We start from the raw sequence: 57,671 nt of genomic DNA, 5'->3' as shown, positions 1-57,671 counted from the left end.
CCTAAGCGATGCATACCCGTATCGAACTTAATGTGTACAGGCCATCCTGTGATACCTTCCTTGCGGGCTGCCTTGATAAGCGCATCCATCAGTCGGAAGCTATAGACCTCAGGTTCCAGGTCGTAATCGAACATGGTCTTAAAGGCAGTCATCTCAGGATTCATAATCATGATATTTGCCGTGATGCCAGCCTTTCGGAGAGCGACACCTTCATCAGCCACGGCAACAGCCAGATAATCAACACGATGATCCTGCAGAGTCTTAGCAATCTCCACAGCACCCGCTCCATAAGCATCGGCCTTGATCATACAAACCATCTTGGTCTCAGGTTTCAGGAAAGAGCGGTAATAGTTCAGATTCTCTACCACAGCATTGAGGTTCACCTCAAGAATGGTCTCGTGTACTTTCTGCTCCAACTGTTCCGTAATCTGATCGAAACAAAAGCTGCGAGCACCTTTAAGCAGTACCAGTTCGTCACGTAAACCTGCAAAGGCATCGCTCGAAAGGAAATGCTTCACATCGGCAAAGAAAGCCTTGTCGGCAATCTGTATTTTATCGGCCTGAGCCATAAGTTCAGGACCAATGCCAATAAACTTATCAATACCACGCTTCACAGCCAGTTCGCTAACTTGCGCATAAAGGGTTTCTGGTGCAGAGCCCGTTTGGAAGATGTCACTCAGAATAAGTGTCTTCTTAGCAGCCTCACGACGATTCATGAAGTCGAGGGCTATATCGAGCGAGTTGATATCGGAGTTGTAAGAATCATTGATGATAACACAACCACGTTGCCCTTGCTTCACCTCCAGACGCATGGCCACAGGTTCGAGTTTCGCCATCCGGTCGGCAATCTGACTTGGCGTAAGCCCCATATATAATGCTACGGCAGCGCAGGTGATAGAGTTCTCGATAGAAGCCTCATCGATAAAGGGGATGGTATAGCAATTCTCCTCTTCCTGCCAGATATAAGTGATTTTTGAATCCTTCACTTCCTTGACAAAAAAAGCGGCCTGCTCATCACACATAGACCACGCGATTTTCTCACCCTTGTAGTTCATACGGCGGATGCAACGGCTCACGATATCATTGTCGGAACAATAGACCATGGCCTCTGTATCGTGCATCAGTTCAAGTTTCTCCATACATTTCTCTTCCATGGAACGGAAGTTCTCCTGATGGGCGGAGCCAAGCGAGGTGAGCACACCTATTGTGGGCTGAATGATGTCACGCAATGCATACATCTCGCCAGGCTGACTGATGCCGGCTTCAAAGATACCCACCTCAGTCTGTTCGTTCAAAAGCCATACAGACAAAGGTACACCAATCTGCGAGTTATAGCTGCGAGGCGAGCGCACAATCTTCTGTGATGGCAAAAGCAGCTGATAAAGCCACTCCTTCACCATGGTCTTACCATTTGAGCCCGTAATTCCCACAATGGGCAGATCGAACTCGTCGCGATGGCGTTCTGCAAGTCGCTGCAAGGCAGCCAAAGGAGATGGTACAACAAGGAAATTAGCATCTTTCATGCCATTAAGGCCATCGGTTTGTGTTTCAAGAATCCCCTTTGCCTCGACTACGAAATTACGCACCCCACGACGATAAAGATCAGATATGTAGCGGTGTCCGTCATTTCGGGCAGAGCGAAGTGCAAAAAACAAGGTTTCTTCGGGGAAGCAAAGTGAACGGCTATCAGTCAACAGCCAGCCTATTTGGGCATCAGCCTCTCCAATACGACGGGCGCCAATAAGCGTCGTTACTTTCTCAATAGAATATTTCATCTTAACTTTTTAACTTTTTTACCTTCTTCTATAGTGCAAAGGTAGGGTATTTTTTCCGCATCTCCTCTACTTTTAACATAGTTTTATGCATAAATGCCTTATATTCTTTCGACTCTGCGTCGAAAGGTTTATGACTCAAGGCAGCTTTCAGAGGTGCCCACTCCTTTAGAAAGACCTTGGCTTCATCGCTCAGGTACATTTCCGACAATCGCTGCCAGATGTACTCAACAGCCTGAGCTGATGGATGCAACATATCCTCGGTATAGAAACGGTAATCGCGCAGCTCATCGTTTACAATCTCATAGGCAGGAAAATACCCCGCCCCCACAACCTGGCGAGTGGCGAGCAATAAGGTTGCCTTGGAAAGCTGGGAACCATGATAACCATATTTACGATAGCGGATGGGACTGACGGTGAGTATCACCCTGACCTTAGGATTACTCTGGCGCAACAGATTGACAGCCTTCTGCAGATAGTCGGCACACTCGTCGACAGAGAGCTCTTTCTCGACGAACAGCGACTGAGGCCGCTTCTGACAATTATCCACAATCTTCCCCGTTTCCTTGAGAATATAAACGTGATTTGTGCCAAGGGTGAGGAAAACCGTCTTTATTAAACTCAGTTCCTCAGGCGACAAGCGTTCGATGGTATGAAGCACTGACGCGGGATTATACATCACCCCAAAAGGATTAACGGTGGCACAGAACTTCTCTTCCAGAAACCTGCGTCCGATGCTGTCAGCGAAACAAGAGCCTACAAAGAGTATCTTCTCGCAGGGATCAATCCTGAATCCAGGATCCGTGACATCGACTATCGTTCTAAACTCCATCAGCTACGACTGATTTGCAAGCCTGTTGCAGAGAGTGTCATGTCTACAAAACGGGCATTCTTATTTATACGCTGGCTGTTTAATACCTGCTTGATGCGGGCGGCAGCCTCGGGATCTTTTGCAATCATATAGAGATAGCCTCCGCCACCAGCGCCAGGAAGCTTATAGCCCAGACAAAGATCATCAATCTGAGCGGTCAGGGCAGCTACGGCATCAGGATTTGTACCGCTATCGAGCAACTGGTTTTGCTGCCACGTCTTACGCACCAACAAGCCCACACGTTGGAAATCGTTCTGCTGAATAGCCTCATACATTTCCATCGTATGTTCCTTCATCTCACGAAGCAGACGGAGCTCACCGCCATGATTCAGGAACATGCGCCGCACAATCTCGGCCAGAATACTCTTAGCCGTACGGGTGATGCCTGTATAATATAAGAGGTGACACGGGCGATACTCTGGTTGTGTCCACAGGTCGTTGGGAAGCCATTTCACCTGAGGACTCTGATTGAAGCCCCTGCCCGTCTGCAACAGTTTCACGCCACCGAACACGCCACCAAACTGATCCTGCCAACCACCCCCAGTAGTGAGCATCTGCTCCAGCATCAGTGTGCGGCGCCCTATCTCGTTCTTATCCCATCCCAAACCACAGAAATCGTTCAAAGCTCCAAGAACTGTCGAAGCCAGGATGCTCGATGTGCCAAGCCCACTACCAGCAGGGATAGCAGAAAGCAGCGTCAACTCAATCCCACTACCAAAAGTCTCAAGCTGTTCCCGTAAAGAAACGTTCCCATGACCAAATCCTGCCAATACGAGGGCAGCCTTAGGGATAGAGAAAGGCGAGCCTACATGTATGAAATCTGTGAGTTGCTCATTGATCTCAACCACCTCTACAGCACCAAGGTCGATACTACGAAGCACGATGTGCGGTTCTCTTGATGGACGGATATATGTCTGAAGCGGGGGCTGACCATTCAGTTCGATGGCCAGGTTTATCACGTTTCCACCTTCCATCAAGCAGTAAGGAGGTGTATCGGTCCAGCCGCCTGCAATATCAATACGCACAGGAGAGCGCCCCCAGACAATCTGATCGTCGGCCACACAGAGCGATGGTCCCTGAGTTTGTTGAAGAAGGCCATCACCCGCGCACAGGCCTTCGCGCAAAAGGGCAAAAGCCTTATCACTATCGCCACGAAACATTGCATTGTGGATACGTGTCATCAAAGGCGCGTCTTCAGGCAACTCCGATGGCATAGGGATGCCACCTTCCTTGAACTCCTGAGCAGCATCAGCCAAGTCGAGCTGATAGAACACACTGTGATGCCAGTTCTTAGCCAACGCGCCCCAGTTCTGCTGACGGAACGCCTTTCGCTGGGCAAACAGGCGACGCAGATTAGCACGTTCGGCCAGCTCATTACTATTCAGAGGCTCATCAATCCGATAACGGCGCACCTCATAGTCGTCCTCGCCAACAGGTACTGCATCGATACACTCACCAGGCTCCAAACTGATGTCCCAGTCATTCTCAGGCACACCCGTAATCACATGATCGTGAGTCAAGTGCCAACGAGGCCCGATATAACTATTTTCTATCCAGATATTACTATTCTCATCAGTAAAAGGAATCTTCGTGACAGCGTTCTGCACAAAGATGCTGGGGTGAGGCTTACGATCCAGATGCATGATTTCACGCTGATCGTTCACCAGATTCTGGATTCTCAGCGTTGACAAGATCATCTCGCGAGAGGTGCCGAAATGATAGAACTCACCACCGGCAAGTGGCACAATGGCGACACTCAGATCTGATATCCTGCCATCAGGCTTGGTTGGATCAGTACCCAGAGCACAGCCGAACTCGCCATAGAGGTCATATTCTCTACCCTCGCTACGGTTCATCAACAGCTTGACGGCCCTGTCGCTGAGCAGCCACACACCAATATCCGTCAGATAGAAATGATCTTTCATGAGTTCCCCCAACGTCTGCACCGATGGTTTCTGAAGCATCTGTTTGAGAACCGACGGCGTACGACGGCTACTCACAAACACACCATGATTCTTAGCCACCGAGGCATCGAGCCACAAACCATAGCATACGACATCTGCCTGTGGTATCGGCTGTAGGGGCTGAGTGGCGCGGATAAGCACATCGCCACTGACAACCATCGTATGGATATTGTCGGGAGCCATCTGCATCATCTTCTCATAAAGCGGCAGCTGGACACTCAACAGATTCTGAGAGAGCTTTTGCCCACGCTCCCATCGGAACACAGGCAGAGGCATCAGCACTTTCCCCGACACAGCGTAACTTGGCAAGCGCTTGCTCTGTCCACCCGCATGTATCAGGATTCGCTTCTCCTTAGCAAGCCATTCGTCAAACGTGCCCTCACCATCGTTCTTATAACACTCCTGCAATAGCCAGGTTGTACCTCCTCCACTACCCAGACGATGCCCTACGGGGTCGCAGGTTGCAAAGTACTCATCATGATCCAGTCCCGTTACATCATGAAACGCACTCACCAGATTGGGTGGCAAAGACAACAGTTTTCTCACCTTTTATATCTTTTTACCCTTCTTAATTTTCCTGTTTTTTATCCTGTCTCTTCTTCCATTCCACAAACACAGCGCCAAGCACCAGAAGAATCAGGATGCCATAGGCCGTATAGGCTACGGCTTCGGTTCTGTCAACGGTCTTGGGGAAGAATGAGAGTTCCACCTGATGCTTACCAGGTTGGATATTCATGGCACGAAGGATATAGTTTACGCGTCCCAGTTTGGCAGGCTGACCGTCAACAGTCGCCGTCCATCCCGGATAGTATATTTCTGAGAACACGAGCACACCGCCCTTACCGCTGTTTACTTCATAGCTCAAGCGGTTGGGCTCGTAACTGGTAATGACCACAGTGCTGGCAGTATCTTGTTCTGCTGCCTCGCCCAGAGTTTCCTTGAACTTCGCGTCAGCCACAGCCTGATGACGCAAATCAATCTTACCAATGGCCTCCATCTCCTCGTTGGCATTGTTCACGTAGTCAAGTTTGTCGACAAGCCAGGCATTGCCATAAACATAGGGATTCTGGATGGGCACCGTCTGACCGCCCTCCAAAGGGAAGATGAAGTACTTGGTGTTAAGCATGTTCAGCACAGGATAGATGCTGTCGCCCTTCACCTGTGTCATGTCACCGCCAGCTTTCGACACAGCACCATACAAAGCCTGCATCTCTGGCGAGATATACTGCTCAATCATCTCCTGATAACGGCGCAGTTTGGCTGCATGATAGCCACCGATGCTTTTATGATAGTAGCTGGTCTCATTCTCATTAAACGTATTCGAAGCAAGGTTCAGCACACGATAGTCGAGACTCTGGTCGCGCAGAATCAGTTCGTCGGTCTGAGATTTTGCCTGCGGGGCTTCACGCTCCGACTCGGGCACGAACATCTCGTCGTTCAAATAACGCTTGTTCACCGTCCACAGATCAACAAGACACAGCACGAGGATAATACCCACCGCATATTCCTTCTTCAGCTTACCCGCCATAAAGCTCAGCAGGACACCTGTACCCACCAGGATAATATAGAACGAGCGCAGACTGTCAGCTGTAAACACAGCCTGACGCATCTCGGTCAGGTTAGCCACTAACGGCTGGATATACTCAGCTGGCAGACTCTGGATGGCCCGCATCTCACCTGAAGAGATGAAGCTGTCGAAGAACATCGAAGGCATCAGCGAGAACAACATGGCGATACCACCCGTCAACAGGAAAGAGATGCCTACATACTTCATTCTCGGTTTCAGCAGTTCAGGCTTATCCATCAGTTCCTTCATCGCCAACATAGCCAGCAGGGGAATAGTAAACTCTGCGATAACAAGTATCGATGCCACCGTACGGAACTTGGCATACATCGGCACATAATCGAGGAAGAAATCTGTAAAGCCCATGAAGTTCCTACCCCACGAAAGCAGTATTGAGAGAATAGTAGCCGCTAGCAGCGCCCTCTTCATCGGCCCCTTCACGATAAAAAGACCGAGAATAAAGAGCATCATCACAAAGGCCCCCACATATACAGGACCACTTGTGCCAGGCTGCTCACCCCAATACTGTCCCAACTGCTGATAGATAGGCAGGAAATCATTATCCGCATGCTCCATCGCCTTCTCACTCTGCGACAGCGGCATCGAGGCACCACCCTTCGTGTTAGGCACCAAGAGCGTCCATGTCTCTCCGATGCCATAGCTCCACTGAGTGATGTAATCGCGCTCCAGACCGCTGTTCGTCTGATTAGCACTATTCTGCTTCACCAGCTCGCTCTTACCACGCATCGACTCCTTACTATACTCCCATGTATGATAGAGATTAGACAGGTTTATACACAGTCCGATGGCAGCACCCAAGACACATGTGGCTGTGGCTTTCACGAAGCGGGCCATCTGTTTCTGGCGGATAGCCTCCACCAGCCAGCCAATCACCATAAAGAGGATGATAAACAGATAGTAATAGGTCATCTGCACATGGTTGGCATTGATCTCGAAAGCCGTAAAGACAGCCGTCAGCAGCAGGCCCCACAGATACTTCCCCCTATAGGCCAGCACGATGCCTGCAATCATAGGCGGCAGATAAGCCAGCGCCCACACTTTCCATATATGACCAGCGGCAATGATAATGAGGAAATAAGTAGAGAAGGCCCAGACGATACTGCCCAACGCCGCCAGATGCTGACGGAAGTCGAATGCCCTGAGCAGGATATAGAAGCCAAGCAGATAGGCAAACACATACCACACATTCTCGGGCAGCCACAGATGATAGGCATTGACCGCCTTCGTCAGCAGATTGGTAGAGCCATACGACGGAGCCATCTGGTAGGTAGGCATACCCCCGAAGAGAGCATTCGTCCAACGGCTACGCTCACCTGTCTTCTGCAGGTATTCGATACCCTCCTGACCAGCGCCACGCCCCGCTGAGGCATCGTGACGATACAGAATACGTCCCTCGATGTCGGCAGGGAAGAAATAGGCAAATGCCAGTACGGCAAACAACAGCACTGCCAACACATCGGGCAGGCACTTCTTTAATAAAGTCATAACTTGCAAATTATATTTTGTGTGCAAAATTATAAAAATTCCGTGAAATCCGCGTCATCCATGCCTAAAATTTATTATCTTTGCAGCGAATATGGAAGAAAATATCATTACCAGCGTTCAGAACGCCCGTATCAAGCACGTTGTGGCTCTTCAGCAGAAGTCGTCTTTGCGTCGCGAAGAAGGTCTTTTCGTCGTCGAGGGACAACGTGAGATAGAGCATTGTATCGCCTGTGGCTATGAGGTGGTAGAGTTGTTTGTACTCAACACAATCGACTACAGCGGCAGCATCGCCCCCACCTTCGTAACGCCACAGGTTTATGAGAAGATGGCCTATCGCGGCAGTACCGAGGGCATCATTGCCGTCGTGAGATGCAAAGAGCACTCCCTGCTCACGTTATGCTCATCACTCTCAGCAAAACCCCGTCCGCTCATTGTCGTACTTGAGAGCGTGGAGAAGCCAGGCAATCTTGGAGCCATTCTGCGCACGGCAGAGGCCGCTAAAGTCGATGCGGTGATTGTTTGCGATCCGCTGACAGACCTATATAATCCCAACCTCATCCGCGCCAGCATCGGTGGTGTATTCTGCGTGCCAGTAGCTGTCTGCACATCTGGCGAGTGCATTGCCTTCCTCAAGGAGCACGATATTCGCATTCTCACAGCCCAGTTGCAGGATTCTTACGAGTACTACGACTACGACATGCGTCATGCCACAGCCATCGTCATGGGCACAGAGTCGACAGGACTTACCGACCAATGGCGCGAGGCTGCCGACGCCCACATCCGAATCCCCATGCTAGGTCGACTCGACTCGCTGAACGTCAGCGTTAGCGCAGCAATCCTGATGTATGAGGCAGTAAGACAGAGACAAAGCAAATTATAGCAAATGAAAATAGGAATGATTGTAGCAATGGACAAGGAGCTGAAGCAGCTCCGTCCATTATTCCCTGAAGACAAAGTGATTCTTCAAAAGAGCGGTATCGCGACCGTTAACGCCGCCATACAGGCCGTAGAAATGATCCGTCAGTACAAGCCCGATTGCATTATCTCCTCTGGTTGTGCAGGCGGCAACGGCGACGATATCAACCTGCAGGACGTGGTGGTGAGTTCAGAGCTTACCTATCACGACGTGTATTGTGGCAAAGCCATCGACGAGGCCACCGTATTTGGTCAGGTACAAGGCCTCCCTGCCCGTTATCAGGCCGACCCCTATCTGCTCGAGAAGGCCAAGCTCACAGGCGCCAAGCCTGGCCTCATCGTCACAGGCGACTGGTTCGTCGACTCCAAGGATAAGATGCGCGAGATTGTAGGCCACTTCCCCGAGGCAAAAGCTGTTGATATGGAGTCGTGTGCCATCGCTCAGGTATGTCATATCTATAAGGTACCCTTTATCTCGTTCCGTGTAATCAGCGACATTCCTCTGCGCGACACCGATGCCTCGCAGTACCACAACTTCTGGGAAACCGTTGCCGAGAAATCTTTCCAGACCACCAAAACATTCATCGAAAGTCTTTAAGTTATGGAAGTCATACAGAGTTTCACCATCGACCACACACACCTGAAGCCAGGTATCTACGTATCACGCGAAGACAAAGGATTCACTACCTTCGATCTGCGCATCACCGAGCCCAACAAGGAGCCAGCCGTTGCCCCTGCAGCGATTCACAGTATAGAACACCTCATGGCTACCTGGTTTCGCAACAGCGAGGCAAAGGAGGATGTAGTATATGTAGGACCCATGGGCTGCCTCACAGGCATGTACATCATCATGACAGGCACTTATTCCGTCGAGGATATGCGACGTCTTACCATCGAGTGTCTGGAGTGGATTCTCACCCAGACAGAAGTGCCAGCCACCCGTCCTGAGGCTTGTGGCAACTACCTGCTCCACGACCTCCCCATGTGCAAATGGGAGTGCGCTCGCTACCTCGATCGGCTGAAGAACGATTTTCACTCGGAGTACACCAAACTTCAGATTACCCTCGACGATGGCAAACTTTTCGCCGACGCATAAAAGATCTTCAGCAATCCTTCTATATCTTTCAAAGGCTGGAGATTCTGTTACCACAGCCAGGATTCTTCTTCGCCGTCGTAGACGATAGGACCTTTCCATCCGTGGTAGCGGCAGACGGTTTCCACGTCGTTCTGCATCTCTGGAGTGATGAGGCGGTCGCCCTTGCGGACCTCATAGTATTTCTTGTGGCCCCACATACCGATGAGCATGCGGCGGACGCGATGTTCCACCAGTCCCGGCATCTCAAGATACAGGTGCGTCAGTCCTCGCTTCATCACCACACGCTGCTCTTTGCGGAACATCACGCACTCCTCTCCACCAATCTTTGGATTGCGGGGATTGATGGCGTTATAGGCCAAGGGCATGGTGTCGGCATATTGTCCTACCAGCCAGCGCAGGCACTGCTCACGAAGCGGGCAACTCTCAATGAAACACACCAGATAATGACTGACCTTCTCGCGGAAAGCTTCTTGCGGTTGAGTAGATGATAAAGTATTGTTTTTAGTTTTCATATCTGCAAAGGTACACATAATCATCGACATATAATAACTTTTGAAGAATTATTTGTTGTTTTTCATCAAAAGGGGATATCGTATGGGATATATATTGCTGGTTGTCGGTTGTTCCCTAATAGAAGGGATAAGGGGAACAGTGTGTTCCCAACGTGGGAACTGATTGTTCCCAAGGGAGGAACAGACAGTTCCCTACATGGGAACTTATGGGAACAGATATCCGAATAAGCGAAAGGAATGCCACTTTTCAACAGATTATTGGTACGAGAAGATTACAGGAATAAGGTCTGTTTCGCATTGGAGCAGGAGAACCGCAAGGGCGAGCGCATCACAAGAGGCTACACCACAAGTGGCAACTTCTATTGGGTAAAGGTAAAGATATAAAAAATATCCCCAGCCGATTGGGCTGGGGATATGTGATATGTTTAAACCTTATTGGCTTTCTTTCTTTGATCGTGGTCGAGGATGGTCTTGCGCATTCGCATCGACTTGGGTGTCACCTCGACGAGCTCATCCTGCTTGATGTACTCAAGGCACTCCTCCAGCGACATCACGGTCTTAGGAATGATGCGGGCCTTGTCGTCGGTACCTGAGGCACGGACGTTGGTGAGCTGCTTGGCCTTGCAGACGTTGACCACGAGGTCGTTGTCATGCACATGCTCGCCTACCACCTGTCCTGCATATACGTCCTCACCCGGGTCGATGAAGAACTTACCGCGATCCTGCAGTTTGTCGATGGCATAGGCAAAGGCGTTGCCTGTATCCATCGAAATCATAGAGCCATTGACACGACGCTCAATCTCACCCTTGTAAGGCTGATACTCCTTGAAGCGATGGGCCATGATGGCCTCGCCCTGAGAGGCTGTCAGCACATTGGTACGCAGACCGATAATACCGCGTGAGGGAATATCGAACTCGATGTTCACACGCTCGCCCTGACTCTCCATCGAGGTCATCTCACCCTTACGACGGGTGACCATATCAATCATCTTCGACGAGAACTCCTCGGGCACGTTGATAGTCAACTCCTCAATAGGCTCGTGCTTCACGCCGTCGACCTCCTTATAGATTACCTGAGGCTGACCTACCTGCAGCTCATAGCCCTCACGACGCATGGTCTCTACCAGCACAGAGAGGTGGAGCACACCACGGCCTGAGACGATCCACTTATCGGTAGAGTCCTCGAAAGGCTCCACACGCAAGGCGAGGTTCTTCTCGAGTTCCTTCTCCAGACGGTCGTTGATATGGCGTGAGGTGACGAACTTACCTTCCTTACCGAAGAAAGGAGAGTCGTTGATCATGAAGAGCATCGACATGGTTGGTTCGTCGATGGCTATAGGCGTCATGGGCTCAGGATTCTCAATATCGCAGATGGTATCGCCAATCTCGAACTTCTCAAGTCCGATAACGGCACAGATATCACCGCAGTCCACTGAGTCTGTATGTACATGGCCCATACCTTCGAAGGTATGCAGTTCCTTGATCTTCGTCTTCTCCATGCTTCCATCGCGATGGGCGATGGTTACCTGCATGCCGTCCTTCAGCTGGCCGCGATGAACACGACCTACGGCGATACGACCCTGATAGCTTGAATAGTCAAGTGACGTAATCAGCATCTGAGGCGTTCCCTCAATCTGCTTAGGAGCAGGAATCATCTCGATGATCTTGTCGAGCAGATATGTGATATTATCGGTTGGGGTCTTCCAGTCCTCACCCATCCAGCCATTCTTGGCAGAACCGTAAACGACAGGAAAGTCTAGCTGATCTTCTGTAGCATTCAGCGAGAACATCAGGTCGAACACCATCTCATACACTTCTTCAGGACGGCAGTTGGGCTTGTCGACCTTATTGACAACCACAATGGGTTTCAAACCAATCTGAAGAGCCTTCTGCAAAACGAAACGCGTCTGGGGCATCGGGCCCTCAAATGCGTCGACCAACAGCAGACAGCCGTCTGCCATATTCAGGACACGCTCTACCTCGCCACCGAAGTCTGAGTGTCCTGGTGTATCAATGATATTGATTTTCACGCCTTTCCAATTAATAGATACATTCTTAGAAAGGATGGTTATGCCGCGCTCACGCTCCAGATCATTTGCGTCGAGCACCTGATTGCTGAGATTCTGTCCGTCACGGAACAGGTGGCCTGCCAGCATCATCTTGTCCACAAGTGTAGTCTTTCCGTGGTCTACATGTGCAATAATTGCGATATTTCTGATATCCTGCATATAAATAAAACTGTTTTGCGGGTGCAAAGTTACGAAAAAATAGGCACGGATCACACGGATTTCACGGATTTTTTCATTTTGGCACCCAAAAAACATCAAAATCTGCGTTAATTCGTGTAATCCGTGCCAAAAAAATTTGGTAGAATGTAAAAAATGTATTACCTTTGCAGCCGCATTTCGGAAAATCCGAAACATTTGACGACGTAAACCACTAGTGATTAGGTAGGATGAAGCGTCGGAAAGATGTTATTGCAAACAACATTAATCACATTACAATTATGTATTTAGACAAAGCAAAGAAGGAAGAGATCTTCGGTCAGTATGGCAAGAGCGCACAGGACACTGGTTCTGCTGAGGCTCAGATTGCTCTCTTCAGCTATCGTATCTCTCACCTGACTGAGCACCTGAAGAAGAACCGCAAGGACCACAACACCGCTCGTTCACTGACCATGCTGGTTGGTAAGCGTCGTAAGTTGCTGAAGTACCTCTACAACAACGACATCAATCGTTATCGTGCGATTATCAAGGCTTTAGGTCTCCGCAAATAAAAAAGTCCCGCCAATCGGCGGGATTTTTTATTTATTAGAATCTTTTATCTCATTAAGGGGCATCATCACGAAATCGCGTTGTTCCATCAGCGGATGTGGAATCTGAAGGTCGGGCTCGTCGATGGTTATATCGTCGTAGAGCAGAATGTCGATATCGATGGTGCGATCACGATAGGCACCGCCCTTATGCCGACGGCCAAGTTCGCGCTCAATGTCCTTAGTCACCTCAAGGAGTTTACGCGGCATGAGTTCCGTCTCACAGTAGATAGCACAATTGAGGAACAGATTGCCCGACATGAATCCCCACGGCTTGGTCTCGATAATCGACGACTGGCGGAGCACTTGCCCCACCCGCTCACCGATGAGCTCTATAGCACGGGCTATCTGTGACTCCCTGTCGCCCTGATTACTTCCTAATCCGAGATAGACCTGATGCATCACCTCTGAATTAATCGTCGAGTATCAGCATGGCGTCGCCATAGCAGCCAAACTTATAGCCATTCTTGACGGCCTTCTTATAACCTTCGTAAACCAGCTCATAGCCACCGAAGGAACATTCAGACATCATCATGGTTGACTCAGGATGGTAGAAGTTACCAATCAATGCATTACACATGCCGAAGTCATAAGGCGGGAAGATGAACTTGTTAGTCCATCCCTCAAACTCCTTCAGCATACCATCGGTACCAACAGCTGTCTCTGTGGCACGGGCAGTACTCGTACCGACACAACATACACGGTGGCCCTCCAGCTTGGTCTTATTCACCAAATCACAGGCTTCCTTGCTGATGAACATCTGTTCTGACGACATCTTGTGCTTTGTCAGGTCTTCTACTTCAATGGCATCGAAGTTACCCAATCCGCAGTGAAGCGTGATATAGGCGAAGTTAATGCCCCTGATCTCCATACGCTTCAATAGCTCACGGCTGAAGTGCAGGCCTGTAGCAGGAGCCGTCACAGCGCCCTCGTTCTTAGCATAGATGGTCTGGAAGTTGTCCATATCCTCGGCTGTGGCCTCGCGCTTGTCAATGATGTAGCGGGGCAGCGGAGCAGCACCCAAGGCAAACAACTCGCGTTTGAACTCGTCGTGAGGACAGTCGTAGAGGAAACGCAGCGTACGGCCACGGCTCGTCGTGTTGTCGATGACCTCAGCCACCATAGGGCCGTCGTCTTCGAAGAAGAGCTTGTTGCCAATACGGATCTTACGAGCCGGTTCTACAAGCACATCCCAAAGGCGCAGTTCCGGATTCAGTTCTCTCAGCAGGAAAACCTCAATCTTCGCGTCTGTCTTCTCTTTTGTGCCATAGAGGCGAGCAGGAAACACCTTTGTATCATTAAAGATAAAGGTATCGTCCTCGTCAAAGTAGTCAAGGATGTTACGGAAATCGAGATAGACAGGATTACCATCCTTATCCAAGAGGTCCTCGCCGTTCTCATCCTTCTTAGTCATTTCAATACGACCACTCTTGCGGTGTAGCACCATCAACCGACACTCATCGCGATGATATGTCGGTTCCATTGCGACCTGCTCCTCGGGGAGCTTAAACTTGAACTGTGATAACTTCATATATATTAATCAATATTTCTTTCTAACCATTGAGGGAACTCATCAAACGTCAGACAGTCTTCTATCCTTACATCGCCCACCCTGGTCCGACAAAGAGCGGTCAGGAAAGCTCCGCTGCCAAGCGCCTCGCCGATATCGCGGGCCAGCGAACGGATATATGTGCCTTTTCCACATGCCACACGAATAGACATCTGCATCAGCACAGGGTCAAACGACGTGAGTTCTATCTCGTCAATACGGATAGGCTTTGCAGCCAGTTCCATGTCAACCCCCTTACGAGCCAATTCGTACGCCCTGTCGCCTGCTACCATACAAGCCGAGTAAAGCGGAGGACGCTGCATGATATTACCGACAAACTGAGGCAGGGTAGCCTCTATCAGTTCGCGGGTTATATGTTTCGTCGGATATGTATAGTCAACACTATGTTCGCGGTCGAAACTCGGCGTCGTGGCTCCAAGCTGTAGGGTAGCAGTATACTCCTTAGACTGCAACTGAAGCGACCCAATCTGCTTGGTGGCCTTGCCTGTACACAGGATCAGCACACCTGTAGCCAGAGGGTCGAGCGTTCCGGCATGCCCCATCTTCACACGCTTGACATGCAAACGCTTGGAAAGCACATAACGAATATGTGCCAAAGCACCGAAACTCGACATTCGGTAAGGCTTGTTTATATATATAAAAGCACCTTCCTGAAAGTTCATTAGTCAACCATTGCAAGTGAATGTCCCGTGAGCAGCAGTATAATGATAATACTACCTACCACAATACGATAGATACCAAATGCCTTGAAGCCGTACTTCGTCAGGTAATTGACAAACCACTTCATAGCGAACAGAGCCACGACGAAGGCAATGGCACTGCCCAGAAGCAGCATGGTGATGTTATGACTTGTGGCCCAAGCCGTATCTTCCTTCAACAGATCGAGCAAATCGAGCAATGTTGCTCCCGCCATAGTTGGCACAGCCAAGAAGAACGAGAACTTGGCAGCTCGCCTACGAGTAAGTCCTTGAGTCATTCCTCCAACGATTGTCGCCATAGATCGCGACACACCAGGAATCACAGAGATACACTGGTAAAGACCTATCTTGAAAGCACGGCGCTCATCGACCTTATTATCCTCGCTACCCTTATTAAACAGTTTATCGCAGAAGAGCATGAACACACCACCGACAACCAGCATGATAGCCACCACCTCGACACTGTCGAGCAGCCAGTCGAGCAAGCCCGACTTCTTGGCCAGCAGACCAATGACCACAGCAGGGATGACTCCCACGATAAGGAGCCAATAGAAGTAATACTTGTGCCTGAGTTTTTGCCACCAGGTAAAGGCCATGGGGTCTGGCGTATTGTCGAACTGGAAGAAACGCTTCCAATAGAGACATACCACCGACAGGATGGCACCAAACTGAATGATAAACGTAAAGGCATGTACAAAAGGATCGCCCTGAGGCACGCCTAACAGATTCTGGGCAATAATCATATGACCTGTAGACGATACAGGCAGGAATTCTGTCAGTCCCTCAATAATGGCTATAATAACAGTCTGAATCCAGTCCATGGGTATACAATCTTAATTCTTTGGTTTTCTTACAACAGCGTAAATCATCGACACGAAACCGATAAGGCATACCACTGGGGCCACCTTGATGCGGCGCACACTGAAGATGTCGGGCTCGAATGCCGTCTCCGACGAGTTCGGACCCACCATCAGCAGAAAACCAATGACCACAACAACCATACTCACGGCCAGCAATATATAATTCACTTTGTCGAATGCAAAATTCTTCTTATCCATTTTTCAACTTTTTACTTTTTAAGCCTTTTATATCTTATAAAGATCGCCTGCCGACATGCGCAGGAACTTATTCACCGAAATGTAAGAGCAGGCCGCCGTGATGATGATGCCAAACAGCAGCACAGCAACCGCCGTAACAACCAGTTCACGCCATGTAATCACGGTCATCACATTGGGCTCATAATAATAGAGACCATAGACGCAGCAGCCAAGCACAACAATAGCAATCAAAGCCGCAATGACGCCGACAATCAGTCCCTGGTGCATGAATGGGCGGCGGATAAAGCCCCAAGAGGCACCTACCAGCTTCATCGTGTGAATCGAGAAACGGCGCGAGTACACACTCAACTTCACGGTATTGTTAATCAATGAGAACGATACAAACGTCAGCAATACCGCCAATGCCAGAAACAGGAAGTTCAACTTTGTCAGATTCCTGTTCACACTATCCATCAGGTCCACCTGATAGGCAACATCGGCAATCTGCGGTTTTTTCTTCAACTCCTCAGCAATCCACTTAAGGGAATCACGATTGGCATAATCCGAGTTAAGCCGAAGTTCCAACGTAGCAGGGAAAGGGTTTACACCGAGGAATTCCGAGGGGTCAGAGCCCATGGCTTCCGTCTGTTCCTTCAATGCCTGCTCACTACTGATGTAGTCGATGTTTCTGGAATAAGGTCTGTGATAAAGGTCACGACACAACGACTTGGCACCATTGACACTCACATCATCACTTAACATGACAGTTACGGTGAGATTCTCCTTCACCCACCGCGACAAGTTGCGAGAGGTCTGTACAGAAAGTACGACCATACCCAACAGCACCAGCACCATCGCCGTACTGATACAGAGGGTTACCAGCTGCATACCACGACGGTTGCCAGTATTCTTCCTACGTCTATTCATTAATTTACGTACGTAAAAATCGATTTTGGCTGCAAAGTTACGATATTTTTTTTGCATCACAAAATAATTTAGTAATTTTGCACCCAATATGAGTACGATTATTTATCCTTCACCGATTTTCGGACCTGTTCACAGTCGCAGGCTGGGCATCTCACTGGGCATCAACCTTCTGCCTGCCGACGGTAAGGTGTGCAGTTTCGATTGCATCTATTGTGAATGCGGCTTCAACGAAGACCATCGCCCCACCCTGCCGCTACCCACCCGCAAGGAAGTGGCAGAGAAATTAGAGGAAAGACTACAGCAGATGACTGCAGAAGGACAGTTGCCCGACGTACTGACCTTTGCTGGCAACGGCGAGCCGACCTGTCACCCGCACTTTGCTGAGATCATCGACGATACCATCCGTTTGCGCAACCAATATTGTCCCAAGGCAAAAGTCAGTGTGCTCAGCAATTCCACGATGATTCACCGACAGAAAGTACACGATGCCCTGATGCGAGTAGACAATAACATCCTTAAACTCGACACCGTAGATCCTACATATATTAATAAGGTAGACCATCCGAACGGCACCTACGACGTCAACGTCATCATTGAGCGACTGAAAGCCTTCCACGGCCATGTCATCATACAGACCATGTTTATGCGCGGCGTCTGCAACAATGAATCGATAGACAATACAGGCGACGAGTACGTCAACCCCTGGTTGGAGGCTGTCAAGGAAATTGCTCCCCAACAGGTCATGATTTACACGATTGACCGCGAGACACCCACACAAGGTCTGCTCAAAGCCACTCACGAACAACTCGATGTCATCCGCGACCGCGTCATCGCAGCAGGAATACCTTGCACAGCATCATATTAAAAAATACAAATCCCCAACCAATCGGCTGGGGATTTATATTTACTTACACATAATACCTCGTTTGCTATTCTCAAGGAAGTGGATGATATTCTGAATCTCCGGGCCATCGGGCACCTGATCCTTGATTTGATTGATAACATCGAAAACACTGGTTTTTCCATGGAACAACAAGCGGTAAGCATTTGCAATGTGCTTCTGAACCTTTGAATCGATCTCTGCATAATTCATCATCGTCGTATTGGGACCACCATACTCCATTGGACTACCACCAGCGATAACGTATGGAGGCACATCATGAGAGAAGGTGCAACCAGCCTGGATCAATGAGAGATCGCCAGCACGAGTACCTGCATTCTGAATGGCTCCAGATGAGAAGATGACACCATTGCCAATCTCGCAGTCACCTGCAATCTTGGTACCATAACCAAACACGCAATTGGTGCCCACCACGGTATCGTGGCTGATATGAGTACCCTCAAGCAGGAAGTTGTGATTGCCTATCTTTGTGACACCATCGCGATGGGTTCCGCGGTTAATGACAACATTCTCGCGAATCACGTTGTTATCACCAATCTCAACATACGACTTCTCACCACAGAAATCAAAATCCTGAGGCAGGGCGGCAATCACCGAGCCTTGATGGATCTTGTTGTTGTTACCTATACGCGAGCCGTCGCAGATGCTGACAAAGGGGAAGATGATACAGTTGTCACCAATCACCACATCGTCCTCGATATACACAAAGGGGAATATCTTACAGTTGTCGCCAATCTTCGCCTTTGGGCTAATCTCAGCTTTGGGACTTATTTCACTTGCCATATTCTTTTTGTTTTGGGGGCACAGATTTACGCGACTCTTTTTCAAGAAAACGTAACTTTTTCCGTATCTTTATTAAAAGCCGTTTTAATCCATGCCTAATTAATTATTTTACGCCACCACCGAGGGCCTGATAGAGTGATACTACGGCCTGCATCTTACTGAGCTGATCGCTCACCTCGTTGATCTCGGCATTGAGCAGATTGCTCTGAGCGGTAATCACCTCAAGGTAGGTGGTGTTTGACGATGACTCCATCAGTTTCTTGGTATCCTCGACATTCTGCTTCAGCACATTAACGCGCTTGCCGTCGAGCTCTGCCTTCTGGGCATACGAGTTGTAAGCCACAAGGGCGTTAGACACCTCGTTGCCTGCTTTGTAGATAGCATTCTGCCAAGTATTATAGGCCTGCTCATACTGCATCTTAGCCACTTTAAGACCAGCCACAATCTGTCCGTGCTGGAAGATGGGCTGAGTGAGCGAACCAACAGCCGAGAGAAGCCACTTACCAGGATTAACCAGACCATTCTGATTGGTAAAGGCGGCAGTACCTGTGATGGTGATGTTAGGATAGAAGCGACTACGAGCCGTCTCTACATCATAGAAACACTGAGCGAGTGCCATCTCGTAAGAGTGAACATCAGCACGGTTGGCCAACATCTGGATGCCTACACCTGTAGAGAGTTCAGTAGGCAGAGACTGGTCATTGAACTTGCCACGGGGAATAGCCTGACCTGGCTGCCCGAGCAGCAGGGAGAGTGAATTCTCCGTCTCACGCATCTGGCGCTGAAGGTCGATGTGCTGAGCCTGAACCTGATAGTAGGCAGCCTCGGCGCTCTGAACGGCCGTAGAACGATAGCCTATACGGTTATCGTGCATGAACCGCATCTTCTCCCAAGTTTCCTTAGTCAACTGCTCCATATCGGTAACAATCTCCAACTGACGGTCAATCATCAACAGAGTATAATACAGGTTGGCGATTGTCGAAATAACATTGGTCTTCACCACCGTCTGATAGTCTTTGGTGGCAAGGAGCTGCATCTGGGCCGAACGCTTAGCACTAAGCAGATTGCCAAACAGATCGACATTCCAACTAGCTGACACTGGAAGCGAATATGACTTCGTAGCTGCAGCACCGTCGAACGAGGTCAGAGTACCTTGAGGACTGAGAGCAACCGAAGGCAAGAATGCCAGTTTGGCAATCTTCAAGGCCTCGTTCACCATCTTCACATTGAGGGCAGCATTCAACAAGTCGGGATTGTTGTCGAGGCCTTGCTGGATGAGTACCTGCAACTGAGGATCGGTGAACACACTTCGCCACGGCATATTACCAAACGAGATGGTATCCTGTACAGCAAGCGTATCGGTCAGCGACTGGGTATCACGAACGATACCTTTGGTGTCAACCTCAGGACGCTCGTACTTGTTATAAAGTCCGCAACTCGACAGCAGCAGGGCTGCGGACATAAATATCATCAGTTTCTTCATATTACTTCTCCAATTCATAATCAACAGGTTTTGAGTGTGCATACTGCGCCAATTCGGCGGCAACCTCGGCGTTCTCCTCGTCCTCGAACTTCAGCGGACTGATCTTCTCCTGAATAGACTGGAAGATAACAAACAACGTGGGCACTACGAAGAGCTGCAGGATTGTACCAATCAACATACCGCCTACGGCAGCAGCACCCAGTGTCTGGTTACCATTCTTACCTACACCGCTGGCAAACATCATTGGCAGCAGTCCGATTACCATGGCCAGAGACGTCATCAAGATAGGACGAAGACGGGCAGCAGCACCCAAAACAGCCGACCATGTGATGGCCATACCCGTCTGACGACGCTCCAAAGCGAACTGTACAATCAGAATGGCGTTCTTAGCCAACAGACCAATCAGCATAATCAGTGAAATCTGCATGTAGATATCGTTTGCATGGCCAAAGAGCTGAGTAAAGAGGAAACAGCCTGCCAGACCGAATGGAACAGAGAGTACTACAGAGAGTGGCAGGATATACGACTCGTACTGTGCCGACAGAATGAGGTAGATGAAGATGAAACACAGCAGGAAGATGATACCTGTGGTGTTAGATGCCTTAGCCTCCTCACGTGTCAGACCGGAATAATCATAGGTATAACCTGCAGGCAACACCTGCTTACCAACCTCATCAATAGCCTTCAGAGCCTCACCAGTTGAATAGCCATCAGCCACAGTACCTGTTACGTTGATAGATGTGAACAGGTTGAAGCGGTTAATGTTCAATGGGCCATATACACGCTCCAGGTTACAGAACTCCTGAACAGGCGACATTCCCGCGGGTGTACGTACATATATACTATTAAGCGACTCGGGTGTCATACGTGTCTCGGGAGCACCCTGAATCATCACACGGTAGAGTTTACCGAATGAGTTGAAGTTTGAACCATACAGTCCACCATAGTAACCCTGCAGTGTACTGAGCACAGCTGTTGGCGAGATGCCTGCCTGCTTACACTTAGCCACATCCACATGTACCATGTACTGAGGATAGCCAGGATTGTAAGAGGTTTGTGCCGTCTGGAACTCTGGGCGCTTATTCAGTTCTACCAGGAACTCTTTAACCACACCGAAGAATCGGTTCAGATCGCCACCAGTACGGTCCTGCATAACCAGCGAGATACCTGAGTTAGCAGAGAAACCAGGAATCATTGGGGGCGAGAATGCCAGAATCTGTGCATCCTTGATATGAGCCGTCTTGATAAAGATCTGGGCAATTACACCTGTAGCATCGTATGGATTGATAAAGAAGCGATAGATGCCATCACCCTGCCAGAGACCACTGATCTTCCACCAAAGACCTTTCTGACGCTCCTCAAAAGACTTCAGTTTGATGATAAACGTACCCTGGTCGGAACCAGCACCTGCGATGAAGTTGTAACCCTGAACCATCTCACGGTTCTTGATAGCAGGAATCTGCGACAGAATAGAATCCACCTGCAGCACAACCTGCTTGGTACGAGCCTCAGAAGTAGCAGGAGGCATAGAGATGGTACAGAACAACGTACCTGTATCCTCCTCAGGTACCAGACCTGTCTTGGTTGTAACGAAGGTTACTGCCAGCACGGCGATACCTACAACAACGGTGCCGATAATCGCCCATGGCTTGCGCACCAGTTTCTCCAGAATATTCTTATACTTACCGATAGTGGTATCGAAAGCCACGTTGAACGACTGGTGGAACCTATCCACACGCGACATCTTCTTCTCGTGACCCTCCTTATCATGAGGCTTCAGGAAGATAGCACACAGGGCTGGCGACAGTGTAAGAGCATTGACTGCCGAAATAATAATTGACACAGCCATTGTCACACCAAACTCACGATAGAAGGTACCTGATGTTCCGCCGATGAATGATACAGGCACGAACACAGCTGCCATCACCAGGGTGATAGAGATAATAGCGCCTGAAATCTCGTTCATGGCATCGATAGAGGCCGTCAACGGACTCTTATAACCCTGGTCGAGCTTAGCATGAACAGCCTCAACCACCACGATGGCATCATCCACCACAATGGCAATGGCCAGCAGCAGAGCCGACAGTACCAGCAGGTTGATTGAGAATCCCATCACATTCAGGAAGAAGAATGTACCTACCAGTGATACAGGCACAGCAATCAGAGGGATAAGCGTAGAACGCATGTCCTGCAGGAAGATGTAAACCACGAAGAATACCAGAGCCAAGGTCATGAAGAGGGTAAATACAACCTCCTCGATTGAGGCGTAGAGGAACTCGGTTACATCATAGTTGATCTTCACCTCCATGCCTGGTGGCATCAGTTTCTTCTGCGACTCCAGCTCAGCCTTTACCTGCTTGGCAATCTCGTTAGCATTCGAACCAGCTACCTGCTGAATCATGGTCATTACTGAAGGATCACCATTGTTCTTCATCGATACCGAGTAGCCTTCACCGCCCAGCTCAATCTTAGCCAGATCCTTCAGCTTCAGTGTCTGTCCATTAGCATCGCTCTTAATGATGATGTTGCCAAACTCCTCGGCAGTACGGAAACGACCTGTATAACGCATCGAATACTCGTAAGCCACATTGGGAGCCTGCTCACCAAACTTACCTGGTGCAGCCTCGATGTTCTGCTCGGCCAGAGCGGCTGTGATATCTGATGGAATCAGACTGTGCTGCTTCATCACGTCGGGCTTCAGCCATATACGCATAGCGTAGGTCTTCGAGCTGAATCCAGAAGCATCACCCACACCCTCGATACGCTTTAGGGCAGGAACAATATTAATAGCGTTGTAGTTGGTAAGGAACTCGTCGTCATAACGTCCGTCGGATGTCAGCGAATACATCAGCACCTGTGACGACTGACGTTTTACCACGCGCACACCAATCTGGTTAACCTCGGCAGGCAACAGGGCAGTGGCCTGACTCACACGGTTCTGAACGTTCACGGCACACATATCAGGGTTCATGCCCTGACGGAACATCACCTGAATCATAGCCGAACCCGGCGATGCAGTAGAGGTGATATAATCCATTCCCTCAACACCGTTGATACTCTCCTCAAGAGGCGTAACCACGGCATTCTTCACCGTCTCAGCATCGGCACCAGGGTAACTACCCATCACCACGATGTTAGGCGGTGCAATATTCGGATACTGCTCGATAGGAAGCGAGACCAGTCCGATGAAACCCAGTAGCACGATGACAATAGATATCACCGTAGACAGTACCGGGCGTTTGATAAATGCTGTAAAAGTCATATTCTTTTAACTTCTTTACTTCTTCTAACTTCTTAACTTCTACTAACTTCTTTCAAAGTTACTTCTTCATCGCGCCTACGATATCACCAGCAGTCATGGCCTTAGCTTGCTCATCGATCTTCTGCTGATAACGCTCGGGGGTAATAGGAACGATCTCCATACCATCGGTCAACTTAGTGATGCCATTAGTCACATATTTATCACCGGTCTTCAATCCTCCTGTAACAACATAGTTCATACCGTCGTTCTGTGGATTAACCGTAATCTCGCTATACTTTACCTTGTTCTCTGCACCAAGCAGGTAAACGAACTTCTTGTTCTGAACTTCTGACACTGCAGACTGGGGGATGATGATAGCCGACGAGGTGCTGTGAGGAATCACGATTGTACCAGAGCCTCCACTCTTCAGCAACTTCTCAGGATTCTGGAATACGGCAATCATCTGTACAGAACCTGTAGCGGCATCTATCACACCACTCATTTTCGTAACCGTACCTTCAAGACCATACATAGAACCATCAGCAAGCTGAAGCTTTACTGCTGGCATCTGAGAGATAGCGCCATTAAGACCACCCTCGTTCTTGCCCATCTCAAGTACGTCTTTCTCTGTCATAGAGAAATAAACCTCCATAGAACTGATGTTCGACACCGTAGTCAGAGTATTACTTGCACTTACAAGGGTACCTACTTTATAAGGAAGTGAACCTACGACACCAGAGGCGGGACTCTTCACATAACAAAAGCTGAGCATCTCTTTAGCTGAAGACAAAGCAGCCTCTGCCTGAGCCAAAGAAGCCTTTGCCTGCTCATACTGATTAGTAGCCGACTGGAGTTCAAAGTCACCAATCACACCACTCTCATGCAACTTCTGAGAATTCTCGAAACTCAACTTGGCTGTATTAGCTGAAGCCTTAGCAGTATTGACTGAAGCCTGGGCCTGACGCACCTGAGCCTGATAGGTCACGTTATCCAATACGAAAAGTATCTGACCAGCAGCTACTGTCTGACCCTCTTTCACATTAATCTGGGTAATAAATCCCTGTACTTTCGGATGAATCTCTACATCCTGTACACCTTTGATCACTGCAGGATATGTAGACTGCATCGTTGTGCTCGACGTGCCCACCTCTACTACAGGATACTCGTTGTCGCCAAATGAGGGGCGACCACCGCCACCACCACATGATGCCAACAGCATCGTTGCGGCAGTAAACATCAAAATCTTGTTCATTTTCATAATTTAAATTATTGTAATTATATATTATTCCATGAAGCTTACAGAACGAAAACTTTATATCGTCATCTAGTTTCCGAGGTGCAAAGGTACAAAAAATATATCTAACGATATATCTCAGTCAGTCTATTTTAACAAAGTTTATTTCCTATTTTATAGTTTTATATATATCTTCTTGCGGTATAATATATAACCTATAGCAAAGTTGAGCAGCACGAAATATAGGGCATAGACAAGCGAGGCCCATTTCAAAGGAACTATAACTGCATGAATACCATTATAAATCATCTCTGACATACCGACGTTTTTCAAAAATATCTGCAGTAACTCACTCGAAACGTAGAGAGCAAGAGCATTCACACCAAACACATGGAAGAAGGTTGTCCATTTAGTTTTCTGCTGGATATCAACCACGTACATCAGGAAAGCCTGAAGCAACGATGCCAAGCCACAGGTCATCATCACGTAACTGGGACTCCAGATACGCTTGTTGATAGGAAGACCATATGATAGCAAATAGCCACCAATCACAAGAACCGTGCCCACAACAAATAAGGCAATGACCTTCTTCTCGACGGTATCCTTCTGACGAATAAGCATACCACAATAAAAACCTAGCAATACGTGAGCTACAGAAGAAATGGTACCCAATAGGCCTTCAGGATCCACAGGGCTTTTGTGATATATATGATCATAGCCAAAGAGTTTCAAATCTGCCTGAGCCAGGATGTTCACATCTGCATCGTATGCATATCCATTTCCTAACACGAGTATGGCCGTATAGACAACGAGAATGCCAACAATGACATGGATGGTATACTTATGATTGCAAAACAAGGCAAAGAGCGACACGATACCATAGCAAAGAGCAATACGCTGCATCACAGCCCAGATACGGAGATGGTCAAAACAAAGGAAATCACCTTCTATCGCATGATCAAACCAGTTGATAAACAATCCTATAACGAATAGCAGTACCGTTCGCTTCACAATACGACGGACAACCTGCGGTGTAGGCTTGAACTCCGACTTGACCAACGAGAGATAACATGAGATTCCCATGATAAACAGGAAGAACGGAAAGACAAGATCACAAGGTGTCATTCCGTTCCACTTAGAATGACGGAGCATCTCGAACGATTCCCCCCAGCCGTTGTTTACCAGAATCATACCTGCAACAGTGATACCACGCAGGATGTCGAGACTCAATAACCGTTTTGACTTTTCCATATATTTAGGCACGGATTAACGCGGATTTATTTTATATACTCCATTACTTCCCTGGCAATGTCTACGGGCGAGCCCTCAGGGGCAGCCGAGTATGGTTTCTGACTTAGTGTCCAAGGCTCTTCCATGGCATAGTAGTCGAGCTTCACCTCCTGAGGAAGAGCCATCTGAAAGAGTTCGGCAGCAGTTTTGGTGGCATTAGGACCGCCACCCAGTAATTCCGGCTGAGGACCTGTCTGAGCCTTCATCTGATCAGCAAGGGCTCCGAAGTATGTTTTCCATCTAACGTAGTAAAAATCTTTCAGTATTCCCTGCCACTCCTTATGAGCATAATCGCGCAGGCCTGAATCCGCACAGAAACGATTGCCCCAGGTGGTTATCTGCACACGCGCATTCCATTCATAGAGTCTCTTCTCTTCTGGTGTAGAGCCACAAGCGATAGCGGGCTCCGTCCAATGTCCTAAACGGAACTCCGAACGTGTACCCAAAAGTTTATCCTGTATCAGCAACATATCAAGGAAGCGCTGTGCATCCTTTTCAAAATCCTTACGACTGAAAGCCTTATAGTCGGCAATGGTACGCTGATACTGCAAACGAGCCTGATCTGCAAGAGCCTGACGCGTAATATCAACCAAATCAAATTCGAAATTATTGTTGCCACGATACTTCTCTGCCACACTATTCATGAGTCGTGCCGCCTCACGGGTATCTGCGGGGTCGTAATAATTCTTCATCTTCGACCACGAAGAAGCCTGAAAGTTATTCAGCGTAGGACGCCCACAGAAGATGCTCTCATGAGGGCCCTGCTGATTGTTACCTGCAGGACAATTGTAAATGCTCTGGACAAGAATCATCCATGCATTCTCAACAGTCGGATCTTCTACGCCATAGCGGGCCTTCACATATTTTTTTATCCAACCCTCCTTGGTAAACTTCTCTGGGCGCCAAGGCAACTCACTCATCAACTCAAACATCACAGGATTATTCTCCGAACCCTCCATCGTGAAGCCTATGCCTTTACAGTTTTTCTTGTCTGTATAGAAATTATCGAGCAACTGATCCATACGACCATGAAGGCCGACATTTCCTCCAAAGTTCTCTAACAGGCAGAACAACCACTCGTGCTGTTTGTAGCCCTCGTCGCGCTTCCATATGCTGGGGATACCAAACATGGGGCGACACTCCGAGAAGAGGTCGAGCACCAGCAAGTCGCCTGTCTTCATGCCATCCACCATTTGCGGACGGGGATTCTCCGTCCACCCCTGAATCACCCAAGTCGCTTTGGGATTCACACGTTTCATGGCAGCCATCAGAGCCTCGCCAGCCTTGGCGTAGTCGATGGTAGGATCGTCGTCGCTCTCATGGAAGGGATCCATGGAGTAATAGTCAGCCTTACCATATAGACGTGTAAGTTCATTATAATATAAAGTGGCTATCTCAGCAAATCGCGGATCTGTAGGCAACAGGTTGGCTGGACGGTGGAATCCGTTCCAAAGTCCTGCATCAGCGACATTGAGTCCTAATTTAGCCTTTGCATCGTGAGGCACCATACCACAATAGCCTGGCAACACAGGATGCATGTCAAGCTGCTTCATACGAGCAAGAATCTGTTTCTGCAGTTTCTCCTGACGAGCATACCAGGAGAGAGGCAGAGGGCCGCCCCACCCTTCAAGGTTATTCATCTCCCACCAAGCCAGGAAGGCCGGGCCTGCGATAAACTCGCCCACCTCTTGTTCTGTATACCCCAACTTGAGCAGCATATTACGCCATACGCACTCCTCGCCAACGATAGCCAAGGGCAGGTTCACCCCATGCAGGGCGAGCCAGTCGATTTCTTGTTCCCAACGCTTCCAGTCCCAGAAAGCCATCGAGTAAGAGAAGGTGCAGTAGTTGAAAGCATAACGTTGCGACAGGCTGGTCTCATGCCGCTCTCGCTGCTTCACCGCTGGTAACACAGCAGGGAGTTTGGCTTGCATCTGATTCCAAGACAGATGGATGCCAGCATAGTATTTCAGATACCAGTTGACGCCAGAAGCGATATTCACCCAGTTGTTGCCTTTTACAACAACCTTCCGTCCTTGCTGGTCAAGTTCGAAGTAATCTGTCTTACTCGTCACTTTCTCAATCTTAAACTTGGCAGAAGCGCCTTTATCGATTCGTTCAAGCAGATCATCAACAGGATTAGCTATCATCTGCATCGAAAGCAGAATAGCAATCAGGGTTAGTAGTTTTCTCATTTTTTCTTTGTTATATCAGTTTCATTTGTTTTGCCTTTTCCATGAGCAGCGCCATCAGCGGTTCACGTTCGTTCTCAACCCTATTGTCGAGCACCGCGTCTTTCAGGTATTGCTTCAGTAAACCCACTTCACGACTCGGTTTGAGGTGGAAGATTTCCATAATCTCATTACCGTCAATCACGGGCTGAAGCAGTCGCACATAGTCTTTTTCTTTCAGGTCGGCAAGCTTTTCGCGTACCATACGGAAGTTCTCTAGGAAAAGTTTTTTCCTTACCTCGTTCTTCGACGTGATATCTGCCTCGCAAAGGGTCATCAGGTCTTCGATATCCTCACCGGCATCATTCAGCAATCGACGTACAGCCGAGTCTGTCACCTCGTCGTCGGCAATGGCGATAGGACGCATGTGGAGGTCGACGAGCTTCTGAACATACTTCATCTTCATGTCCATCGGGAGCATCAGGCGACGGAATATCTGAGGTACCATCTTCGCACCTATCATATTATGATTATGAAAGGTCCAGCCAATGGCGGGATCCCAGCGTTTCGACTTGGTCTTACCGATATCATGCATCAGCGCGCCCCATCGCAACCATAGGTTGTCGGACTTGGAGGCCACGTTATCCAGCACCTCCAGCGTGTGATAAAAGTTGTTCTTATGTGCCCTACCATTCTTCTGCTCCACGATGTCAAGAGCAGCGAGTTCTGGCAGGATGATATTCAGAAGCCCGCAACGCTGCAGATCAACAAAACCTTTACTGGGTTGGGGCGAGAGTATAATCTTGTTGAGTTCGTCCTTAATACGCTCGCCACTCACGATTTTGATTCTGTCGGCCATTCGTTCAAGAGCCTCAAAGGTCTCGTCTTCTATCTTGAAGTTCAGTTGGGTAGCGAAGCGGATGCAACGCATCATGCGAAGGGGGTCGTCAGAGAAAGTGATACCAGGTTCCAGAGGCGTGGCAATGATACCATCCTCGAGGTCAGCAAGTCCATTGAAGGGATCCACGAGTTCCCCAAAGCGTTTTTTGTTCAGGCAAATTGCCATCGCATTAATAGTAAAGTCGCGGCGGTTCTGATCGTCCTCCAGCGTCCCGTCTTCCACAACGGGTTTGCGAGAGTCGTGACTATAGCTCTCCTTACGGGCTCCAACAAACTCCACCTCGTACTCCACACCTTTCTGACGGAACTTCACCTGAGCCGTACCAAAGTTGCGGAACACACTAAGATGCGCTTTCTTGCCCACCATCCGTTTCAGTTCCTCAGCCACAGAGATGCCGCTACCAACCACCACCACGTCGATATCGTTTGAAGGGCGCTCCAAAAAGATGTCCCTCACGTATCCACCAACCACGTAACACTCCAGCCCAAGTCGGTCTGCAGCATCACTGATCTGATGGAATATTTCCTGATCTAATATCTCCGCTAGTTCTTCGTCGCTATATAGTTTCATCCCTTTGCTTCTCATTTTAGGCTGCAAAGATACACATTTTTTCCCACATATCCGCATTTTACACACCTTTTTCTTTTTTATTTAGGAAAATAGCTCTCACCTTTGCAGTCACATTGGAATGAAAAAGACGCTGCACCCTATATTGATTGTTGTGCTGACGGTTCTGGCAAACTGGCTGAGTGAGAACATTCAGCAAATAAGAGTTCCCAAAGGGGGAAACGGGGATTTTGGGGTTTAGACGTACCAAACTCAGGCTTTCCTCGGAGTAAAGTCAGAGTTTACTCTAGGCAAAGTATTGACTCAAATAGTCTCAACACCCGGTCCAGACGACACGCATGTTCAGGCAGACGGTTTGTCTCAATATTTCTCAAGCCACAAAAGTCCCCATCAATATTGCCAGAAGAACGATGACAAGCGTCATCAGCATCATCTCAACAGTCTTATTCATTACACGTCTTTTATATATTACCACTAACATCATAACTGCGAAACACGACAAATACTGCACGAAGAAGCGCAGAATTAAGACTTTTTATACTAATAAGGCTCAAACGAGCTTCAGAAAACCACAGAGTGTCAGAAAAAGTTAGTAACTTTGCCCCTGAATTCAGTAAATCATCAAAACGGCATGAAGAAAGGAATCATCATAGTCCTGGCCACCACACTGCTGATAGCATGTGGCGAGACAGATACTAGAAAGGAGATTAATCGTCGTAAGGCGGCCCTGAAGGAGAAGCAGGAGACGGAACTCAAGAAAGCGCAAGACGAGTTGCTCAGGACTGACAGTCTGTTGCAGATAGCAAACCTTGAGCTTGACTCACTACAACAGAAGGTGGAAAAAGACAAAAAAACTTTAAAGGCTACTCCTGAGGAGCTGACCCTGCTGACGAGAATGAGAATCAAACGAGACTCCATCCGCACACAGGCAGAGACCCTGGGGATGAAGATTCGCTATATCCATAAGAAACAAAAAGAGGAATAGTTTTGGTCATTTCAACAGATTTTTGTAATTTTGCACCCGATATGACCAATATGGAAATAACAAACGCTCAGTTTGAACAGGCTTTAGCGGAATGCAGAGCCCTGTTCGAGAAGAAGCTTCACGACTATAAAGCCTCTTGGCGCATCCTGCGCCCCACGGCTCTCACCGACCAGTTGTTTATCAAAGCCAAGCGAATCCGCTCGCTGGAAATCAAACAGGAATCGAAGGTGGGCGAAGGCATCAGGCCTGAGTTCATCGCCCTCATCAACTATGGCATCGTGGGACTGATTCAGCTGAGCAAAGGCTTCGCAGACACCGTAGACATGGAGAACGAAGAAGCCATGAAGCTCTACGACGAGTTTGCCAACGAAGCGCTGGAGCTGATGAAGAAGAAGAACCACGACTACGACGAGGCGTGGCGCTCCATGCGTGTAAGCTCCTATACCGACCTCATTCTCACCAAGATAGAACGTATCAAGGAGATTGAGGATCTGTCGGAGAAAGGCGAGAAGCTGAAAGTAAGCGAAGGAATAGATGCCAACTATATGGACATCATCAACTATGCGGTCTTTGGAGTAATTAAATTATCGGAGTGAAGAAAGCTGCCGTCAATATCGCCCGTCTGATGCTAGCCGTGACGCTGATACTATCAGGCTTTGTCAAGGCTGTAGATCCGTTGGGCACGCAGTACAAGATACAGGACTATCTGACGGCCATGGGACTGGGGAATTTTGTTCCTGACTTCCTGACGCTATCAGCATCGGTATTGCTTTCGGGCACCGAGTTCATGCTCGGCATCTGTCTGCTTTTTGCCATCAGGCGCCGACTGGTATCGAAAGTTGTGCTGGCTATCATGGTGATGATGACACTGCTGACGCTCTGGCTGGCGTGGACCGAGCCCATACACGACTGCGGATGTTTCGGCGACGCACTCGTGCTCACTAACTGGCAGACGTTCTGGAAGAATGTAATACTATTGGCATTAGCAGTTATCGTCTGGCGATGGCCCTTAGAAATGCCAAGACTTATCAGCGAGTCGAACCAATGGATTGTGTTCAACTACTCTGGCGTATTCATTCTGCTGTTCGTAGCCCTGCGCAGCCTCTATACCCTGCCCCAGTTCGACTTCCGTCCCTACCATATCGGAGCCGACCTCAGAGAGGGGTGGCAGAAGATGATGGATGGCGAGGATACTCCCTACACCGACTTTTTCATAGAAACAGTCGACGAGGGCGAGGACATCACAGAACAAGTGCTCAACAGCGAGGGATACACCTTCCTGCTGATAGCACCTCATCTGGAGCAGGCCGACGACTCACAGCTCGACGAGCTGAACCGTATCTACGACTACAGCAGTGAGCAAGGCTATCCTTTCTATTGCCTCACAGCCAGCTCAGAAAAAGCCATCACGCGTTGGCAGGATATGACGGGAGCGGAATATCCCTTCTGTCATACCGACGACATCACGCTGAAGACGGTCATCCGTTCGAACCCTGGGCTGATGTTGCTGAAAGACGGTAAGGTGATTCGCAAGTGGAGTCATAATGCTCTGCCCGAGGAGGAAGAGCTGACAGAGCGACTCGAAGACTCCGGACTCGGGAAGATGCCTTCGGACAGCGTCCCCACCAAAATACTCTGGCTGCTCACATGGTTTGTCCTGCCACTGGTGTTGCTCACCATCGCAGACCGCCTCTGGGCTTGGAGCAAATGGCTCCGAAAGAAAAATAAGAAATATAACCCTTTAAATAAAGAAAAAAGAATTATGAGAAAGAAAATTGTAGCAGGAAACTGGAAGATGAACATGAATCTCCAGGATGGTATCGCTCTTGCAAAAGAGCTCAACGAGACACTCAAGGCTGACAAGCCCAACTGTGGTGTAGTAATCTGCACTCCATTCATTCACCTCGCTTCTATCGCACAGTTCCTCGATCAGGACATCATCGGTCTGGGTGCCGAGAACTGCGCTGACAAGGAGAAGGGTGCTTTCACTGGTGAGGTAAGCGCCGAGATGGTAAAGAGCACTGGTGCTCAGTACGTGATCCTGGGTCACTCAGAGCGTCGTGAGTACTACAAGGAGACTCCAGAGATCCTGAAGGAGAAGGTGCTGCTGGCTCAGAAGAACGATCTAAAGGTTATCTTCTGTATCGGTGAGAGCCTGGAGGAGCGCGAGGCTGGCAAGCAGAACGAGGTTGTTAAGGCCGAGCTCGAGGGTTCAGTATTCAACCTCTCAGAGGAGGACTTCCGTAAGATCGTTATCGCCTACGAACCAATCTGGGCTATCGGTACTGGTAAGACCGCTACTGCAGAGCAGGCTGAGGAGATTCACGCTTACATCCGTTCAATCATCGCCGAAAAATATGGTCAGGCTGTAGCCGACGATACTACAATCCTGTATGGTGGTAGCTGCAAGGCTAGCAACGCTCCTGAGCTGTTTGCTAAGCCCGACATCGATGGTGGTCTGATTGGTGGTGCTTCACTGAAGGCCGCTGACTTCAAGGGTATTATCGACGCTTGGAAGAAGTAAAAGTGAGACGTCTCGTTATCATAATGATATTGTGTGTTGGCTGCATCATGGCAGCCAACGCGCAATCTTCCTTCACTCAGAAGTTGCAGAAGAGCAACAGCGGTGAGGGTAAGGTAACTGTCACCCAAGACAAGACCATAGACGACCTGGTGAACGGCACAAACGAACGCCGTACACAAACGGTTCCCCAAAAACAAACAGAGAAAAAAGAAAACCACACTAATACTGCTACAAACCCAAAAGAAAAAGAACAAGACAAGAAGCCCGAAGCCAAGGCCACAGAGACGCATCAGAACGTTGTCGTGGTACCTGATACCGTCGAAAACAGGAAGAAAATACTGAAAGGTTATAAGGTCAATGGCTATCGTGTTCAAGTCTTCGCAGGAGGTAACTCCCGCAACGATCGTATTAAAGCCGAGAGAATAGGCAGTGAGATAAAATCGTTCTTCCCCAGTGTCCCTGTCTACGTGCATTTCTATTCTCCAAGATGGATATGCCGAATGGGTAATTACCGCACCTATGAAGAGGCTCACGAAGTACTCACTCGCGTAAAAAACCTCGGTTATCAGTCGGCCATCATCGTCAAAGGCAAGATCACAGTATCCTACCAGTCTGCATCAGCCGACACAACCCCATAACCCAACCCCTAACGTATGATTCAAGAAGTATATAGAGAAGGACTCGAAGAGTTGGCAAGCCATTATAAAGAGGTACTCACCCTATTGGGCGAAGATCCCACCCGCGAAGGACTGGAGAAAACACCCATGCGAGTGGCCAAGGCCATGCAGACGCTCACCAGAGGCTATCAGATGGATGCTCACAAAGTACTTACTGATGCACTCTTTAAGGAAGACTACTCCCAGATGGTCATCGTCAAAGATATCGATTTCTTCTCACTTTGCGAACACCATATGCTCCCCTTCTATGGCAAGGCCCACGTAGCTTATATCCCTAACGGCTATATCACAGGGCTTTCAAAAATCGCCCGTGTCGTCGACATCTTTGCCCATAGGTTGCAAGTACAGGAGCGCATGACCCAACAGATCAAAGACTGCATTCAAGACACCCTACATCCCTTAGGCGTAATGGTGGTCGTCGAGGCCAAGCACATGTGTATGCAAATGCGTGGCATCGAGAAGCAGAACTCTATTACCACTACCAGTGACTTCAGCGGAGCCTTTAATCAGGCAAAGACCCGACAGGAATTCATGAACTTAATACATAACAATCAAATCTAAAACTACAATGTATCAGGCAGACAGAGGTAATTACAGGACAAAAGAGTCCATGGGAAAGGTTTTCATGCACAGTTGTCTAGGAAGGTTGCTCATCTTCGTAGCGTTTATCTTCGTCATGCTGTTTATTGCCCACTTCACCACTCCTACAGAAAAAGAAATGGCAGAGGAGATGGAAGACAACATTATGCAGTGTCTGGAAGAGAATGACAGCATCAAGGGTGACCCTATCGATGATTATGTACACAACTTGGGATTCATCTTTACAAAAGGCGACAGTATGGCGGTGACTGAGGAAGTAAGAAAGGCCTATCATATGTATAATCGTCTGCAGGTATATCGTCACGGATTATATAGTACGGCCTATCTTCACAACAACTTGCACCCCGAAGGCGTCCGTGTTGGTTTTGGCGCCTTTGGACTGATTGTACCGACTGTACTCTACAAGGATATTCTGCTTGATGTAGGCCCTGTTCATAAGGGCTACGACCAGAAACTCATACAGCAAGTCACGGTTCCTGATACTGACCTCGGACAGAATCCGAACATTCAGGAATTCCACTATAAAAGGAATCCAGACGATTAATGAATCAAACAGAACTCAAAACACTGACCCTGGCTGTTTGCGAAGTAGCAAAAAGTGCAGGGTCATATATTCGTGAGGAGCGTAGCAAATTCTCTCTTAACAAGGTAGAACGGAAACATGCCCACGATTATGTAAGCTATGTAGACAAGGGTTCAGAAGAGCGTATTGTCAGCGCCCTTAGAGAATTATTACCTGAAGCAGGTTTTATCACCGAAGAAGGATCAGCTACACACGACAAAGAGCAATATGTATGGGTAGTAGACCCTCTCGACGGCACAACCAACTTCATTCACCAGTTTACACCCTATGCCGTCAGCATCGCGCTTCTTAGAGGCAAACAAATAGAAATCGGTGTGGTTTATGAGATCTGCACTAACGAGTGTTTCTATGCTTGGCAGGGAGGTGGCGCTTATTGCAATGAAGAGAAACTCTCTGTCAGCCAGCAACAGATAGAGGACGCTCTACTCTGTTTTCAGTTGCCCTACAACAGCGAAGCTTACAAACCCACAGCCCAACATCTCATCGATACATTCTATGGTCATTGTGCCAGTATCCGCATGCTAGGTTCTGCAGCTATCGCTCTCTGTTATGTTGCAGCAGGCAGGCTTGACGGCTATGCCGAACAGTACATAGGCCAGTGGGATTACATGGCTGGAAGCCTCATCGTAACAGAGGCTGGAGGGGCTGTGACCGATTACTGCGGTTCCGACGATTTCACAGAGGGTAACTGTGTGGTGGCAACCAATGGTATCATCCAGCAAGATATTCTGAATGCCATTGCATACAATGAATAAACAAAACAGATGAAAATCATTGTATCACAGGAAATAGAAAGCGTATGTCCCAATTTCGTGGGAGCTGCCGTCGAGGCGCAAGTCGTCAACACACCATATTGTGCTGAACTATGGGACGAGATTCATGCTATTGAGGAACAGTTCAGAAAAGAGCTAACGACTGAGAGTCTGAAGGAACTTTCAGGTATCGCTGCCACCCGCCGTGTATATAAAGCCTGCGGTAAAGATCCATCGCGCTATCGTCCTGCCAGTGAGCAACTCATCCGTCGTATGCTCCAAGGTAAGGAACTTTATCAGATTGACACCCTCGTAGACCTCGTCAATCTGGCTTCTATTGCCTATGGTTATAGCATCGGAGGGTTTGATGCTGATAAGTTTGTTGGCGATACGCTGACTTTAGGCGTAGGCAAAGAGGGAGAACCTTACGAGGGCATTGGACGAGGCATGCTTAACATCGCAGGATTACCCGTATATCGTGATGAGCAAGGAGGCGTTGGGACTCCCACCAGCGATAATGAACGCACTAAAATGACAATAGACACTACCCATCTCGTAGTACTTATCAATGGTCATGATGGTAATGAAGAACGCGTAGCCGATAATGCGCGTTTCATTCAAAAGCTAATTCATAAATACTGCCAAAGCGATGGTGGGAAGTTCTTTATCTACAGATAAGGATTCATGTTCACCCCTTAGAAGTCAGGTAGGCAATATAGACTCCCAAAGCCGCCAAGGCTACTACTATAACAAGCGAGAACAGCACCGTCAGCATAAGATACCACAGCACACGACGTTTCGAGTATCCCGAGAACTGTTTGAGCGCTACGAATACCATCAAAAAAGCGATTACCTTTAAGATAGAGGAGTTCAACAGATTACCCGCTATCGAATAGATACTATACATATTTGATGTATAGACAAGAGCCACTATAAACTCCGAATATCGGAGATCTGGAATAGTTGGCGTAGAGCGGAAGAAGAAATACAATGGCAAAGAGAAAATGACAAGCGACAGAAGCGAAAAAATAGCTGGATTATTCTTCCTGAGCGTATTCATCATCTTAAAGAATCCATGACCTTTATTCAATAAAGGCGAATCCAGATTTTCCGTATCCATTGTCACCTGAAAACTCTTATTGCCCAGAGATATCTCATCAGACACTTCCTGTTTCACTTGCTTCATCTCTTGCTTTACAGCCTCCATTTTCTCATTCACATCCGTCTTTGTCTCATCTCCATCACTACCAAGACTGAAGCCATGTGCCACAACCAAAGAGAGAGCCGCTAACAGAAAGAACATTTTAAACGGAGGGAAATAAGCCGACTGCATGCCGCTAATATAGTCGCGGATCATATAGCCTGGGCGGAACATCAGATCACGAAGACTGCGGAACATGCCCCTATTACCGACACCCCATACATCGAGAAAAAGCAGAAACGCTTTCTTAAAAGAGAAACGCCCTACCTTTGCCGATTGTCCACAACGTGGACAGAAATTCCCGTTAAAGATTGACCCACACGAAGCACATTCATGACTTATCTCAGAAAGAGGAGCTACCTCGTGAGGCCTTCGTTGCCAAATATGGAAAGCGCGCAGTAAAACTGCCCGCTTTCCTTTATCTGATATATAACTCAATGCTTTCATTCAGCTGCAAAAATATACAAATTACCCAAAACGACCAAACAAAAGCCTTAAAAGTTAACTATATTCCCTTTTCTTCCATTTATTTTACCACACTAATGCGCGTTTCTCCTTGGGCACGAACATCTTATCGCCCTCCTTGATACCGAAGGCATCGTACCATGTGTCAATCATAGGCAGAGCAGCCTGCACACGGATGCGGTTAGGCGAATGTACGTCGCTGTTCACGATCATAGCAGTATACTCAGGTGTTGTGTTGCTGGCCCATACGCGAGCGTAAGCCAGATAGAAACGCTGTGCAGGGGTGAAGCCCTCCACATCCTTCAAAGGCTCCTGCTTCATACGGTTCTCAAAGGCGCGATAAGCAATCTTCAGTCCACCATTGTCACCGATGTTCTCACCCAAAGTCTTCTGTCCGTTCACATTCAGTCCGGGCACAGCCTCCTGCTCACTGAACCAGTCGGCCAGCACCTTGGTGCGCTCATCGTATTTAGCCTTATCGTCAGCAGTCCACCAGTTCTTCAGGTTTCCGTCCTTGTCAAACTGACAACCCTGATCGTCGAAGCCATGACTCATCTCGTGACCAATCACCATACCGATGGCGCCATAGTTGGTAGCATAGTCGGCCTCAGGATCGAAGAACGGGGGCTGCAGAATGGCTGCGGGGAAGTTGATGCTGTTGAACAGCGGGTTATAGAAGGCATTCACCGTCTGAGGCGTGCAAGCCATCATGGTCTTGTCTACAGGCTGGTGCCAGTATTTGCGGAACTCAGCAGCACGTGCTTCCTCGTTGATGCGGATAAAGTTCTCCACTAGGTTCTGGTCCTCGCGGATATCCACGAACTTCTCCATATCCTCCCATTTATCGGGATAACCTACGTTGATATACATGGCGTGCAGTTTCTCCAGTGCCTTGGCCTTGGTAGAGTCGCTCATCCAGGTGTTCTCCGTCAAACGGTCCTCGAAAGCCTGCTGCAGATCCTTCACCAGACGAACCACACGCTGCTTGCTGGTCTCGGGGAAGTACTCAGCTACATACAGTTTACCGATGGTCTCACCCAGTTTTCCGCTGATGGCATTTACAGCACGCTTCCAACGGGGCTGCTGCTCCTGAACGCCTGTAATCACCTTGTTGGCCTCGAAGGCACGATCAGTGAAGGCGTCAGAGAGGTAGCTGCTGTAGGCTTTGATTACGTGCAACTCCATGTATGACTTCAAATCCTCCAGACTGGTGTTGGCCAGAATATTCTCAACTTCGTGGAGGGGCTCGAGCTGGCTGATGTTCACCTTGTCAATATCCTTAGGCATGTTCAAAGCGTCGCGATAGCCCACCCAGTCGATGCCCTTAAAGTCCTGCAACAGCTGCTCCCATGACATAATATGGATGGTAGCCATAGGGTTACGACTGGCCACCTGATTCAGGGTCTTCACACCGATGGCGTGCTCAATGGCCCACTCGGCTTCCATCTTCTTCTGAGCCTCTTCATCGCTGTAGCCCACCATCTTGAAGTAGTCCTTATACAGGGCCTTTACAGCCTCTACAGTCTTCTTCTGCTGCTCATTGGGCTCGGCATAATACTCCTGAGCCAGTGAAGCGCCACCATGTCCACCGCCAATCATAAACTCCGATGAGTTGAAGGGGTTCAGACTCAGGCTGATACCGAAGGGAGCGGTATTGAAGCCCTTGGCATCGAACTCGCACATCAACTTCAGAGCCTCCTCGCGGGTCTTCAGCTCGCGCACCTGCTTCAGGTAAGGCATAATCGGCTCATAGCCCATCTTATTGCGACTAACGCTATCCATGTAGAGGCGATAGAGTGCACCGATTTTCTGTCCGTCACTGCCTTGAGGCAGATCCTTCTTCTCAGCATACTTCATAACGAGGGCGTTAATACGGTCCTTGTTCAGTTCCGAGAGATCGGTAAAGGCACCATTCTCAGGATGTACCTTGTCCAGCGGGTTGTTCTTCAGCCAGTTGCCCACAGCATACTGCCAGAAGTCGTCACCAGGTTTCACACTCGTGTCCATGTTTGCTTTCAGGTTCTGTGCCATGCCTGCCACGCTTACGAAAGCCAGTGCTACGGCGAAAAATAGTTTCTTCATCATTCTAAAACATTTAAAATTCTACATTATTTATCTGTTAGACGCAAAAAACGACGAGAAAACTACACTTCTTTCTAACTTTTTTAGAATTCCACCCTATATGCAATATTAGGGAAGGTTAGTGACGTGTATTTATCTACGATCTCATGGGTCCTCAGATCAAAGGTCTGCCCCTGAAACGTCCGTATTTGCAGATATTCGAGAATAAAGTGGTGCGAAGTATGTTTCTTATTGATGGTGTACTTCACCGAAAAAGCATAACCCACATTCATACCCTTTTGCTTACAGAACGGATCAAGGCCGTCATCTTCAGGAACAGACCTGTCAGGCCGCTGCATAACATCCTCAAAGGTGATTCCCTCAGGAATAGGCGTATACCGATCACCCCCCATCAGGGTGAGACGTCCATTAAGACCGAATACGTTTTTCTTAGAACGGCCTACCATCCACTCCTTACCACCTAGGATATTTGTGATATAACCACGATCCAGACGTGAGTGATGCCACTCACCCTGAGCGTCACGATACTCCGACTTGAATACGGTTGCCGTCAGCATACCATAGAAACCGTCTTTGAGATAACGCTCTAGCGTAAGGTCAACGCCATAGTTTCTGCCAGCACCTTCGTTCACCAACGCACGATCCTGGAAAAACTTACGGTGGTTAATAATAGAATAGGTTGTCCCCTGTTCCACAGGTACATCAAAAAGCCATTGCCAGTATGGCTCAATCTTCAGCATGGCATTCTCGCCTAAGCGCTGCGCAAACGAGGCTGAGATATGGTGTGAGCGCGTCAATCCAAGATCCTCATTGGGATTTCCATCTCCCATCGTCACAAAATAAGAATCCGTTGATTCCTTACGGCTGTTCAGAGCATAAGCCAGTGACATCGTACTCGACGGAGACGTTTTATACTGCACACTGATTCGAGGCTCTACCAGCCACTGGTTGTTAAGGTTGAACCACATCACATTAACACCGGCCACTGTAGACAATCTGCTGCTCAGTGCCAGCTTATGACTGCTATAAAGACGCGTCAGTCCCGTGTTACCCTCAGATTCATAGACACGATAAAGCGGGCCTCCCGTCACCTTAATATAATCCATCCACGTGTGGAAGTCCAGATGCTGATGTTCAAAACCATTCTGCATGGTGTAGCGAGAGGATAACTTTTGCTGGTGTTGTGCACTGATAATGACATTCCACTGCGAGTTGCGTCCTGCCAAATCCGGCATCTTGGTCATCTGTTCATCATAATCGTTCTCCCCCAGTTTTCTGTAAGCTCCTGTGAAGGCAATACTGGAATGTAGTGTTCCGCCCGTTTTAAAGCGATAGGTATGATTCACGCCTAAAGCACAATTGCGCTGTCGAGACCAGGAATCATTTGAGTCCCACAATGTCTCCCACTCTGAAACGTCAGGCACATTGTTTTCATAGTTATCAACAAGTCCTGTGAACCACACGGCAAAGGTACCAGCCTTAGTTGTAGGCATATTGATTTTGAAACTCAAGTCCTGATAGTCGAGGGTCTCATTCTCCATGTTGATGGCATGAAGTTTCTTGGCTATTTCAAGGAAGCTATAGCGATAATTAATAAGGTACGAGCTCTTCGATCCTTTCTTCAAAGGGCCTTCCGAGGCAAAGTCAACACCCAGCGTACCCACCTGCACGGCATGCTCATATTTGGTATTATTTCCCACGCGCATCTTCATGTCGAATGCACCGGAAAGGGCATTTCCAAACTCCGCAGGCATTGCGCCAGTCAGAAAATCGCTATTGGCGAGAACAGTACCGTTCAAAGAAGTAAAGACACCGCCGCCAGCCTCAGTAATCTCCGCGAAGTGATTGGGGTTATTCACCTCTATGCCTTCAACACGCCACTGTAACATCTGGGGTGAATTACCATGAATACTAATACCATTAGTAGCACCACCAGTAGCAACACCGGCAAACATTGACGCCGTACGGGCTGGATCCGCCATACCTCCAGCATATCGGCTGGCTTCCTCTACACTGAACATACGAGCACCAACCTGCGCCATCTCATTAAGTGGCAACTGCTTGTTCACACGGGGCTTAACGACAACCTCACCCAGTTCTGAGATGCTCTCACGCATACGGAGGTTCAGGACCAACTCCTTACCAGAAGAAAGTAGCTGCTCCTTCAACAACACAGGTTCATAACCAACATAGGTGGCCCTGACAGAATGTCGCCCCACAGGCACATTCTCAATTACGAAGTTACCATCGAGACCTGATACAGCAGACATCGTCATGCCATTCTCTACTTGAATCGTTACACCAATCATTGGCTCACCAGATGCCACATCACTCACTTGTCCACGAATGGTTTGTGTGGCCTGAGCCCCTGCCACCGCAGGGGAAAGCAGCATCGTGAGAGCTGCTCCTAAAAACATTCTTTTCATTTTTTATATTATCATTATTACTTAATATCATCGTCTTTCAGACGTTACATGAATAGTCGTAAACATCTAATTAATAGAAATATCTGAAACGCACTGCGAGCTTTAAATCAAGGAGATCTTTAAAGGACCTTCTTGACGCCAGGGATCATCCGTACCAGCCAGGTAAGAACAAAGGACGCAATGGTAATGACGGTACCTATAAACATGAATTTACCAAAGGCCCCCATCCATATCGTGTCTGTTGCATACTGCAGGAGCAGCATCAGTATCATGTGGAATATATATGCGCCATACGACTGAGCGGCACACCACTGCCAGAAGCGGCTGCTCCAGTTTCCATACTCACGGAACAGCCAAAGCAGTCCGAATGAGATGAAGACACACATCAGCGACTCGTAAATACCAAACCACCGATACACGAACGCATTCCACTCACCACCGTCTCTCGCATAGTTACCTATAGCGAGAACGATGCCAATCAACAGAGCGATTGCACCTATGCGATTCTCCATTTTTTCCAACCACTCGAAGCGGCAGGCCAGAACGCCCAAAAAGAACATCATGACATACTGCAAATAATGAGCAGGTTCAAAAATCAGTCCCATCCAGAATATCCAGTGGTCTTGAGGACTTTCCCGACGGATGAAATAACTGCCCACTCCCATCAAAGCACCAACAATAAAGAGTCCGATTATCGTAGGTTTCGACGTACAACTCAACAGAGGCTTGCAAAACAGTCTGATACCAGCATAGACAAGGCTGAAGAACAGCAGATTCTCCACGAACCACATATGACCAGTCTCCAGTTTACCAGCCAGCACAGAGAGTAAGCCTCCCATCAGCAGCCACGGAATACCCAAGCGTATCAATTTCTTCTTTACAAAGGTTCCCGCTCCCTGCTTATCAAAACTCTTTGGTACGAAATAGCCGGATATCAGGAAATACAAGCCCATAAAAAAAGCGGCATTCGTAGAGAAGAAATGCCAAATCCAAGGCATCACCTCAGCAGGATTGCTGGGGTGATAGGCCCATTCTCCACCATCACCATAAGCCTGACCCGCATGGTGAAATATCACAAGTACCGTTAGACAAACTTTAAGATTGTCCAGATAGAAAAGACGCTTCTGCAACATTTACTTAGATTACCACAGCCGTTCCACTTGTGGAAACCATCAGCATAGATCCTTTTGCACCAATAGTCTCATAATCAATATCGATACCTACTATAGCATTAGCGCCCATTGCCTTGGCACGTTCCATCATCTCTCGCATCGATGTGTCCTTAGCCTCACGTAAAACCTGCTCGTAACTGCCAGAGCGTCCGCCAACAAGATCACGGATACCTGCAAAGATATCCTTTACGAGGTTTGCACCAATAATGGTCTCACTTGTCACCACACCCTTATACTCGCGGATTGTGTGACCTTCAATAGTCGGGGTTGTTGATAGTATCATAATCTTTATTTTTAAAATTAGTTTACGTCTATTTGACGTTATATAGATCAGAAAAGTTGCAAGACCAATATTTTTATGAGATCACCTCTTTTATATTATACGATATAATATCCTTCGATCTTAACTGTTGCCTTGCCCCCAAAGAGAACTTTGCCGTTAGCGTATTTCAGTTTCACCGAGTTAAAGACACGATCATTGCCGCCTTGTTCTATAGCAATCAGATGTCCATCCCAGAGTTTCTCGCTCAGCAGATAGTTGGCAAAAGCGCTGTTTCCTGAGCCTGTGGCGGGATCTTCGAGATAACCGAACCTCGGTGCGAAGACCCGCGTGTGGGCAAAAGCCGATGTGTCGGCTGTCTGCATGGAAAAGGTGAGGATAATATCGATATCGTTCCCTTCGCAAAACGTTTTCAGACGACTCACGTTTGGATAGACCGAGATTTCAGTCTCCAGATCCTTGACGGGAACGATGAGCGTCCGTAATCCCGCGTCAATGATTCGTATGGGCAGGTCTTTGCTGATGGTGTCGCAGGGCAGTTCCAGTATCTCTTCCAGTTGTGCCGTCGTGAGTTCCGTAGGATGTTCTATGGGATCAGGGGCACTGATATAGACGGCGTCCTCTTCCTTGATGGCATTATACACCTCTATCATTCCCTTGCGGTTTGTCTCTACCATCACCACAGGCTTCGACATTAGTTCTGGTGTGTCCTTGATCAGCGAATACATGGTGGCGATGGTTCCATGGCCACAAAAGTCCACCTCACACTCCGATGAGTAGTAAGTCAGTTTCGCATCTGCTTTCTCCGACTGTCCACAAAACACCATCTCCATCACAAACCCTTTGTGCTCACTGGCTATCGACTGCATCTGTTCGCCAGTCATGGGAGCATCGTCCAGAAACAGACATGCCGCAGGGTTGCCAAGCGACTCGCCTGCCGTAAAAGCGTTACTCTTGATATATCTGTATCTTCTCATCATGCAAATATAATTTCCCCAGTCTTTTTATTTCCCATTTGGCTGAGAAAGCTTAAAGTGGAAAGGCTTATCGAAATGGCGACGCGAATAGTAAGTCACCGAAGGATTCTTCAGATCCATCACCATTGTCCAAACGGTACCAAAGAAGCCTTCTCTTTCTGGCTGCGACACAGCCTCGATGGCTTCAGTCAACTGCTTCACATCCATCACGCCACCCGTCTGGTCATATTTCTCACATAATCTGTCGTAGCGGTCATCGCCTTCTTTCAGTCCTACATTATGCTTAGCATCACACAGATAGTGGTTGGTTACGGCTGGCGTTTCCGTCACCACCATTTTATTGTCCACATATTCTACGACTACACTTCTACCCGAGACGTCAGATATCGCATAATGGTGAGCTGCGCCAATATCAGAGTGCATATCAATGCCATTCAGCAGTTCCAGGGCTTCGCCCACATTAGCAGCATTGTTTAACATATAGCGGATAGCTGCTGTCGTGGTAAGGTCGGGCTTGCTTGTACGTTGGTGCGTCTCTATTGAATCGCCGGCTATCAGGTCTGCTATAGCGAGTCCCTTTTCGTTTATACCGTCAAGTGCGACAAACAGTCCTGTAAGCGCCAGATATTGGTTCGAGAACCCTTCGGGCTTGTAATCGTCTCCGAATCCGTAGAACTCCACGTTGAAAGTCGTTATCGATTCGTAGCCGCGATTAGGAATCGTATGTAAGATCACGCCCACGCCTGACGGGAAGTCAAAGTTGCGCCCCATCAGTACCCCGCCGTCTGGTGAAGCCACCGTCAGCGTCGAACATCCGAAGCCCTCTTTCTTTGTGTTCACCTCTGGCTTATAGTGACCTTTCGACAGGAAGCCCATCACATAGCTCACTAATTGGTCGGCATTCTCAAATCCTCCCTGCTCCATCAGACCGTCGAACCCGTCGTCGCCTTTATATTCCATATAATACAGGCCGTCGTCGAGTTTCTCAACTGATAATGCGCCCTTAACAAACGGGCCGAATTCAAGCCATGCCAGCACTCCTACGACCAAAATCAGTCCCAATACGCTCAACAGCGTAATCTTCAATACTTTCTTCATCGTTTTAGCTTTTTTATTTATTGTTATTTCTTTCACTATTAATCCATGTCAGCTTACGCCATATTCCCTCTAATGGTCCGCGTGGATGAGACTTAAACCAATAGCGGCAGAACAGATATTGACACAAGACCATGCCCAGACCTATCATAACAGCATAGGTTACACCCAATAGGCGGTAGCAGGCCAGGCCATAGCCGCAGAAGATGAAACAGCCGATGACAGACTGCAACAGATAGTTGGTAAGGCTCATGCGACCGAATATGCACAGATGGTGAAGCACCTTACGCACGCCACCGAAGGCATACCAAGCCGAGACCACTGCCGAAACGATCATCAGCAGAATCAACAAGTTGTAAATAGGTGCGAGCCAAAGGGCCAACTCGCCAAAGTCAACAAGACTCAGGGCGATAACGACAACGACAGAACCAACGAGAAGGTTATGCCATATCTTTAAGTTCCGTCCTTCATTATAGAACATCCTCTGTCTGCCTAACTGCATACCGAGAATAAACAGACAGAGCAACTGTGTCAGGCGTCCGCTGAAGACATTGAATCTGAAATTCAGCTCAAAGCCGTATCGCAGGTTAGTGATGGCGTTCTCCAAGAACGAACCATGTTCGTGCATACTGTTGATACGGCCATACAACTCCCACAGCGTGGAATGGTCTATCGTGCTACCCGTCAGCAGACAGAACAATTCCACAGGCTGCAAGGCCAATAGGGCGATGATACACCAGACGACTCGCGACGGCAGATAGCTGATGGGAATCAGCAACAGGCCATATACCGCATAGAGCATCAGGATATCGCCATCATAGAAAGCCACATTGATGAGACCAAAGCCGAACAACAGACACATACGCCATGCAAAGCGCCCCGAGAACGAGCGGCCCTTCTGCTGCTGGTTGTCGTTCATGATAAAGAAGCTCAGTCCGAAAAGCATGGCGAAGATACCATACATCTTACCGCTGAGCAGCCAGGCCAGCACATCAGCCACTTGCTGATCGGAAGACAGCGCATGCACTATCGGCTCTTGCGTAAAGATATTAAAGTGCTCTACAGAGTGATAAAGAATAATACCAGCCACGGCAATGCCTCTCAGGGCATCGGCTACATCTATTCGGGTGTTTGGTTGATAACGGGTCGCGTACATACGATACATTTTATTCTTTAGACGCAAGAAGCAACAAAAAACTACACACTTCTCAGAAAATTACATTCTGGCTTTCTGTTTCTCTCCAGCGCCTGAGCCACGATACTTAGAGCGGGCCTCGTTGAACTTCCAGGTAAGGTCGAGCCTGAACGTGCGACGAACGGGGTTGTAGACGGTGAGTTCGCGAACGCCATAGACGATGGCCCTGGTAACGTTAGAATTAAAAATGTCGTTGCAACGCAGATCAAGAGTGAGCGAACCGAGACGGCGCAGACTGATGTCGTGCTGAACACCTAAGTCGGCACTGAACTGGGCTCTCGTGATGCGGAAGTTGTCTACGTCGCCCTTGGGGTTGAAGCGCATTCCGGCATTCAGGCGCCAGCCCTTTGGCAGTTTGACGGTGTTATCCCAGCCCATGTTGACATACGGACGGTTGAGCGTGACGATCGAGCCGTCGAGGCTGGGCGACTTATAGTTCTGGAAGAGAGCATAGACAAACCATGTGGGATGCCAGCAGCCTATAACCGGACTGGCATAGGGGTTGAAGCTCAGCTGGTTGTAGTCTTCCTTTGTGTTGATGGGGCGAACCAGGCTGATAAGCGGGTTGTCGGCACCAGGGAATGGCTCAGTTGACATCGTCTCTGAGTTCTTCACACGACTAAGGTTGATATTGACACCCATCCACTTGTAGCCAGCGTTCAGCACGAGGCTGTGGGTATAGGTTGGCTTCAGGTAAGGGTTACCACTCTGATAGGCATAGCGGTTCAGATAGATGGTAGAACTGGTGAGACTGCTGTAGGCAGGGCGCTTGATGTCGCGACGATAAGAGAGCGAGAGCTGAACCTTGCCAATGGGGGCAGAGATGACTGCCGTGGGGAACCAGTCGCCATAGTCGCGACATACCTCATCCTCACGCACACCAAAGTTATAATAATCGTTCACGAGATGCTCGTAGCGTATACCTGCCTGAACGAACACCTTACCGAACTGGTGCCCGTAGTCCATGAAGAGGGCTTCCGACTTCTCGTTGATCTCTGTATCGGTAGCCGTCACGGGCACAGCCTCAGAAGCATTGTAGGTATAGGCATCCGTACGATGGTTGTAGGAATATTCACCTCCTACAGAGAGGTTACCCTTCCACAAGGGATAGCTCAAGACAAGCTTAGAGGCCCAGAAGTTGTTGCCGCTCTTGGTGTTGCTGTCGATGCTACGCGTCATTGCCGCACCATTAACGTTCTTGGACTGTTCGATGGTCTGGCCTGGAGCCTCTGTACGATCAAAGAGTCCGTCGAGGTTGAAGTCGATGCCCAGCTGCCCCAGTTTACCATTATAATAGGCATTGAAGATATGCTTCTTGAACTTCTCGTCCTGTCGTATCTTGCTTTCAGAACGCTCTGTGAAGAGACCGTTCTCGTACTCATCGGTATCAAACTGGCTGGTGAGGGCGCCATCGGGGTGATAGTCGTATTTGTAGAAAGCGCCAAACGAGTGGTTCTCGTCTACCATATAGTTAACCTGCAGCTGTGGCGAGAGGCCCTTCCACGTCTGTTTCGTATCCTGCTTGGTGTAGCCGTCTATCCTGTCAGACTCTACCAGATAATACATATTGCTCTCCTGAAACGACTTGTTGTGACCATTGCGGCCAGCCCACAACGAGGCGGTAAGGTCGAGACCACCCGTACGGTAGTTCACGTCGAGGTTGTTGGTGATGGTGTGCCCGTAGCGGTATATGCCTCCCAGGTTATCCTGAAAACTGATACCCTCACCTTGCGCCTTCTTCAGCGTGATGCGGACCACAGCCTTGGTCGAGGCAGCATAGCGGGCGCCAGGGTTCTGAACCACGTCGACATGCTGTATCTGATCGGAACGCAGACGGGCGAGCTCGCTGGCGTCGCGAACCTTACGCCCATTGATATACACCTCGGCGTCACCACGCCCAAGCACCTTCACTGTTCCGTCGCGATCGGCCTCGAGCGAAGGAATCTTCGATAGGGCATCGCTCACGGTACCAGCCTTTTCCAAGATGGTTCCTGCCACGTTGGTGCGCATGGCGTCGCTCTTCACATGGGTCTTAGGCAGCTGGCCCTTCACCACCACCTCCTTCAGTACCTTGTTGTCTTCCTTCATCTGGATGGTCAGCCCGTTAGCCTCATGAATATCTATGTAGATGGTCTCGTAGCCCACGCTCGACACCTTCAGCAGTCCTTCGTTCTTGTCTGTCACGATATTAAACACGCCCTGTTCGTCTGTCACCGCGCCCTGTACGAAAGCAGAATCGGGCAACGACAGCAGTACTACATTAACATAAGAGAGCGGTTCGCCATTTTCGTCAATCACCTTTCCGCCTATATTCTGAGTCTCAGCGAAAGACATTATCGACATCATTAACGTAACCATCAGCATTGTTAGTCTCATATTCATCATTTATTATATTAAAGTTGTTGTTATCATTAATACAGCGCAGACGTTCTGCGCTGACCTTTTCACTTCTCTTAGACGCAACAAAGGCATAAAAAGTTTCAAGAAAAGTAAAATTAGTAAAACGATATGACAAATAGCTTCGTGAGAATCGCATCTTTACGAGCAAGCCGCCCTTCGACCGCAAATACGCGAGTTATGAGCCGCATCCGTAAGTCATTGAGAACGTGAGCGTTACAGAAAAGTCTTATTTCCGTCCCTCGTTCAGACGTCATCTTTCGGAACAAAACAAGTTGTTTTGTACCCGAAGAGACTATCTCCACCACCCGTGGAGACTACTTGAGCGCGCATAAAACTACTTGTTTTACACAAAAAGGGGTGGACTTTACGCCGAGTAAACCCTAAGTTTACTACCGACAAACCCCAAGTTTCATTACGACAAGCCCATAGTTAGTCGTAATGAAACCCCAAATGCGCCTCCCACCGCCCTAGAATGAGCTGGTCAGGAAGCGCTTTTTTACGTATGTTTTATTGACAATCTACGGAAAACGAACAGCCATACAGTCTTACCATACAAAGCCTGCCAAGACCAAAGAAATAAAAGAAAAACGAGAGAATCTTTCGACTCTCTCGCTTTCTGTCGGGATTACTGGACTCGAACCAGCGACCTCGCGCCCCCCAGACGTGTGCGCTACCAACTGCGCTAAATCCCGAACACTAATTTTGCTTAGCACCGACCCTTGTTTTGTCGAATGCGGGTGCAAAGGTACATAGTTTTTCTGAACTGACCAAATTTTAAAGCAACTTTTTGTTTATAAGCCCAAATTTACCCACCATTTAGTGTGGAAATTCAAATAAAAATCGTATCTTTGTGCCGAAAATATGAATCAATAGAGATGAAACAATATAAACTGACTGCACCAGAGAAGCTGGCTCAGACAATCTGTCTGCCCGCTTCGAAAAGCATTTCCAACCGCGCACTTGTGATCTACGCCCTTAGCGGAGGCAAGAATCTGCCTCAGAATCTGAGCGACTGCGACGATACGGACGTGATTATCAAAGCCCTGCGCGACATGCCAGAAGAGATTAACATCAAGGCGGCTGGTACGGCCATGAGGTTTATGACGGCCTACCTCAGTGTGACAAAAGGAACACACGTGTTGACGGGCACTGAGCGCATGAAGCATCGCCCCATAGGCATACTGGTGGACGCGATGAAGGCACTCGGGGCCGACATTAAATACGTAGAGACTGCGGGCTATCCCCCACTACGCATTACAGGAAAGACGCTGAAAGGCGGGCTGCTGGCTATACCAGGCAACGTGAGCTCACAGTATATCTCGGCCCTGCTGATGATCGGGCCGATGCTGAAGAATGGACTCACCCTGCAATTGACGGGCGACATCATCTCACGCCCCTACATCGACCTGACTCTCTGGACGATGCGCGAATTCGGAGCTGAAGCTGAATGGACCTCGGCTGACACCATCACGGTGAATCCCAAGGCCTATCAGGACCGCGAATATTTCATCGAGAACGACTGGACGGGAGCCAGCTACTGGTATGAGATGCTGGCGCTCTGCAAGGGCCGAGATTCAGAGATTAAACTGACAGGACTGATGGACGGTTCGAAACAGGGCGACTCTGTGACTCGCTATCTGTTCAGCCTACTTGGTATCAAGACGACTTTCGAGACAAAGAAGGAAGGCATCCCCCAGACTATCACACTGACTCAGAACGGCAGATGCGTGCCCCGTCTGGAGTACGACTTCGTAAACTCGCCCGACCTGGCACAGACGTTTGTGGTGACTTGTGCCGCCAAGAACATTCCCTTCCACTTCAAGGGGCTCTCTACGCTCAAGATTAAAGAGACCGACCGCATAGAGGCCATGAAGCGCGAGATGAGAAAGCTGGGCTACGTGCTTCACGACGCCAACGACAGCGAGCTGTATTGGAACGGCGAACGTTGCGAGCCTTCGCTGGAGCTGGGCATCGACACCTATGAGGATCACCGCATGGCTCTGGCCTTTGCGCCCTATGCGCTGACAACCGAAGGACTGATCATCAACAACCCTCAGGTGGTGACGAAATCGTATCCGCACTTCTGGGACGACCTGAAGAATGTAGGATTCAAAATAGAAGAAACAGATAAGTGATAAACATATGAGTTTCGCATTGGTTTGCATCGCACTATTAGTTGGACTGGGCATCGTAGCCGGCATTGCCTCTCACTTCGACAAAGGAGAGGACGAGATTACTGTGGGGCACGACTGCTCTACATGTACGGCTGCTGACGAGGGCTCATGCAAGATTCACTGTCTGCTGGAGGAGAAAAAGAAAAAGGAAGATGCATAGAAGGGTAAGGATTATCGGCTTCCAATGGCTGATTGCCGCCTCATGCGTTTTGGCCATATCCGGCTGCTCAACGCAGAAGAACACAGCGCAATCACGCTGGTGGCACTCCTTCAATGCCCGATACAACACTTACTTCAATGGCTCACAGGCCTTTATCGAGGGGAATCTTGAGAAAGAGAAAGGCAACAAAGACAACTATACCGAACTGATTCCCCTCTACATGGTTGGCAACAAGCAGAGTCGCGACATCGGTAAAAGTCAGTATGACCGCACTATCGAGAAATGTGAGAAAGCCATCCACCAGCATAGCATCAAAGCCAAACCCGAATGGGATAACAGCAAGCGGAAAACACCAAAAGACCGCGAGTGGCTGGGGCGCAGGGAGTATAACCCCTTTATATGGAAAGCCTGGCTGCTGATGGGAAAAGCACAATTCCAGAAAGGTGCCTTCGACGAGGCTGCCGCCACATTCTCATATATGACCCGACTCTATCAGACACAGCCCTTGATGAACGGACTGGCCCGTGCGTGGCTCGCCAAATGCTATACCGAACTGGGATGGAAATATGATGCAGAGGACGTGATTCGCAACATGAGCCGCGACTCCATGGACTTCAGGGCTGTCAAGGACTGGGACTACACCTATGCCAACTACTACATTCGTCAGGGCGACTACCAGAAAGCTGTGCCTTACCTGCGAAAGGTCATCAAGCACGAACGGCGCAACATCCAGCGGGCAAGAGAATGGTTCCTGATGGGACAGATTCAAAAGCTACTGGGCAATCGCGACGAGGCCTATCGCGCCTTTGGCAAAGTGGCGGGATGTCATCCGCCCTACGAACTGCAGTTCAATGCCCGCATCGCACAGACCGAGGTTGCCGCCAGCAACAATAGCCGCCAGATGATTGGTAAACTCAGACGCATGGCGGCTTCTGACAATAATACGGAATATCTGGACCAGGTATACTATGCTATTGGCAATATCCACATGACACAACGTGACACCACCGAGGCCATCGCCGCCTATGAGAAAGGCTGTCGCCGATCAACCAGAAACGGCATAGAGAAGGGCGTGTTATTGTTGACATTAGGCAATATATATTGGGCCAAAGACATGTTTGCCGATGCCCAACGCTGCTATGGCGAGGCCATTGGTCTGCTCGACAAGGAACGGACTGACTATGAGGAGTTCTCCCGTCGCTCCAGGATTCTCGACGAGCTGGTGCCTTATACCAACACCATTCAACTTCAGGACTCTCTGCTGGCTCTGGCCGCTATGCCAGAAGCTGAGCGCAACAAGGCTGTCGACCGCGTGATAAATGAGCTGAAGAAGAAAGAGAAAGAGGAGCAATATGCGCTGTTGGAACAGGAGACCATAACTGCCAATGCCGATATGAATCTTAATCCAACCATCTCCACGCCTTCAGCCACCAGCGGTGGTTGGTATTTCTACAATCCCACAGCCGTGAGCCAAGGAAAAGCCTCCTTCCAGCGCCAATGGGGCAAGCGAGAGAACATAGACAACTGGCAACGTATCAATCAGACCGTCATCAGTCTCGATAGTGATACCAAAGAGTCTTCAGAGGGTATGGACATTCAAGAAAAAGCCATTGCCTCGACAGACTCTATGGCAACCAATCCCCATCAGCGTGAGTATTACTTAGCACAGATACCCTTTACAGCAGGACAACAGGCTGCTTGTCATGATTTACTGAAAGATGCACTGTTGCATGCAGGCATCATTCTGAAAGACAAGATGGACAATCTGCGTCTCTGCGAGAAACATTTGGGCAGACTGACCAAAGACTACCCCGATTATGAACACCTGGACGAAGCTTGGTATCACTTGTATCTACTTTATCTGCGGCAGGGTGACAACCTGAAGGCAGGCAACTGCCTGACCCACCTGAAGGCCAATCACCCCAATAGTGAGTGGACCACTCTCCTTACCGACCCCTACTACGTAGAGAACGCCAAGTTCGGTGAACATATTGAAGACTCTCTTTATGCCACCACCTATGAAGCATTCAAGGACAGCAGAGCCGACGTCGTGAAGGCGAACACTGCTCTTTCAGAGAAACGGTTCCCACAAGGCAGCAATCGTGCCAAGTTCCTCTTCATCGATGGTCTGAGCCGGTTAAACGATGGAGACGGCGACGGCTGCATGAGCCGTCTGCAAGAGGTGGTTGAGAGATTTCCAGAGAGTGAAGTCAGTCCGCTGGCAGGAATGATTATAAAAGGAGTAAAGGAAGGGCGCCGACTTCATGGCGGTAAGTTCGATATCGGGGACGTATGGACCATGCGCAGCATTACGCTGACACACGACTCTACCAGCGTCGACACACTCAGCACCGAGCGCAACCAGCAGTTCCTCTTCATGCTTGTCTATCAGCCTGACTCTGTCAGTGAGAACCAACTGCTCTTCGAGTTGGCCCGCTACAACTTCACGAATTTTCTGGTTCGTAACTTCGAATTGCAGATTGATGAAGACAACGGTCTGCACCGTATGATGGTGAGCGGTTTCCTGAGTTACGACGAAGCCACGCAGTATGCCCGCCAGCTCTATGCCAGCAACCAGATGAAGGAGATGCTAAAGCAATGCCGCTCTCTCATCATCAGCAATGCGAACCTGGCATTGATAGGACGGCAGTTCAGTTACGACGAGTACCAACAGTTCTATGAGAAGGAGTTTGCTCCGATGCAGATCAGCAAAGAGAGACTGCTGCTGATACCTGAGAACATGGAACAGCCCGACATAGAGGAGATGGACACCATAGACGAGCAAGAAGAACAGGACGAATTCATGCCACAAAAGTCTCAACAGCCTCAACAACAGGTGAAGGACTTCGACTTTGGGGATGACTTCTGGTAAAAATATAAAGGGGAAAAGAAAAGAATGACCAACGGATTGTTACTTTGGGTAGACGATGAGATTGAACAACTGAGGGCACACATCCTCTTTCTCGAAAAGAAAGGCTATGAGGTGGTAACCGTCAGCAATGGCACCGATGCCATCGATCTCTGCAAGGAACGCAACTTCGACCTTGTGCTTCTCGACGAGCACATGCCCGGACTCAGTGGACTGGAGACGCTGCAGAAGCTGAAAGAGTTGCAGCCATCTTTGGCGATTGTGATGGTGACCAAGAGCGAAGAGGAGAATATCATGAATCAGGCTATCGGACAAAAGATAGCCGACTACCTGATTAAACCCGTGAATCCCAACCAGATATTACTGACCCTGAAGAAGAACATCCACCGCAAGGCTATTGAGACCGAAGTGACCCAGACGCAATATCAGCAGAACTTCCAACAGATAGCCATGCAGATACTCGACTGCCAAAACTGGAAAGACTGGGTAGACGTTTATAAGCGCCTGGTGCATTGGGAGCTTGAACTGAGTGCCACCGACAGCAATATGACTGAAATGCTACAGATGCAGAAGGAAGACGCCAACAACGGCTTTGCAAAGTTCATTAAGAAGAACTACCTGAATTGGGTAAACACCAACGCTTCTGGTGGAGATACGAGCCGCCCTACTCTTTCGCCCGACATCTTTAAGACCAAGCTGTTTCCCATGCTCAACAATGGACAGAAGGTGTTCCTCGTGGTTCTCGATAACTTCCGTTACGACCAATGGCGCATATTGGCAAACGAGTTGAGCGACCACTTCGACATAGAAGAGGATCTTTATTTCAGCATCCTACCTACCGCTACACAATATGCCCGCAATGCTATCTTCAGCGGACTGATGCCCAACAAGATTGCTGAGATGTTCCCCCATCTGTGGGTTGATGAAGACGAAGAAGAAGGTAAGAACGTGAACGAAGAGCCACTCATCCGAACTCAGCTGGAGCGTTATCGTCGCAAGAATTCATTCTCCTATCATAAGATCAATAGTCAGGCTGAAGCCGACAAGTTTCTGCAACAATTCCAGACACTGGAGAAGAACGACCTGAACGTAATCGTGTTCAACTTTATCGATATGCTGAGTCATGCCCGCACAGAATCGAAGATGGTACGTGAATTGGCCAACAACGAAAGTGCCTACCGCAGCATCACGCTCTCATGGTTCCGCCACACCGTCATCTCAGACTTCTTCAAACAATTGGCACAAACCGACTATAAAGTGATTGTTACCACCGACCATGGTAGTATACGTTGCACTCAACCTGTAAAAATCGTGGGTGACAGGAATACGAACACCAACCTGCGTTACAAGCTCGGCAAAAATCTGGCCTATGAAGACAAGAACCTCTTCGTCATCAAGGATCCACAGAAGGCCCAACTGCCCTCGCCCAATCTATCCACGAGCTACGTATTTGCCACAGGCGACTCGTTCTTCGCCTATCCTAATAACTACAATTATTACGTGTCATACTATCGTGATACATTCCAACATGGAGGCATATCGATGGAAGAAATCATCATACCACTCATCACGCTAACAGGAAAGAAAAGATAAATAGTAAAGATAAAAAAGAATATATATGGAAATAACAATTAGTAATCTCGACAACATCCGGGAGACAGCCCGGGAGTTTATCGACAACATGGGTGACCACAAGGTATTTGCCTTCTACGGAAAGATGGGCGCTGGTAAGACCACATTCATCAAAGCCATCTGCGAAGAACTCGGCGTCGATGATGTCATCACCAGCCCTACGTTTGCTATTATCAACGAATATGGCGGAAAAAACGGTTCCATCTATCATTTCGACTTCTACCGTATCAAGAAACTCGAAGAGGTTTACGATATGGGCTATGAAGACTATTTCTATAGCGGAGCCCTCTGTTTTATCGAATGGCCCGAACTGATAGAAGAAGTTCTGCCCGAAGACGCCGTGAAGGTTGAGATTACTGAGAAAGAAGACGGCACTCGCGCCATTGTGTTCTAAAAAGGGAGGTGTGGGAAAAAAATACTCCCTGCTTCTTTTGAATAAAGCAGGGAGTATATCTCAATAAGTACTTTCTAATCAGAATACGGCACGAACCAACCATCAAGGATTGCTTCGTCCTTACAGATTCTGTTCCTGAAAGTCCAAATCAGCTTGTACGATGAAAAAAACATCCTGAGGATCGAAGGTTCCGACATTGGCCTCCTTTGCCTGTTTACAAACATATTCGGCCACTTTCTCCATATCAATATCCGTTTCCTCTTCATTACCCTCCAGGATGCCACTGGTAAAGTAATAGTCGACAATGCTATCCATGATATACAGGATGTCATCATCGCTGAATGTTCCTTTCATATCAGCAGGAATCTGAGACCGGATAAATGCCAACTCTTGCTGGTTCTCCAGTTCGTCCTGCCTAATCAGTTCGTCAAGACTTGCCATAACTTAGAGCAGTGTCTGGATTTTCTCTTCAATCTTAGCCTTAGGCTGAGCACCGATGATTTTGTCAACCACCTCGCCATTCTTGAAGAACAGAATGGTAGGAATATTACGGATACCAAACTCAGCGGCGATATCCTCGTTGTCCTCTACATCGCACTTACCAATAACCACTTTGCCATCATACTCTTTCGACAGCTCTTCGATAATGGGAGCCACCATACGGCAGGGACCACACCATGTAGCCCAGAAATCCACTACTAAAGGCAGATTACCAGCCTTCAAACTTGCAAAGTTCTCTTTTGTGATTGTTACTTCCATTTTTTCTTCGTTTTAAAGATGAATACTATATTTGTCTCATTAATAGTGTAGCAAATACCATGCCACATCAGTTGATCTTATAGTCAAGCATCTCGTGATGCTCAATATACTCAAGCAGTGTATGTCTTACGTCAACACCTTCCTTCTTACTCTTCAGAAGCACATGATGAGAGCCTTGCGAGTCGCGCAACTGGAAGAAGAGTTTCGTCTTACCAGGATTCTCGTCAATGATTTCATTCAGATCGGCCACAATCTGTTCATCCAGCAAATCGGTGACGAGTGAGATCGTGATGCGGTCGATGCACTTCTCTTTGATGGTCTGCATATACTCTACGTTCTGCACCTTTAGTTCCATGATGTTGCTATTCTGGAAACGGGCACGCATCTTGGCAGTGACATAGACTGAGGCACCCTCTTGGAACAGACCACTCCAGCGCCCCCAGTCTTCACCAAA

The 57,671-nt window shown here is 48.6% G+C and carries 50 protein-coding genes and 1 tRNA gene (2 of these 51 running past the window's edge); 19 read left to right on the top strand and 32 right to left on the bottom strand.

The window, feature by feature from the left end; genetic code table 11:
- The 4 genes in view from BMX82_RS07635 to BMX82_RS07620 are tightly spaced (at most 28 nt apart) and all read right to left on the bottom strand, a layout consistent with a single transcriptional unit that may run on beyond the window.
- Window positions 1–1,775, bottom strand: the 5' portion of a protein-coding gene (locus BMX82_RS07635) for a bifunctional UDP-N-acetylmuramoyl-tripeptide:D-alanyl-D-alanine ligase/alanine racemase (protein WP_036910263.1). The gene continues 694 nt to the left of window position 1, outside the view; 1,775 of the gene's 2,469 nt are visible here — the first part of the coding sequence; the start codon lies at window positions 1,773–1,775; its stop codon lies beyond the left edge, outside the window.
- 28 nt (window positions 1,776–1,803) lie between these two features.
- A complete protein-coding gene (locus BMX82_RS07630; RefSeq protein ID WP_036910262.1) occupies window positions 1,804–2,604 on the bottom strand; it encodes a GSCFA domain-containing protein in 801 nt (266 codons plus the stop codon).
- Entirely contained in the window at window positions 2,604–5,153 is a 2,550-nt protein-coding gene (locus BMX82_RS07625) for a bifunctional fucokinase/fucose-1-phosphate guanylyltransferase (protein WP_091767569.1), read from the bottom strand. The genes BMX82_RS07630 and BMX82_RS07625 overlap by 1 nt, the downstream gene beginning before the upstream one ends.
- 22 nt (window positions 5,154–5,175) lie before the next feature.
- Entirely contained in the window at window positions 5,176–7,677 is a 2,502-nt protein-coding gene (locus BMX82_RS07620; RefSeq protein ID WP_091767566.1) for a YfhO family protein, read from the bottom strand.
- 91 nt (window positions 7,678–7,768) lie between these two features.
- Between BMX82_RS07620 and BMX82_RS07615 the strand changes: the two genes are divergently transcribed.
- Genes BMX82_RS07615 through BMX82_RS07605 form a run of 3 tightly spaced genes read left to right on the top strand, consistent with a single transcriptional unit; the run spans window position 7,769 to window position 9,688 of the window.
- The gene (locus BMX82_RS07615; RefSeq protein WP_091767563.1) at window positions 7,769–8,557 is read left to right on the top strand and encodes a TrmH family RNA methyltransferase; all 789 of its coding nucleotides are present in this window, start codon (window positions 7,769–7,771) and stop codon (window positions 8,555–8,557) included.
- Window positions 8,558–8,560: 3 nt separating this feature from the next.
- Window positions 8,561–9,190 carry a 5'-methylthioadenosine/S-adenosylhomocysteine nucleosidase gene (mtnN, locus tag BMX82_RS07610; RefSeq protein WP_091767561.1) on the top strand — a complete coding sequence of 210 codons (630 nt, stop codon included), beginning with the start codon at window positions 8,561–8,563 and terminating at the stop codon, window positions 9,188–9,190.
- A 3-nt stretch (window positions 9,191–9,193) separates the two neighbouring features.
- Window positions 9,194–9,688, top strand: coding sequence for an S-ribosylhomocysteine lyase (locus BMX82_RS07605; RefSeq protein WP_036910256.1), 495 nt, complete (start codon window positions 9,194–9,196; stop codon window positions 9,686–9,688).
- Between the two features lie 47 nt (window positions 9,689–9,735).
- On the opposite strand, the gene BMX82_RS07600 is transcribed toward BMX82_RS07605, so the two are convergent.
- Window positions 9,736–10,200, bottom strand: a complete 465-nt coding sequence (locus BMX82_RS07600) for a DUF6078 family protein (protein ID WP_091767558.1) — start codon at window positions 10,198–10,200, stop codon at window positions 9,736–9,738.
- A gap of 237 nt (window positions 10,201–10,437) precedes the next feature.
- On the opposite strand from BMX82_RS07600, the gene BMX82_RS13100 reads away from it, so the two are divergent.
- Window positions 10,438–10,584, top strand: a complete 147-nt coding sequence (locus tag BMX82_RS13100; RefSeq protein ID WP_218142018.1) for a hypothetical protein — start codon at window positions 10,438–10,440, stop codon at window positions 10,582–10,584.
- Window positions 10,585–10,625: 41 nt separating this feature from the next.
- Here the strand turns inward: BMX82_RS13100 and typA are convergent, their stop codons facing one another.
- Entirely contained in the window at window positions 10,626–12,428 is a 1,803-nt protein-coding gene (typA, locus tag BMX82_RS07595; protein WP_091767555.1) for a translational GTPase TypA, read from the bottom strand.
- Between the two features lie 278 nt (window positions 12,429–12,706).
- Here typA and rpsO point away from each other — a divergent pair, with 278 nt between their 5' ends.
- Entirely contained in the window at window positions 12,707–12,976 is a 270-nt protein-coding gene (gene rpsO, locus BMX82_RS07590) for a 30S ribosomal protein S15 (protein WP_036910250.1), read from the top strand.
- Between the two features lie 27 nt (window positions 12,977–13,003).
- Here rpsO and folK read toward each other — a convergent pair whose 3' ends face one another.
- Genes folK through BMX82_RS07560 form a run of 6 tightly spaced genes read right to left on the bottom strand, consistent with a single transcriptional unit; the run spans window position 13,004 to window position 17,244 of the window.
- The gene (gene folK, locus BMX82_RS07585; RefSeq protein ID WP_091767552.1) at window positions 13,004–13,414 is read right to left on the bottom strand and encodes a 2-amino-4-hydroxy-6-hydroxymethyldihydropteridine diphosphokinase; all 411 of its coding nucleotides are present in this window, start codon (window positions 13,412–13,414) and stop codon (window positions 13,004–13,006) included.
- Between the two features lie 10 nt (window positions 13,415–13,424).
- Window positions 13,425–14,543, bottom strand: coding sequence for a tRNA preQ1(34) S-adenosylmethionine ribosyltransferase-isomerase QueA (gene queA / locus BMX82_RS07580; RefSeq protein WP_036910247.1), 1,119 nt, complete (start codon window positions 14,541–14,543; stop codon window positions 13,425–13,427).
- 5 nt (window positions 14,544–14,548) lie between these two features.
- Window positions 14,549–15,244, bottom strand: a complete 696-nt coding sequence (truB, locus tag BMX82_RS07575; RefSeq protein ID WP_091767549.1) for a tRNA pseudouridine(55) synthase TruB — start codon at window positions 15,242–15,244, stop codon at window positions 14,549–14,551.
- A complete protein-coding gene (locus BMX82_RS07570; RefSeq protein ID WP_036910245.1) occupies window positions 15,244–16,101 on the bottom strand; it encodes an undecaprenyl-diphosphate phosphatase in 858 nt (285 codons plus the stop codon). Before BMX82_RS07570 ends, truB begins: the two co-directional genes overlap by 1 nt.
- A gap of 12 nt (window positions 16,102–16,113) precedes the next feature.
- The gene (locus BMX82_RS07565) at window positions 16,114–16,338 is read right to left on the bottom strand and encodes a DUF3098 domain-containing protein (protein WP_036910243.1); all 225 of its coding nucleotides are present in this window, start codon (window positions 16,336–16,338) and stop codon (window positions 16,114–16,116) included.
- Between the two features lie 27 nt (window positions 16,339–16,365).
- On the bottom strand, window positions 16,366–17,244 hold the full coding sequence (locus tag BMX82_RS07560) for a cell division protein FtsX (RefSeq protein ID WP_036910242.1): 879 nt from the start codon (window positions 17,242–17,244) through the stop codon (window positions 16,366–16,368).
- Between the two features lie 88 nt (window positions 17,245–17,332).
- Between BMX82_RS07560 and BMX82_RS07555 the strand changes: the two genes are divergently transcribed.
- Window positions 17,333–18,109 carry a radical SAM protein gene (locus BMX82_RS07555; RefSeq protein ID WP_091767546.1) on the top strand — a complete coding sequence of 259 codons (777 nt, stop codon included), beginning with the start codon at window positions 17,333–17,335 and terminating at the stop codon, window positions 18,107–18,109.
- A gap of 39 nt (window positions 18,110–18,148) precedes the next feature.
- On the opposite strand, the gene lpxA is transcribed toward BMX82_RS07555, so the two are convergent.
- The 7 genes from lpxA to BMX82_RS07520 form a co-directional block, all read right to left on the bottom strand.
- On the bottom strand, window positions 18,149–18,928 hold the full coding sequence (gene lpxA, locus BMX82_RS07550; protein ID WP_036910240.1) for an acyl-ACP--UDP-N-acetylglucosamine O-acyltransferase: 780 nt from the start codon (window positions 18,926–18,928) through the stop codon (window positions 18,149–18,151).
- A gap of 103 nt (window positions 18,929–19,031) precedes the next feature.
- The gene (locus BMX82_RS07545) at window positions 19,032–20,411 is read right to left on the bottom strand and encodes an efflux transporter outer membrane subunit (protein ID WP_036910450.1); all 1,380 of its coding nucleotides are present in this window, start codon (window positions 20,409–20,411) and stop codon (window positions 19,032–19,034) included.
- Between the two features lies 1 nt (window position 20,412).
- Window positions 20,413–23,673, bottom strand: a complete 3,261-nt coding sequence (locus BMX82_RS07540; RefSeq protein ID WP_091767543.1) for an efflux RND transporter permease subunit — start codon at window positions 23,671–23,673, stop codon at window positions 20,413–20,415.
- A 58-nt stretch (window positions 23,674–23,731) separates the two neighbouring features.
- Window positions 23,732–24,910: an efflux RND transporter periplasmic adaptor subunit gene (locus tag BMX82_RS07535; protein ID WP_036910239.1), complete on the bottom strand. Its 1,179-nt coding sequence runs from the start codon at window positions 24,908–24,910 to the stop codon at window positions 23,732–23,734.
- Between the two features lie 150 nt (window positions 24,911–25,060).
- The gene (locus BMX82_RS07530) at window positions 25,061–26,137 is read right to left on the bottom strand and encodes an acyltransferase family protein (protein WP_091767540.1); all 1,077 of its coding nucleotides are present in this window, start codon (window positions 26,135–26,137) and stop codon (window positions 25,061–25,063) included.
- A gap of 26 nt (window positions 26,138–26,163) precedes the next feature.
- Window positions 26,164–28,371 carry an alpha-N-acetylglucosaminidase gene (locus BMX82_RS07525; RefSeq protein ID WP_091767537.1) on the bottom strand — a complete coding sequence of 736 codons (2,208 nt, stop codon included), beginning with the start codon at window positions 28,369–28,371 and terminating at the stop codon, window positions 26,164–26,166.
- A gap of 10 nt (window positions 28,372–28,381) precedes the next feature.
- Window positions 28,382–29,818, bottom strand: a complete 1,437-nt coding sequence (locus BMX82_RS07520) for an HD domain-containing protein (RefSeq protein ID WP_036910236.1) — start codon at window positions 29,816–29,818, stop codon at window positions 28,382–28,384.
- Window positions 29,819–30,446: 628 nt separating this feature from the next.
- Between BMX82_RS07520 and BMX82_RS07515 the strand changes: the two genes are divergently transcribed.
- From BMX82_RS07515 to BMX82_RS07480, 8 genes are read left to right on the top strand one after another with little or no spacing between them, the layout of a single operon-like run.
- A complete protein-coding gene (locus BMX82_RS07515) occupies window positions 30,447–30,800 on the top strand; it encodes a hypothetical protein (protein ID WP_091767534.1) in 354 nt (117 codons plus the stop codon).
- A gap of 41 nt (window positions 30,801–30,841) precedes the next feature.
- The gene (locus tag BMX82_RS07510; RefSeq protein ID WP_036910234.1) at window positions 30,842–31,396 is read left to right on the top strand and encodes a DUF1599 domain-containing protein; all 555 of its coding nucleotides are present in this window, start codon (window positions 30,842–30,844) and stop codon (window positions 31,394–31,396) included.
- Complete coding sequence (tpiA, locus tag BMX82_RS07505; protein WP_410524408.1) at window positions 31,393–33,324, top strand: triose-phosphate isomerase; 1,932 nt, start codon at window positions 31,393–31,395, stop codon at window positions 33,322–33,324. The genes BMX82_RS07510 and tpiA overlap by 4 nt, the downstream gene beginning before the upstream one ends.
- A gap of 23 nt (window positions 33,325–33,347) precedes the next feature.
- Window positions 33,348–33,962 carry an SPOR domain-containing protein gene (locus BMX82_RS07500; protein ID WP_255396576.1) on the top strand — a complete coding sequence of 205 codons (615 nt, stop codon included), beginning with the start codon at window positions 33,348–33,350 and terminating at the stop codon, window positions 33,960–33,962.
- Between the two features lie 15 nt (window positions 33,963–33,977).
- The gene (folE, locus tag BMX82_RS07495) at window positions 33,978–34,562 is read left to right on the top strand and encodes a GTP cyclohydrolase I FolE (protein WP_036910232.1); all 585 of its coding nucleotides are present in this window, start codon (window positions 33,978–33,980) and stop codon (window positions 34,560–34,562) included.
- Window positions 34,563–34,611: 49 nt separating this feature from the next.
- Window positions 34,612–35,145 (top strand): hypothetical protein, encoded by a 534-nt coding sequence (locus BMX82_RS07490; protein ID WP_143058341.1) that lies wholly within the window; start codon window positions 34,612–34,614, stop codon window positions 35,143–35,145.
- Window positions 35,145–35,939, top strand: coding sequence for an inositol monophosphatase family protein (locus BMX82_RS07485; RefSeq protein WP_091767525.1), 795 nt, complete (start codon window positions 35,145–35,147; stop codon window positions 35,937–35,939). The genes BMX82_RS07490 and BMX82_RS07485 overlap by 1 nt, the downstream gene beginning before the upstream one ends.
- A gap of 9 nt (window positions 35,940–35,948) precedes the next feature.
- Window positions 35,949–36,614 (top strand): B3/B4 domain-containing protein, encoded by a 666-nt coding sequence (locus tag BMX82_RS07480; protein WP_091767522.1) that lies wholly within the window; start codon window positions 35,949–35,951, stop codon window positions 36,612–36,614.
- Window positions 36,615–36,624: 10 nt separating this feature from the next.
- Here the strand turns inward: BMX82_RS07480 and BMX82_RS07475 are convergent, their stop codons facing one another.
- The 10 genes from BMX82_RS07475 to BMX82_RS07430 form a co-directional block, all read right to left on the bottom strand.
- On the bottom strand, window positions 36,625–37,584 hold the full coding sequence (locus BMX82_RS07475) for a DUF3667 domain-containing protein (RefSeq protein ID WP_091767519.1): 960 nt from the start codon (window positions 37,582–37,584) through the stop codon (window positions 36,625–36,627).
- 84 nt (window positions 37,585–37,668) lie between these two features.
- Window positions 37,669–39,684, bottom strand: a complete 2,016-nt coding sequence (locus BMX82_RS07470; protein ID WP_036910447.1) for a M13 family metallopeptidase — start codon at window positions 39,682–39,684, stop codon at window positions 37,669–37,671.
- 83 nt (window positions 39,685–39,767) lie between these two features.
- Window positions 39,768–42,110 (bottom strand): TonB-dependent receptor, encoded by a 2,343-nt coding sequence (locus BMX82_RS07465; protein ID WP_091767516.1) that lies wholly within the window; start codon window positions 42,108–42,110, stop codon window positions 39,768–39,770.
- Window positions 42,111–42,229: 119 nt separating this feature from the next.
- Complete coding sequence (locus BMX82_RS07460) at window positions 42,230–43,243, bottom strand: acyltransferase family protein (RefSeq protein ID WP_091767513.1); 1,014 nt, start codon at window positions 43,241–43,243, stop codon at window positions 42,230–42,232.
- Between the two features lie 4 nt (window positions 43,244–43,247).
- A complete protein-coding gene (locus BMX82_RS07455; RefSeq protein WP_036910225.1) occupies window positions 43,248–43,565 on the bottom strand; it encodes a heavy metal-binding domain-containing protein in 318 nt (105 codons plus the stop codon).
- A 95-nt stretch (window positions 43,566–43,660) separates the two neighbouring features.
- Window positions 43,661–44,539 (bottom strand): PhzF family phenazine biosynthesis protein, encoded by an 879-nt coding sequence (locus tag BMX82_RS07450; protein WP_091767510.1) that lies wholly within the window; start codon window positions 44,537–44,539, stop codon window positions 43,661–43,663.
- Between the two features lie 27 nt (window positions 44,540–44,566).
- Window positions 44,567–45,637, bottom strand: a complete 1,071-nt coding sequence (locus BMX82_RS07445; RefSeq protein WP_091767488.1) for a linear amide C-N hydrolase — start codon at window positions 45,635–45,637, stop codon at window positions 44,567–44,569.
- Window positions 45,638–45,650: 13 nt separating this feature from the next.
- Complete coding sequence (locus tag BMX82_RS07440) at window positions 45,651–46,790, bottom strand: DUF418 domain-containing protein (RefSeq protein ID WP_091768555.1); 1,140 nt, start codon at window positions 46,788–46,790, stop codon at window positions 45,651–45,653.
- A 60-nt stretch (window positions 46,791–46,850) separates the two neighbouring features.
- On the bottom strand, window positions 46,851–49,205 hold the full coding sequence (locus tag BMX82_RS07435; protein WP_177172046.1) for an outer membrane beta-barrel protein: 2,355 nt from the start codon (window positions 49,203–49,205) through the stop codon (window positions 46,851–46,853).
- Window positions 49,206–49,848: 643 nt separating this feature from the next.
- Window positions 49,849–49,921 (bottom strand) — tRNA-Pro (locus tag BMX82_RS07430).
- A 183-nt stretch (window positions 49,922–50,104) separates the two neighbouring features.
- Here BMX82_RS07430 and BMX82_RS07425 point away from each other — a divergent pair.
- Genes BMX82_RS07425 through tsaE form a run of 5 tightly spaced genes read left to right on the top strand, consistent with a single transcriptional unit; the run spans window position 50,105 to window position 56,458 of the window.
- Window positions 50,105–51,364, top strand: a complete 1,260-nt coding sequence (locus BMX82_RS07425; RefSeq protein ID WP_036910222.1) for a 3-phosphoshikimate 1-carboxyvinyltransferase — start codon at window positions 50,105–50,107, stop codon at window positions 51,362–51,364.
- Window positions 51,365–51,371: 7 nt separating this feature from the next.
- A complete protein-coding gene (locus tag BMX82_RS07420) occupies window positions 51,372–51,563 on the top strand; it encodes a hypothetical protein (RefSeq protein WP_036910221.1) in 192 nt (63 codons plus the stop codon).
- Window positions 51,556–54,435 (top strand): type IX secretion system periplasmic lipoprotein PorW/SprE, encoded by a 2,880-nt coding sequence (locus tag BMX82_RS07415; protein ID WP_091767479.1) that lies wholly within the window; start codon window positions 51,556–51,558, stop codon window positions 54,433–54,435. The genes BMX82_RS07420 and BMX82_RS07415 overlap by 8 nt, the downstream gene beginning before the upstream one ends.
- A 24-nt stretch (window positions 54,436–54,459) precedes the next feature.
- Window positions 54,460–56,025, top strand: a complete 1,566-nt coding sequence (locus BMX82_RS07410; RefSeq protein WP_091767474.1) for a T9SS response regulator signal transducer PorX — start codon at window positions 54,460–54,462, stop codon at window positions 56,023–56,025.
- A 25-nt stretch (window positions 56,026–56,050) separates the two neighbouring features.
- The gene (gene tsaE, locus BMX82_RS07405; RefSeq protein ID WP_036910219.1) at window positions 56,051–56,458 is read left to right on the top strand and encodes a tRNA (adenosine(37)-N6)-threonylcarbamoyltransferase complex ATPase subunit type 1 TsaE; all 408 of its coding nucleotides are present in this window, start codon (window positions 56,051–56,053) and stop codon (window positions 56,456–56,458) included.
- A gap of 120 nt (window positions 56,459–56,578) precedes the next feature.
- Here tsaE and BMX82_RS07400 read toward each other — a convergent pair whose 3' ends face one another.
- The 3 genes from BMX82_RS07400 to dnaE form a co-directional block, all read right to left on the bottom strand.
- Window positions 56,579–56,899: a hypothetical protein gene (locus BMX82_RS07400; protein WP_036910218.1), complete on the bottom strand. Its 321-nt coding sequence runs from the start codon at window positions 56,897–56,899 to the stop codon at window positions 56,579–56,581.
- A 3-nt stretch (window positions 56,900–56,902) separates the two neighbouring features.
- On the bottom strand, window positions 56,903–57,217 hold the full coding sequence (trxA, locus tag BMX82_RS07395; RefSeq protein WP_036910217.1) for a thioredoxin: 315 nt from the start codon (window positions 57,215–57,217) through the stop codon (window positions 56,903–56,905).
- Window positions 57,218–57,284: 67 nt separating this feature from the next.
- On the bottom strand, window positions 57,285–57,671 hold the 3' end of the coding sequence (gene dnaE / locus BMX82_RS07390) for a DNA polymerase III subunit alpha (protein WP_091767471.1). Its footprint extends 3,336 nt past the window's final position; 387 of the gene's 3,723 nt are visible here — the last part of the coding sequence; the start codon falls outside the window, past its right edge; its stop codon occupies window positions 57,285–57,287.

The sequence above is a fragment of the Prevotella sp. khp7 genome (genome assembly GCF_900109055.1).
Lineage (GTDB): Bacteria > Bacteroidota > Bacteroidia > Bacteroidales > Bacteroidaceae > Prevotella.
Note: the sequence above shows the minus strand (reverse complement) of the source record. Positions and strands in the feature narration are given on the sequence as shown.

Coding starts and splice junctions, on each gene's coding strand:
- BMX82_RS07555 (WP_091767546.1), top strand. CDS start 17,333: ATGAGTACGATTATTTATCCTTCACCGATTTTCGGACCTGTTCACAGT.
- BMX82_RS07420 (WP_036910221.1), top strand. CDS start 51,372: ATGAGTTTCGCATTGGTTTGCATCGCACTATTAGTTGGACTGGGCATC.
- BMX82_RS07450 (WP_091767510.1), bottom strand. CDS start 44,539: ATGAGAAGATACAGATATATCAAGAGTAACGCTTTTACGGCAGGCGAG.
- BMX82_RS07525 (WP_091767537.1), bottom strand. CDS start 28,371: ATGAGAAAACTACTAACCCTGATTGCTATTCTGCTTTCGATGCAGATG.
- BMX82_RS07545 (WP_036910450.1), bottom strand. CDS start 20,411: ATGAAGAAACTGATGATATTTATGTCCGCAGCCCTGCTGCTGTCGAGT.
- rpsO (WP_036910250.1), top strand. CDS start 12,707: ATGTATTTAGACAAAGCAAAGAAGGAAGAGATCTTCGGTCAGTATGGC.
- typA (WP_091767555.1), bottom strand. CDS start 12,428: ATGCAGGATATCAGAAATATCGCAATTATTGCACATGTAGACCACGGA.
- BMX82_RS07455 (WP_036910225.1), bottom strand. CDS start 43,565: ATGATACTATCAACAACCCCGACTATTGAAGGTCACACAATCCGCGAG.
- BMX82_RS07470 (WP_036910447.1), bottom strand. CDS start 39,684: ATGAAGAAACTATTTTTCGCCGTAGCACTGGCTTTCGTAAGCGTGGCA.
- BMX82_RS07400 (WP_036910218.1), bottom strand. CDS start 56,899: ATGGCAAGTCTTGACGAACTGATTAGGCAGGACGAACTGGAGAACCAG.
- BMX82_RS07440 (WP_091768555.1), bottom strand. CDS start 46,790: ATGTACGCGACCCGTTATCAACCAAACACCCGAATAGATGTAGCCGAT.
- BMX82_RS07520 (WP_036910236.1), bottom strand. CDS start 29,818: ATGAAACTATATAGCGACGAAGAACTAGCGGAGATATTAGATCAGGAA.
- BMX82_RS07620 (WP_091767566.1), bottom strand. CDS start 7,677: ATGACTTTATTAAAGAAGTGCCTGCCCGATGTGTTGGCAGTGCTGTTG.
- BMX82_RS07465 (WP_091767516.1), bottom strand. CDS start 42,110: ATGAAAAGAATGTTTTTAGGAGCAGCTCTCACGATGCTGCTTTCCCCT.
- BMX82_RS07460 (WP_091767513.1), bottom strand. CDS start 43,243: ATGTTGCAGAAGCGTCTTTTCTATCTGGACAATCTTAAAGTTTGTCTA.
- BMX82_RS07425 (WP_036910222.1), top strand. CDS start 50,105: ATGAAACAATATAAACTGACTGCACCAGAGAAGCTGGCTCAGACAATC.
- BMX82_RS07565 (WP_036910243.1), bottom strand. CDS start 16,338: ATGGATAAGAAGAATTTTGCATTCGACAAAGTGAATTATATATTGCTG.
- BMX82_RS07435 (WP_177172046.1), bottom strand. CDS start 49,205: ATGAGACTAACAATGCTGATGGTTACGTTAATGATGTCGATAATGTCT.
- BMX82_RS07530 (WP_091767540.1), bottom strand. CDS start 26,137: ATGGAAAAGTCAAAACGGTTATTGAGTCTCGACATCCTGCGTGGTATC.
- BMX82_RS07535 (WP_036910239.1), bottom strand. CDS start 24,910: ATGAAAATGAACAAGATTTTGATGTTTACTGCCGCAACGATGCTGTTG.
- BMX82_RS07630 (WP_036910262.1), bottom strand. CDS start 2,604: ATGGAGTTTAGAACGATAGTCGATGTCACGGATCCTGGATTCAGGATT.
- BMX82_RS07605 (WP_036910256.1), top strand. CDS start 9,194: ATGGAAGTCATACAGAGTTTCACCATCGACCACACACACCTGAAGCCA.
- BMX82_RS07540 (WP_091767543.1), bottom strand. CDS start 23,673: ATGACTTTTACAGCATTTATCAAACGCCCGGTACTGTCTACGGTGATA.
- BMX82_RS07415 (WP_091767479.1), top strand. CDS start 51,556: ATGCATAGAAGGGTAAGGATTATCGGCTTCCAATGGCTGATTGCCGCC.
- tsaE (WP_036910219.1), top strand. CDS start 56,051: ATGGAAATAACAATTAGTAATCTCGACAACATCCGGGAGACAGCCCGG.
- folK (WP_091767552.1), bottom strand. CDS start 13,414: ATGCATCAGGTCTATCTCGGATTAGGAAGTAATCAGGGCGACAGGGAG.
- BMX82_RS07615 (WP_091767563.1), top strand. CDS start 7,769: ATGGAAGAAAATATCATTACCAGCGTTCAGAACGCCCGTATCAAGCAC.
- mtnN (WP_091767561.1), top strand. CDS start 8,561: ATGAAAATAGGAATGATTGTAGCAATGGACAAGGAGCTGAAGCAGCTC.
- trxA (WP_036910217.1), bottom strand. CDS start 57,217: ATGGAAGTAACAATCACAAAAGAGAACTTTGCAAGTTTGAAGGCTGGT.
- BMX82_RS07515 (WP_091767534.1), top strand. CDS start 30,447: ATGAAGAAAGGAATCATCATAGTCCTGGCCACCACACTGCTGATAGCA.
- BMX82_RS07410 (WP_091767474.1), top strand. CDS start 54,460: ATGACCAACGGATTGTTACTTTGGGTAGACGATGAGATTGAACAACTG.
- folE (WP_036910232.1), top strand. CDS start 33,978: ATGATTCAAGAAGTATATAGAGAAGGACTCGAAGAGTTGGCAAGCCAT.
- BMX82_RS07500 (WP_255396576.1), top strand. CDS start 33,348: ATGATATTGTGTGTTGGCTGCATCATGGCAGCCAACGCGCAATCTTCC.
- BMX82_RS07475 (WP_091767519.1), bottom strand. CDS start 37,584: ATGAAAGCATTGAGTTATATATCAGATAAAGGAAAGCGGGCAGTTTTA.
- BMX82_RS07485 (WP_091767525.1), top strand. CDS start 35,145: ATGAATCAAACAGAACTCAAAACACTGACCCTGGCTGTTTGCGAAGTA.
- BMX82_RS07570 (WP_036910245.1), bottom strand. CDS start 16,101: ATGGACTGGATTCAGACTGTTATTATAGCCATTATTGAGGGACTGACA.
- lpxA (WP_036910240.1), bottom strand. CDS start 18,928: ATGGCAAGTGAAATAAGTCCCAAAGCTGAGATTAGCCCAAAGGCGAAG.
- BMX82_RS07480 (WP_091767522.1), top strand. CDS start 35,949: ATGAAAATCATTGTATCACAGGAAATAGAAAGCGTATGTCCCAATTTC.
- truB (WP_091767549.1), bottom strand. CDS start 15,244: ATGAACTTTCAGGAAGGTGCTTTTATATATATAAACAAGCCTTACCGA.
- BMX82_RS07510 (WP_036910234.1), top strand. CDS start 30,842: ATGACCAATATGGAAATAACAAACGCTCAGTTTGAACAGGCTTTAGCG.
- BMX82_RS13100 (WP_218142018.1), top strand. CDS start 10,438: ATGCCACTTTTCAACAGATTATTGGTACGAGAAGATTACAGGAATAAG.
- queA (WP_036910247.1), bottom strand. CDS start 14,543: ATGAAGTTATCACAGTTCAAGTTTAAGCTCCCCGAGGAGCAGGTCGCA.
- BMX82_RS07560 (WP_036910242.1), bottom strand. CDS start 17,244: ATGAATAGACGTAGGAAGAATACTGGCAACCGTCGTGGTATGCAGCTG.
- BMX82_RS07490 (WP_143058341.1), top strand. CDS start 34,612: ATGGGAAAGGTTTTCATGCACAGTTGTCTAGGAAGGTTGCTCATCTTC.
- BMX82_RS07445 (WP_091767488.1), bottom strand. CDS start 45,637: ATGAAGAAAGTATTGAAGATTACGCTGTTGAGCGTATTGGGACTGATT.
- BMX82_RS07600 (WP_091767558.1), bottom strand. CDS start 10,200: ATGAAAACTAAAAACAATACTTTATCATCTACTCAACCGCAAGAAGCT.